46 protein-coding genes, 2 tRNA genes and 4 pseudogenes (1 of these 52 running past the window's edge) are annotated in these 57,671 nt (G+C 42.0%); 30 read left to right on the top strand and 22 right to left on the bottom strand.

Features of this window, described 5'->3' with window-relative positions:
- Nucleotides 1–784: the beginning of an FAD/NAD(P)-binding protein gene (locus AB0756_RS27760; protein ID WP_038075269.1), read on the bottom strand. It extends 1,367 nt beyond the left edge of the window; only the first 784 of its 2,151 coding nucleotides appear in the window; it begins with the start codon at nt 782–784; its stop codon lies off the left edge, out of view.
- Nucleotides 785–1,507: 723 nt separating this feature from the next.
- Between AB0756_RS27760 and AB0756_RS27755 the strand changes: the two genes are divergently transcribed.
- Nucleotides 1,508–2,167 (top strand): class I SAM-dependent methyltransferase, encoded by a 660-nt coding sequence (locus AB0756_RS27755; protein ID WP_038075188.1) that lies wholly within the window; start codon nt 1,508–1,510, stop codon nt 2,165–2,167.
- A 189-nt stretch (nt 2,168–2,356) separates the two neighbouring features.
- Here the strand turns inward: AB0756_RS27755 and trhO are convergent, their stop codons facing one another.
- On the bottom strand, nt 2,357–3,253 hold the full coding sequence (gene trhO, locus AB0756_RS27750) for an oxygen-dependent tRNA uridine(34) hydroxylase TrhO (protein WP_038075191.1): 897 nt from the start codon (nt 3,251–3,253) through the stop codon (nt 2,357–2,359).
- A gap of 85 nt (nt 3,254–3,338) precedes the next feature.
- Between trhO and AB0756_RS27745 the strand changes: the two genes are divergently transcribed.
- Nucleotides 3,339–3,411, top strand: a tRNA-Ala gene (locus AB0756_RS27745).
- Nucleotides 3,412–3,451: 40 nt separating this feature from the next.
- Here the strand turns inward: AB0756_RS27745 and AB0756_RS27740 are convergent.
- The 3 genes from AB0756_RS27740 to AB0756_RS27730 form a co-directional block, all read right to left on the bottom strand.
- Complete coding sequence (locus tag AB0756_RS27740) at nt 3,452–3,847, bottom strand: 6-pyruvoyl trahydropterin synthase family protein (protein ID WP_038075194.1); 396 nt, start codon at nt 3,845–3,847, stop codon at nt 3,452–3,454.
- Nucleotides 3,848–4,088: 241 nt separating this feature from the next.
- Nucleotides 4,089–4,658, bottom strand: a complete 570-nt coding sequence (locus AB0756_RS27735) for an SH3 domain-containing protein (protein WP_038075197.1) — start codon at nt 4,656–4,658, stop codon at nt 4,089–4,091.
- A 141-nt stretch (nt 4,659–4,799) separates the two neighbouring features.
- Nucleotides 4,800–4,872: transfer RNA gene (locus AB0756_RS27730), tRNA-Val, on the bottom strand.
- 89 nt (nt 4,873–4,961) lie between these two features.
- Here AB0756_RS27730 and AB0756_RS27725 point away from each other — a divergent pair.
- Both AB0756_RS27725 and mazG read left to right on the top strand, forming a co-directional pair.
- Nucleotides 4,962–5,624 carry a metal-binding protein gene (locus AB0756_RS27725; RefSeq protein ID WP_050045682.1) on the top strand — a complete coding sequence of 221 codons (663 nt, stop codon included), beginning with the start codon at nt 4,962–4,964 and terminating at the stop codon, nt 5,622–5,624.
- 74 nt (nt 5,625–5,698) lie between these two features.
- Nucleotides 5,699–6,517, top strand: a complete 819-nt coding sequence (gene mazG, locus AB0756_RS27720; protein ID WP_038075200.1) for a nucleoside triphosphate pyrophosphohydrolase — start codon at nt 5,699–5,701, stop codon at nt 6,515–6,517.
- A 147-nt stretch (nt 6,518–6,664) separates the two neighbouring features.
- On the opposite strand, the gene AB0756_RS27715 is transcribed toward mazG, so the two are convergent.
- On the bottom strand, nt 6,665–8,137 hold the full coding sequence (locus AB0756_RS27715) for an aldehyde dehydrogenase family protein (RefSeq protein WP_038075203.1): 1,473 nt from the start codon (nt 8,135–8,137) through the stop codon (nt 6,665–6,667).
- A gap of 118 nt (nt 8,138–8,255) precedes the next feature.
- Between AB0756_RS27715 and AB0756_RS27710 the strand changes: the two genes are divergently transcribed.
- Together AB0756_RS27710 and AB0756_RS27705 are read left to right on the top strand one after the other, a co-directional pair.
- Nucleotides 8,256–9,545 (top strand): glutamate-5-semialdehyde dehydrogenase, encoded by a 1,290-nt coding sequence (locus tag AB0756_RS27710; RefSeq protein ID WP_038075274.1) that lies wholly within the window; start codon nt 8,256–8,258, stop codon nt 9,543–9,545.
- A gap of 272 nt (nt 9,546–9,817) precedes the next feature.
- On the top strand, nt 9,818–12,343 hold the full coding sequence (locus AB0756_RS27705; RefSeq protein ID WP_038075206.1) for a PAS domain S-box protein: 2,526 nt from the start codon (nt 9,818–9,820) through the stop codon (nt 12,341–12,343).
- 102 nt (nt 12,344–12,445) lie between these two features.
- On the opposite strand, the gene AB0756_RS27700 is transcribed toward AB0756_RS27705, so the two are convergent.
- Nucleotides 12,446–13,870 (bottom strand): isochorismate synthase, encoded by a 1,425-nt coding sequence (locus AB0756_RS27700; RefSeq protein WP_038075209.1) that lies wholly within the window; start codon nt 13,868–13,870, stop codon nt 12,446–12,448.
- A 278-nt stretch (nt 13,871–14,148) separates the two neighbouring features.
- Here AB0756_RS27700 and menA point away from each other — a divergent pair, with 278 nt between their 5' ends.
- The 3 genes from menA to AB0756_RS27685 all read left to right on the top strand — a co-directional run bounded on the left by menA (nt 14,149) and on the right by AB0756_RS27685 (nt 17,799).
- A complete protein-coding gene (gene menA, locus AB0756_RS27695) occupies nt 14,149–15,048 on the top strand; it encodes a 2-carboxy-1,4-naphthoquinone phytyltransferase (protein WP_038075214.1) in 900 nt (299 codons plus the stop codon).
- Nucleotides 15,049–15,325: 277 nt separating this feature from the next.
- Complete coding sequence (locus AB0756_RS27690; RefSeq protein WP_167844659.1) at nt 15,326–16,327, top strand: o-succinylbenzoate synthase; 1,002 nt, start codon at nt 15,326–15,328, stop codon at nt 16,325–16,327.
- Complete coding sequence (locus AB0756_RS27685; RefSeq protein WP_167844660.1) at nt 16,321–17,799, top strand: 2-succinylbenzoate--CoA ligase; 1,479 nt, start codon at nt 16,321–16,323, stop codon at nt 17,797–17,799. Before AB0756_RS27690 ends, AB0756_RS27685 begins: the two co-directional genes overlap by 7 nt.
- 51 nt (nt 17,800–17,850) lie before the next feature.
- Here AB0756_RS27685 and AB0756_RS27680 read toward each other — a convergent pair whose 3' ends face one another.
- The 3 genes from AB0756_RS27680 to AB0756_RS27670 all read right to left on the bottom strand — a co-directional run bounded on the left by AB0756_RS27680 (nt 17,851) and on the right by AB0756_RS27670 (nt 20,767).
- Nucleotides 17,851–18,297 carry an acyl-CoA thioesterase gene (locus AB0756_RS27680; protein WP_038075217.1) on the bottom strand — a complete coding sequence of 149 codons (447 nt, stop codon included), beginning with the start codon at nt 18,295–18,297 and terminating at the stop codon, nt 17,851–17,853.
- A gap of 67 nt (nt 18,298–18,364) precedes the next feature.
- Nucleotides 18,365–19,465, bottom strand: a complete 1,101-nt coding sequence (locus tag AB0756_RS27675; protein WP_038075220.1) for a T3SS effector HopA1 family protein — start codon at nt 19,463–19,465, stop codon at nt 18,365–18,367.
- Nucleotides 19,466–19,528: 63 nt separating this feature from the next.
- Nucleotides 19,529–20,767, bottom strand: coding sequence for a phosphotransferase (locus AB0756_RS27670; RefSeq protein ID WP_038075223.1), 1,239 nt, complete (start codon nt 20,765–20,767; stop codon nt 19,529–19,531).
- Nucleotides 20,768–21,565: 798 nt separating this feature from the next.
- On the opposite strand from AB0756_RS27670, the gene AB0756_RS27665 reads away from it, so the two are divergent.
- Nucleotides 21,566–22,045: an aldo/keto reductase gene (locus AB0756_RS27665; RefSeq protein ID WP_202048710.1), complete on the top strand. Its 480-nt coding sequence runs from the start codon at nt 21,566–21,568 to the stop codon at nt 22,043–22,045.
- A 706-nt stretch (nt 22,046–22,751) separates the two neighbouring features.
- Nucleotides 22,752–23,261, top strand: coding sequence for a pentapeptide repeat-containing protein (locus tag AB0756_RS27660; RefSeq protein ID WP_038075226.1), 510 nt, complete (start codon nt 22,752–22,754; stop codon nt 23,259–23,261).
- Between the two features lie 80 nt (nt 23,262–23,341).
- On the opposite strand, the gene AB0756_RS27655 is transcribed toward AB0756_RS27660, so the two are convergent.
- A complete protein-coding gene (locus AB0756_RS27655) occupies nt 23,342–24,055 on the bottom strand; it encodes an SDR family NAD(P)-dependent oxidoreductase (RefSeq protein WP_038075229.1) in 714 nt (237 codons plus the stop codon).
- Nucleotides 24,056–24,398: 343 nt separating this feature from the next.
- Here AB0756_RS27655 and AB0756_RS27650 point away from each other — a divergent pair, with 343 nt between their 5' ends.
- The 6 genes from AB0756_RS27650 to AB0756_RS27625 all read left to right on the top strand — a co-directional run bounded on the left by AB0756_RS27650 (nt 24,399) and on the right by AB0756_RS27625 (nt 31,282).
- Nucleotides 24,399–24,560: a hypothetical protein gene (locus AB0756_RS27650; RefSeq protein ID WP_153021456.1), complete on the top strand. Its 162-nt coding sequence runs from the start codon at nt 24,399–24,401 to the stop codon at nt 24,558–24,560.
- A gap of 270 nt (nt 24,561–24,830) precedes the next feature.
- Complete coding sequence (locus tag AB0756_RS27645; RefSeq protein WP_038075232.1) at nt 24,831–25,430, top strand: GUN4 domain-containing protein; 600 nt, start codon at nt 24,831–24,833, stop codon at nt 25,428–25,430.
- Nucleotides 25,431–25,618: 188 nt separating this feature from the next.
- Complete coding sequence (locus AB0756_RS27640) at nt 25,619–26,848, top strand: efflux RND transporter periplasmic adaptor subunit (protein WP_038075236.1); 1,230 nt, start codon at nt 25,619–25,621, stop codon at nt 26,846–26,848.
- 78 nt (nt 26,849–26,926) lie between these two features.
- The gene (locus AB0756_RS27635) at nt 26,927–30,190 is read left to right on the top strand and encodes an efflux RND transporter permease subunit (RefSeq protein WP_050045684.1); all 3,264 of its coding nucleotides are present in this window, start codon (nt 26,927–26,929) and stop codon (nt 30,188–30,190) included.
- A 666-nt stretch (nt 30,191–30,856) separates the two neighbouring features.
- Nucleotides 30,857–31,090 (top strand): hypothetical protein, encoded by a 234-nt coding sequence (locus AB0756_RS27630; RefSeq protein ID WP_038075241.1) that lies wholly within the window; start codon nt 30,857–30,859, stop codon nt 31,088–31,090.
- A gap of 27 nt (nt 31,091–31,117) precedes the next feature.
- On the top strand, nt 31,118–31,282 hold the full coding sequence (locus AB0756_RS27625) for a hypothetical protein (protein WP_167844662.1): 165 nt from the start codon (nt 31,118–31,120) through the stop codon (nt 31,280–31,282).
- On the opposite strand, the gene AB0756_RS27620 is transcribed toward AB0756_RS27625, so the two are convergent.
- On the bottom strand, nt 31,260–32,210 hold the full coding sequence (locus tag AB0756_RS27620) for a glutathione S-transferase family protein (protein ID WP_038075243.1): 951 nt from the start codon (nt 32,208–32,210) through the stop codon (nt 31,260–31,262). The genes AB0756_RS27625 and AB0756_RS27620 overlap by 23 nt on opposite strands.
- Before the next feature lie 51 nt (nt 32,211–32,261).
- Complete coding sequence (locus AB0756_RS27615; RefSeq protein WP_050045685.1) at nt 32,262–33,167, bottom strand: EamA family transporter; 906 nt, start codon at nt 33,165–33,167, stop codon at nt 32,262–32,264.
- Nucleotides 33,168–33,293: 126 nt separating this feature from the next.
- Here AB0756_RS27615 and AB0756_RS27610 point away from each other — a divergent pair, with 126 nt between their 5' ends.
- Nucleotides 33,294–33,752 carry a MarR family winged helix-turn-helix transcriptional regulator gene (locus tag AB0756_RS27610; RefSeq protein ID WP_050045686.1) on the top strand — a complete coding sequence of 153 codons (459 nt, stop codon included), beginning with the start codon at nt 33,294–33,296 and terminating at the stop codon, nt 33,750–33,752.
- Between the two features lie 300 nt (nt 33,753–34,052).
- On the opposite strand, the gene AB0756_RS27605 is transcribed toward AB0756_RS27610, so the two are convergent.
- Nucleotides 34,053–34,778, bottom strand: coding sequence for an alpha/beta fold hydrolase (locus tag AB0756_RS27605; RefSeq protein WP_408104027.1), 726 nt, complete (start codon nt 34,776–34,778; stop codon nt 34,053–34,055).
- Between AB0756_RS27605 and AB0756_RS27600 the strand changes: the two genes are divergently transcribed.
- The 4 genes from AB0756_RS27600 (at nt 34,670) to cobN (ending at nt 40,445) form a co-directional block, all read left to right on the top strand.
- Nucleotides 34,670–35,029, top strand: coding sequence for a hypothetical protein (locus AB0756_RS27600; RefSeq protein WP_408104028.1), 360 nt, complete (start codon nt 34,670–34,672; stop codon nt 35,027–35,029). The two genes, AB0756_RS27605 and AB0756_RS27600, sit on opposite strands and share 109 nt — an antisense overlap.
- 189 nt (nt 35,030–35,218) lie before the next feature.
- Entirely contained in the window at nt 35,219–35,767 is a 549-nt protein-coding gene (locus AB0756_RS27595; protein WP_162002223.1) for a hypothetical protein, read from the top strand.
- A gap of 49 nt (nt 35,768–35,816) precedes the next feature.
- Entirely contained in the window at nt 35,817–36,416 is a 600-nt protein-coding gene (locus tag AB0756_RS27590) for a nucleotidyltransferase family protein (RefSeq protein ID WP_038075256.1), read from the top strand.
- Nucleotides 36,417–36,533: 117 nt separating this feature from the next.
- Nucleotides 36,534–40,445 (top strand): cobaltochelatase subunit CobN, encoded by a 3,912-nt coding sequence (gene cobN, locus AB0756_RS27585; protein ID WP_038075260.1) that lies wholly within the window; start codon nt 36,534–36,536, stop codon nt 40,443–40,445.
- On the opposite strand, the gene AB0756_RS27580 is transcribed toward cobN, so the two are convergent.
- Complete coding sequence (locus AB0756_RS27580) at nt 40,442–40,966, bottom strand: hypothetical protein (RefSeq protein ID WP_038075265.1); 525 nt, start codon at nt 40,964–40,966, stop codon at nt 40,442–40,444. The two genes, cobN and AB0756_RS27580, sit on opposite strands and share 4 nt — an antisense overlap.
- A gap of 306 nt (nt 40,967–41,272) precedes the next feature.
- Between AB0756_RS27580 and AB0756_RS27575 the strand changes: the two genes are divergently transcribed.
- The 3 genes from AB0756_RS27575 to AB0756_RS27565 all read left to right on the top strand — a co-directional run bounded on the left by AB0756_RS27575 (nt 41,273) and on the right by AB0756_RS27565 (nt 45,316).
- Entirely contained in the window at nt 41,273–42,259 is a 987-nt protein-coding gene (locus AB0756_RS27575) for an aldo/keto reductase (protein ID WP_050045689.1), read from the top strand.
- 224 nt (nt 42,260–42,483) lie between these two features.
- A complete protein-coding gene (locus tag AB0756_RS27570) occupies nt 42,484–43,653 on the top strand; it encodes an XdhC family protein (protein WP_038092127.1) in 1,170 nt (389 codons plus the stop codon).
- A 220-nt stretch (nt 43,654–43,873) separates the two neighbouring features.
- Nucleotides 43,874–45,316, top strand: coding sequence for an AraC family transcriptional regulator (locus AB0756_RS27565; protein WP_050045690.1), 1,443 nt, complete (start codon nt 43,874–43,876; stop codon nt 45,314–45,316).
- Between the two features lie 154 nt (nt 45,317–45,470).
- Here AB0756_RS27565 and AB0756_RS27560 read toward each other — a convergent pair whose 3' ends face one another.
- A complete protein-coding gene (locus AB0756_RS27560; RefSeq protein WP_038092129.1) occupies nt 45,471–45,953 on the bottom strand; it encodes a pentapeptide repeat-containing protein in 483 nt (160 codons plus the stop codon).
- 47 nt (nt 45,954–46,000) lie between these two features.
- On the opposite strand from AB0756_RS27560, the pseudogene AB0756_RS27555 reads away from it, so the two are divergent.
- The 4 genes and pseudogenes from AB0756_RS27555 to AB0756_RS27540 all read left to right on the top strand — a co-directional run.
- A pseudogene (locus AB0756_RS27555) lies at nt 46,001–46,213 on the top strand (DUF2887 domain-containing protein); the annotation flags it as partial.
- A 78-nt stretch (nt 46,214–46,291) separates the two neighbouring features.
- Complete coding sequence (locus AB0756_RS27550) at nt 46,292–46,522, top strand: hypothetical protein (protein WP_050045691.1); 231 nt, start codon at nt 46,292–46,294, stop codon at nt 46,520–46,522.
- Nucleotides 46,523–46,743: 221 nt separating this feature from the next.
- Nucleotides 46,744–47,928 (top strand): annotated as a pseudogene (locus AB0756_RS27545) (reverse transcriptase domain-containing protein); the annotation flags it as partial.
- 203 nt (nt 47,929–48,131) lie between these two features.
- Nucleotides 48,132–48,696, top strand: a pseudogene (locus tag AB0756_RS27540) (DUF2887 domain-containing protein); the annotation flags it as partial.
- 330 nt (nt 48,697–49,026) lie between these two features.
- On the opposite strand, the gene AB0756_RS27535 reads toward AB0756_RS27540, so the two are convergent.
- Nucleotides 49,027–49,305 (bottom strand): hypothetical protein, encoded by a 279-nt coding sequence (locus AB0756_RS27535; RefSeq protein WP_038092133.1) that lies wholly within the window; start codon nt 49,303–49,305, stop codon nt 49,027–49,029.
- A gap of 162 nt (nt 49,306–49,467) precedes the next feature.
- On the opposite strand from AB0756_RS27535, the gene AB0756_RS27530 reads away from it, so the two are divergent.
- The gene (locus tag AB0756_RS27530) at nt 49,468–53,880 is read left to right on the top strand and encodes an nSTAND1 domain-containing NTPase (protein WP_050045692.1); all 4,413 of its coding nucleotides are present in this window, start codon (nt 49,468–49,470) and stop codon (nt 53,878–53,880) included.
- Nucleotides 53,881–54,093: 213 nt separating this feature from the next.
- On the opposite strand, the gene AB0756_RS27525 is transcribed toward AB0756_RS27530, so the two are convergent.
- The 5 genes and pseudogenes from AB0756_RS27525 to AB0756_RS27505 form a co-directional block, all read right to left on the bottom strand.
- Nucleotides 54,094–55,089, bottom strand: coding sequence for an aldo/keto reductase (locus AB0756_RS27525; protein WP_038092135.1), 996 nt, complete (start codon nt 55,087–55,089; stop codon nt 54,094–54,096).
- 142 nt (nt 55,090–55,231) lie between these two features.
- Nucleotides 55,232–55,834 carry a TetR family transcriptional regulator gene (locus AB0756_RS27520; protein ID WP_050045693.1) on the bottom strand — a complete coding sequence of 201 codons (603 nt, stop codon included), beginning with the start codon at nt 55,832–55,834 and terminating at the stop codon, nt 55,232–55,234.
- Between the two features lie 370 nt (nt 55,835–56,204).
- Complete coding sequence (locus tag AB0756_RS27515) at nt 56,205–56,429, bottom strand: hypothetical protein (protein ID WP_137986265.1); 225 nt, start codon at nt 56,427–56,429, stop codon at nt 56,205–56,207.
- Between the two features lie 144 nt (nt 56,430–56,573).
- The gene (locus tag AB0756_RS27510) at nt 56,574–57,035 is read right to left on the bottom strand and encodes a lipocalin-like domain-containing protein (protein WP_050045694.1); all 462 of its coding nucleotides are present in this window, start codon (nt 57,033–57,035) and stop codon (nt 56,574–56,576) included.
- A gap of 517 nt (nt 57,036–57,552) precedes the next feature.
- Nucleotides 57,553–57,671 (bottom strand): annotated as a pseudogene (locus AB0756_RS27505) (photosystem II q(b) protein); the annotation flags it as partial.

Here is a 57,671-nt window from a genome sequence, read left to right as displayed (position 1 = left end):
ACAGCCCTCTTGCAGTTTTTGGAGCAGTTTCCAAATTGAGAAATGCTGCGTAAGGAGTTGTTGGTTTGTGATGACAGGGCATTAAGCCATGGCGGGAGACTGCGTGAATCTGTCCTTTAAATCCTTGTTGGTGCAGCGCAACAACTGCATCTGCCATAGTCAGCCCAGTTCCCACTAGCAAAATTGAATCTTCTGGGCTGAGATTTGCGATCGCATCTTCAGCCCAAGCATCTTTAACATAGGGATTGGGGTTACCCAAAGCAGCAATTGGTTCGGGTAAAGAAGCAGGAAAATTACCCAAAGCAAGCACAGCCTTTTGTACCTGCAAACGCCTGCCATTATTCAAGTACACTCGAACGCTATAAGTTGTTGTATCAATATAGATAGCTTCACCAACAATCCTTTCAAACTCGACCCCAGCTTGAGCCTTTGCCTGTGCTTCTTGCAAAATTGCTTGGATATAACTTCCATAAACAGTACGCGGTACAAATGTCGATGCAGTGACTTGTTCGTACCCATTTGCGTGTAGCCATTTCAAGAAATGATCTGATTCATCTGGAAATGCACTCATCTTACCTGCAGGAACGTTCAGCAAATGACAATCAACTCGCGTACCATATGCGACCCCTTTACCTATTTCACAATTGCGTTCAATTAATTTTATAGAAATCGGTATTGTTGCATTACGCAAAAGATTAGCAGCCACAAGAGAACCACTTAAACCGCCTCCAATAATAGCTATTGTTTGTGGAGAAACACTTTGATTTAAAATAGACTTATACATAGGAAAAACTAAATTTATTTGGTGTATATCTACAAAATTTAGTCCATCCCTTCCGTAAATGTCCATGCTTTTCTCCTGGGTATAAGTACAAATCAAATTTAAACCCCACTTAAACAACCGAAAAACTCGGAATTTCCATTGAGTCTTTAATATGTTGAAATCGCATCATCTCAAACCCAGATAAAATAAGTATTTAAGAATTTAATGTGCCTTCTTGTCCAACTAATCCGATACGAATAGTGTTGTTTTAAAATTACCTATTATGAGTCATTTTTTTACGGAAATTTTTCTTAACTCATTGTTATGATTTCCTGACAAAACTAGAAAATCTGCTGCTCTCTAGGGACTCGCAGTCGTTAAAAAAATTACTTTTGAAGCGCAGAGGTACAGAGAACACAGAGGAAAAATGATTTACTCGCCAACCATGATTAGATAGCAACTCTTCTTCTCTTCATTTCTTCGTTTCTTCTAAGGAGTGAGAAAATTTTATAATTCCAATAACGATTCTATTTAATTTGCAGGAAATCTCCCAATGAATGCACATTGCTCTCATTCATAGAATTCTGAGACTATACAAACAAAGTTCCTCCCGTGGGAAACTCCCTTACAAGGCTCGATTCACTACCTGCGCGGATTCATTACAACACAAGATCTGAAACCCACTTAGGTGAGTTTTGCGTGTATAGCCTCAATTACGTACCTTCTCAAATATTCTCTAACAATATGACAAATCAAACACTTGGACTCGAAAAAAATCTGTATGAGTACTTATTATCAGTCTCCGTACAAGAACCAGAAATTTTAACACAACTGAGACAAGAAACAGCCCAGCACCCAATGAGCCAAATGCAAATTGCTCCAGAACAGGGACAGTTTCTCGCTTTACTGGTTCAGTTGATGAATGCAAAAAAAACATTAGATATAGGGGTATTTACTGGGTATAGTTCCCTAGTTGTTGCTCTAGCATTACCACCAGAAGGTAAAGTCGTGGCTTGTGATGTGAGTGAAGAGTATACAGCGATCGCACGTCGTTATTGGCAGCAAGCGGGTGTGGCAAATAAAATCGAGCTACATATAGCCCCAGCCATAGAGACATTAGATCGCTTGCGGGCGCAGGGAGAAACTTTTGATTTTGCCTTCATTGACGCAGACAAAAGTAACTATGACAATTACTACGAGCAAGCTTTACAGTTAGTGCGTCCCGGTGGGTTAATTGCCATTGATAATGTCTTGTGGTCGGGAAGAGTTGCAGATCCTCAAGTACAAGATAACAGAACAAATTATATGCGTACTTTTAATGAGAAATTGTATCGAGATTCAAGAGTCACAATTAGTTTAGTACCGATTGCTGATGGTTTAACTTTAGCACTGAAAAAAGGCTAATGGCTAATAGCTAATGGCTGATGGTTGATGGTTGACGGCTAATGATTAATATGCAGATGACATACGTGAAATACAATTTACAAAGCTGCATTAAAACCCTGCTGTTCGGTGAGTTTCCCGATGCGAAAAATACACAGGTGGGGAATAAAAACAATTAGCTATTAGCTATTAGCTATTAGCCATTAGCAATTAGCCATTAACACTCCTTCTATTTGCCAATTCTATTTGTCGCTGCTTTTCCATCTGACGTTCTTTTTTCCCCTCAGAAAGGGTTTCAAAACAGTGAGGACAGGAAATACCTTTTTCGTATTGAGGAGAAGTTTTGTCTGCTTCAGAGATGGGATGTCCGCAACTCGCACACAAATCGTAAGTTCCTGGTTCTAAAGCGTGACGAACAGCGATACGTTCGTCAAAAACAAAACATTCGCCTTCCCACAAACTTTCAGATTCTGGGACTTCCTCTAAGTATTTCAGAATTCCGCCTTTTAAGTGATAAACTTCTTTAAATCCCTGAGAAATCATAAAGGAAGAGGCTTTTTCGCAACGAATTCCACCCGTACAAAACAAAGCCACTTTTTTGTGTTGCTTGGGATCTAGCTGATGAAAAACATATTCTGGAAATTCGCGGAATGACTTTGTGTTGGGATTTTGTGCTTTTTGGAAAGTACCAATGCTGACCTCGTAGTCATTGCGCGTGTCTATCACTGTGACTTCTGGATCGTTGAGGAGAGTATTCCAATCTTTAGGATCGACATAAGTACCAACTTGTTCGTTTGGATTGACTTCTGATAACCCGATGGTGACAATTTCTTTCTTCAGTCGCACTTTCATGCGTTGAAACGGGGGGGACTCTGCGTGTGATTCTTTATGTTCCAAATCTTCCAAGCGAGGATCGCTACGCAAAAAGGATAACACTGAATCGATCGCTTGACGAGAACCTGCGATCGTACCGTTAATGCCTTCTGGTGCTAGCAGAATCGTCCCCTTAATATCATGTGCTTGACAAAAAGATAACAAAGGCTGTTGTTTCTCAGCAAAATCTGGCAAACTCACAAATTTATAAAGTGCAGCAACGACTAAAGACATTTTTTGATTAATCCCCTTTCCGCAAACCAGGAATTTAAGCTATGATACTTTTGTTGGTGTAAATTACTTACACTTCCTATCTTAAGGGGGTATAGCTCAGTTGGTAGAGCGCCTGCTTTGCAAGCAGGATGTCAGGAGTTCGAGTCTCCTTACCTCCATAGTTAGCGATCGCTAAACAATTATTGTCAAGCATATAATCTAGTCATCGTCGTCTTCGTATTCTGCCCATGAGTTTGGAGTCTCAGAGACTGCTACTTTGAGATGTACGCCGGGAGGGACTCTTTTTTTGGTTTCATCGTAAATATACTTGGCAATCATCTCAGCAGTTGTTTCATATTCTGGGGGTATGACTTCGTTAAGTACGCAGTGGTCAAGCCCTCCTTTTTTCACATCCTGTTTAGCCCAGCGTAAGGTTCTAAAATCAGCCACCATAACTTCATGGGGACAGTATTGCGAGGAGTGCAGTTTTGATGAAGTTGCTTCAATTTTTACTTTGTAAGTATGACCGTGCAATCGACCGCACGGTCCATCGTAGTCTCGTATGTAATGGGCGCTATCAAATGTAAATTCAGTGACCAATTTCCACTTTGGCATTCTTGTATCCTTTAATCATTGCCACTGGGTAATCGGGATTTACTGGATTCGGTATCAACTGTTGATTTTTACAATCTGCAAGTAAATCCAATTTTTCAAAAAATTACTTGACCAATTAATAGTTTAGTTCCCATAAAAAAAGCTTTATCAACTGTTATCTTTACCTCACATTTAATAATTATTGGTCTAGTTGCTACAATAGCTTTTTGATTTCCATCATTCGTATTGTGCAACTCTATTATTACACATCACAAAAAAGGTAATCTGAATTCACCCAACCTTCCAAACCACTCACCTTAGTGTTGGGACCATTAACCACACGGACGTAAACCCAAGGTTCCGCTCCCCACCTCAGCCATTTAACAACGTTGCCATTATTTAAACCAGCTTTTGATTTACCATTGGGTGTAGATCGTAAAGCTAACTGTCCCTGTGTAATATTTATGACTTTACAGGATTCTGGTGAAGATGCTGTTTTCTCATCACAAATCAAGTAATTGGAATTAACCCAACCTTCTAAACCGTTCACTTTAATATTGGGACCCCGAAGTACCCGAACGTAAACCCAAGGCTCGCTTCCTTGCCTTAATAATTGTACGCTATTGTTATTATTTAGACCTGCTCTTGACTTGCCATTAGGTTGAGAGCGTAAGGCTAGTTGACCTGTTTGAATATTAGTTACCGTGCAACTGGTTTGTTGAGCAAGAATTTTTTGATTTCCCATACCAGCAAAGGCAGTAGGAACAAAGTTAAAACTAGATAAAGATAAGGATATTAGAAATATCTTTAACAGAGAGGTTTGGTTTTTCATCGGTCATCAATCTCCACATCTCGGACAAGCACCGATCGTTAAGTCAAGCGCCATGCCTCCGAGAAAATTAACACCTCTTTAAACTAACTTCACTATGATTCCCTTGTACTCTGAGAATCTACGGAAATATAATAATGTAGATGGGCAGTACAGGACTCGAACCTGTGACATCCTGCTTGTAAGGCAGGCGCTCTACCAACTGAGCTAACCGCCCGTCGTGTTTTGACTCACAAGAACTAATGTTAGCACAGAAATTTTGAAAACGCGATAGTATTTTTGAGAAAATTTTTTCCACATATTCCTATGCCCTCTGGTCGGACTCACGATCGCATTACTCTATGGGCTTTGCCACTTGTGACAGGGGTGACTTTCTGGCAAACCAAAAGCGGTAACCTAACACTACTAGTAGCAGGAGGGTTTCTGTTTGGCGGACTGATGTTCGGTCCCGATTTAGATATTTACTCGCGCCACTACCAGCGCTGGGGATTTTTGCGTTTTATTTGGTTACCTTATCAAAAAAGTTTGCGTCATAGGTCATTCTTATCCCACGGTCCCATTATTGGTACAACACTGCGAGTTATCTATCTCAGCACCTTGGTAGCTATCTTAGGAATTTTGGTTATAGTAGTTGGCGAAAAGCTGTGGAATCTGCAGCTAGATTGGCAAATATTGCATAAGAATACAGCAAACACGCTATTCAATTACTCCAGAGAACTTCTAGCCCTATTCTTTGGGCTAGAAATAGGTGCTATGAGTCATTCTTTAAGCGATTGGAGTGGTTCGGCATACAAGCGAGTGAAAAAGCAAGGAGTCAGTGGATTGCTACCTCGTGGGAAAATGAAGAAAAGTAAAGTGAAAAGGGGTACGAGGAGACAAGGGGGAGCAGGGGATAAGGGGACACGGGGGACTAGGAAGAAAGGGAGCAGGGAAGCAGGGGAGCAGGGGAGCAGAGAAGCAAAGAAGTAGAGGAGCCTACCTTATCCTCGGTATCCTTCAATCCAAAATCTAAAATCCAAAATTTGTATAATCATTAACCAATTATGAAAAATTCTGACATATTAGCGGCTTTGCAAGAATTAATTGACGTGGTGGCAAAATTGCGATCGCCTGAAGGAGGTTGTCCTTGGGATTTGGAACAAACTCCCCAGACACTGACACCCTATGTAATAGAAGAAGCGTATGAAGTTGTAGATGCTATTAATAGTGGAGATAAAAACGCGATCGCTGAAGAATTGGGTGACTTACTTTTACAAGTGGTTTTGCAAGCTCAAATTGCCAGCGAATACCAACAATTTTCTCTAAAGGAAATTGCTGAAGGTATTTCACAAAAACTTATCCGCCGTCACCCTCATGTTTTTGGTGATATTTCGGTGCAAAACGTGGATGAGGTGCGGCAAAACTGGGAAAAAATCAAAGCTGAAGAAAAAGGAAAACCTGCTCCTGAAAGCCAAAAACTCAGTTACAAACTTCAAGGATATACACGCAAGCTACCCCCGTTAATGGCTACTATGAAGATTTCTCGCAAAGCAGCTGCTGTGGGGTTTGAGTGGGAAAACCTTGATGGAGTGTGGGATAAATTTAATGAGGAATTAGCAGAATTCAAAGAAGCTTTAGCCCACGAAACACCAGAAAGACAGCAAGAGGAATTAGGCGATTTGCTGTTTTCTATCGTCCAACTTGCTCGCTGGAATAATCTCGATCCTAGCGAAGCTTTGCAAGGGACAAACAGAAAATTTATTCAGCGCTTAGAACAAATGGAGGGATTTGCCAATCGTCCTCTCTCGGATTACACCCTAGAGGAATTAGAAGCTTTTTGGCAACAGGCTAAAGCAGTCGAGCGGATGGAGACTGGGGGTTAGGGACTGGGGACAGGGGAGACAAGGAAGAAAATTCTCCCTTGTCCCCAATTATATCAAATCCGTTTATAGCGGAATTATTTCTCTTTCCTCTCTCTCTGCGCTCTCTGCGTCTCTGCGGTTTTTTAATCGATGCTACCGGATTTGATATTACAACTTAATTGTCACCGTCTTAACCTCAGTGTATTGCTGCAAACCGTATTCACCGAGTTCGCGACCAATACCGGACTGCTTAAATCCACCAAAAGGTGCAGCAGCATCAAAAACGTCGTAGCAGTTTACCCAAACAGTACCCGCACGAACGTTGTTAGCTATGGCGTGTGCTTTGGTAATGTCCTTGGTCCATACAGCAGCTGCTAACCCATACATGGTGTTATTAGCTCGTTGAATAACTTCATCAATATCTTTGAATTTGATGATGCTCATGACCGGACCAAAGATTTCATCTCGAGCAATTTCCATGCGGTCTTGCACATCAGCAAAGATTGTTGGGGCGATAAAGTAACCTTTGTCACCCACTTGGTTCCCACCACATAGCATTCGAGCACCTTCTCGCATTCCCGCTTCTATGTAATGCATCACTTTGTTGAACTGTTCTTTATCTACCTGCGGACCTTGTTTGGTATTGAGGTCGAAGGGATTACCGACAGTGCGCTGTTTTGCGCGTTCGACACTCTTGGCTACGAACTCGTCATAACATTTTTCTTCAACAAAGAGTCGCGACCCTGCAACACAGCACTGTCCTTGGTTAAAGAATAGAGCATTATGAGCGCCTTCTATAGCCTCATCCATGTCAGCATCGGCAAAAACTATATTGGGGCTTTTACCGCCGAGTTCCAGAGTCACTCGTTTGAGGTTACTCTTTGCGGCTGCTTCCATCACCAAATGCCCTACTTCAGTCGAGCCAGTAAAGGCAACTTTGTCAATATCCATATGGTGGGAAATTGCAGCACCTGCAGTTGGACCGTATCCCGAAAGAATATTCACAACACCAGGGGGGAAACCAGCTTCAATCATGAGTTCGCCCAGTCGCAATGCTGACAGTGGTGTTTGTTCGGCTGTTTTCATAACCACTGTATTGCCGGTTGCCAAAGCGGGTCCTAATTTCCAAGCCTGCATGAGGAGTGGAAAGTTCCAAGGAATAATCTGACCTACCACACCGACTGGCTCGTGACGAGTGTAGCAAAAGTAAGGACCGTTGATGGGGATGGTTTTACCCTGGACTTTATCAGCCCAACCTGCAAAGTAACGATAGCAGGCGATGACTAATGGCAGGTCAGCATTCATCGACTCTGAAATAGGCTTACCATTGTCTAATGTCTCCAACTGCGCCAGCTCTTCTTTGTTCTGCTCGATTAAGTCAGCCAGTTTGTAAAGTAACTCGCCGCGACGAGTTGCGGACATTGTACGCCATTCTCCCTTGTTGAAAGCAGCACGAGCCGCATGCACTGCTTTATCTACATCTGCTGCATCTGCCTCTGCTACACTGCAAATCACGTCACCCGTAGCAGGGTTAATTGTTTCAAAACGCTTACCGCTAATACTTTCTACCCATTCGTTATTAATCAGCAGATTGGTTGGACCGATTTTGACCTGGTTGTCTAGTTTGAGTGCTGTAACCATCGGGTCCTCCTATAAGCTAAGCTTTTATTAGAGATGTGTTTAAATCTACCTTATATGTTGCTTGGTACGTGGCGTACCAGGTGGCTTTCTTTATGTAATTTTATGGTTTGCTTTACATATGGAAAACATAATTGCAGTTGCTCAAAAAACAAGACGGGCTGCACTCAAACTAGCAGTGCTTTCAACAGAGGCAAAAAATCAAGCAATAGAGGCGATCGCACAAGCTTTAGAATCGGCAAAAGATGAGATTTTGCAAGCAAATCTTGCTGATTGTGAAACATCTATTGCTGAGGGAATTGCTGAGCCTCTCTACAAACGTCTCAAGTTAGACGAACACAAATTAAGAGATGCGATCGCGGGTGTTAGAGATGTCGGTAAATTAGCCGATCCGGTGGGTACCGTACAAATTCACCGCGAAATCGATACGGGTTTAATCCTCAAGCGATTAACTTGTCCTTTGGGAGTCCTAGGGATCATTTTTGAAGCACGTCCGGAAGCTGCTATTCAAATTGTTTCCCTAGCTATCAAATCAGGGAATGGCGTTATTCTTAAAGGTGGAAAAGAAGCCGTTCGTTCTTGTGAAACAATAGTTAAAGCAATTAAACAAGGATTATCTCAAACTGCAGTCAATCCAGATGCAGTCCAGTTGTTAACAACAAGAGAAGAAATTTTGCAACTTTTGAAATTAGATAAATATGTCGATTTAATTATTCCTAGAGGTTCTAACTCGTTTGTCCGTTTTGTTCAAGATAACACGCGCATTCCCGTTCTCGGTCATGCTGATGGGGTTTGTCATCTTTATATAGATAAAGCAGCGGACCTAGAAAAAGCTGTTGCTATTACAGTAGATGCAAAAACGAACTATCCAGCTGCTTGTAATGCAATTGAAACTTTACTCGTTCATGCCAATATTGCCCCAAAGGTATTACCACAAATAAGTGAAGCTTTGCAACACCTTAAGGTAGAACTAAGAGGGGATGAACGCACGCGCCAAATTCTACCTAATATCTTAGAAGCAACCGAGCAGGACTGGGAAACAGAATATAATGCTCTGATTTTATCAATTAAGATTGTAGATTCCTTAGAAGAAGCAATTGCTCATATAAACGAGTATGGTTCCAAACACACTGATGGAATTGTTTCTGAAGACGAAGAAGCCGCTCAAACATTCTTAGCATTGGTAAATGCTGCAGGAGTTTACCACAACTGTTCGACCCGCTTTGCAGATGGCTTCCGTTACGGTTTTGGTGCAGAGGTTGGAATTAGCACTCAACAAATGCCACCTCGAGGTCCTGTTGGGTTAGAAGGTTTGGTGACTTATAAGTATCAAATGAGCGGTAACGGTCAGATTGCAGCTACTTATACGGGAGCAAACGCTAAAGCCTTTACCCATAGGGATTTGCTATAGAAGATTTTTGTGGTTACAATAATACCAAGTACTTGTTGTTATTTTGTTACACAGTGTAAGAAGACAACCAGGGAAATAGGGTCTGAGAACTCCTATTGAGTTTTTGAAATCTACGTATGGTGGATAATGCCCACCATATGTTGCTTTTGTGCGGCACGATCTTACCTACGGTACAGAAATATTTTTCGCCGAACAATTTCAGGATTATAATACCATTTTTAATTTTTTTTAACATTAAGTTTTAATAAGCCTTGGTGTGAGTCGTCAATGCAATGAGAGATGAAGATAAGACAAAAGAGCAGTTAATTCAAGAAATTGCTGAACTGCGACAACGTGTTTCAAGCTTAGAAACATTAGCAACTCAACAGCAGAAAGCAGAAACGGTATTGTACGATCGCGCTCAAAGGCAAGTTCAAAGAGAGCAAGCACTCAATCGAGTCATTCAAAGTATCCGCAACTCCTTAGATATAAAAACAATTTTTTCCACAGCAGCCCGTGAAATTGCTCACCTCATTCACGCCGATCGAGCAGAAATTGTACAATATTTACCAGAACGGCAACTGTGGTTAAACGTTACAGATTACCGCAAAAACCTAGATTTGCCAAGTGCTTTGGGATTGGAGATTCCCGATAGCTATAATGAAATTGCGTCTCGACTCAAGCGATTGGAAGTTGTTGTTATTGAAGATGCAAGCAGTAATTATATAGACGAAATCAACCGCAATTTTGCGGAGATTTACTCTGGAGCTTGGTTGCTAGTACCATTGCACGTTAACTCTTCAGTTTGGGGTAGTCTCAGCATAATACGCTCTTGCCAATCTTCCCCGTGGCAACAGGAAGACATAGAATTAACTTGCGCTGTAGCCGATCAGGTGGCGATCGCCATACAGCAATCAACCCTCTATGAACAAGTACAAAGCGAACTGCGAGAACGCAAACGAGCAGAAGCAGCAATTTACTTTCAAGCGCATTTATTATCAGCCGTAGAACAAGGAGTCATTGCCACCGACCTTGATGGCAAAATTATTTATTGGAATCGTTTTGCAGAAACTTTATATGGCTGGTCGGCACAAGAAGCGATCGGTCAAAATATTATGGATGTTGTTGTGACCGATACTTTACGAGAGCAAGGACTTAAAATTATGTCCGAGTTACAGCAAGGTAAAAGTTGGTCAGGCGAATTTCCCGTGCAGCGTCGAGATGGAACTCATTTCTGCGTACTAGTAACTGACGCCCCAATTTACGATGACCAAGGAGTCTTAATAGGAGTTGTTGGTGTTTCTACTGACATTAGCGAACGCAAACAAATAGAAGAGAAGATCCGCGAACAAGCTGCGTTGCTGGACATTGCCACAGATGCTATTTTAGTTCGAGACTTAAACCACAAAATTTTATTTTGGAACAAAAGTGCCGAGCGTCTTTATGGTTGGAAAGCACAAGAAGCTTTGGGACAAAATGCTCAAGTTTTTTTATATAGAGAAATACCGCTACAACTCCAAGAAGCAATCAATCAAGTTCACACAACAGGTGAGTGGTACGGTGAATTGAATAAAGTCCGAAAAGATGGTAAAGACATCATTGTAGAAAGCCGATGGACACTCGTGCGGGATGAAAGCGGTAATCCAAAATCTATCCTTACTGTTGACACCGACATTACAGAAAAGAAACAACTGCAAACTCAGTTTCTTCGCGCTCAGCGATTGGAAAGCCTTGGTACGCTTGCTAGCGGTATTGCCCATGACCTCAACAATATATTGTCTCCCATTCTCCTCTCCGCTCAAATTCTAAAAATGAAACTGGGCAATGAACAGCACAATCAGCTACTGGAAACTTTAGAACTGAATGCTCAACGTGGTGCAGATTTAGTCAAGCAAGTACTTTCCTTTGCGCGTGGCGTTGAAGGTCAGCGTACAGTATTACAGATGAAGCACTTGATCATAGAAATTCAGCAATTTGCCAAACAGACATTTCCTAAATCTATTCAATTTATTTGTAAAACAGCGTCAAACTTGTGGACTGTATATGGAGATGCAACACAGCTCTATCAGATGTTGATGAACTTAGTTATCAATTCTCGGGATGCAATGCCCAAAGGTGGTATTTTAGATATCTCGGCTGACAATTTTTTCATTGACGAAAACTATGCCAAGATGAATCTTGAGGCAACAGTTGGACCTCACATTGTTATCTCTATTAGAGATACAGGTACGGGTATGTCACCTGAAATCTTGGATAGAATTTTTGAACCTTTTTTCACCACCAAAGCCGTGGGACAGGGAACGGGGCTGGGTCTTTCAACTGTGCTCGGTATTGTGAAAAGTCATGGTGGTTTTATCAATGTTTCTAGTTCTGTTGGCAAAGGAACGGAATTTCAGGTTTTTTTAAAAGCCGTGATGGCAAATGAAATACAGTCAATAGAAAATTTGCCCCTACCCACGGGTAATGGAGAATTAATTTTGGTTGTAGATGACGAAGCCAAAATCCGAGACATTACCAAAACAGCATTAGAAAATTACAATTATAAAGTTCTTATTGCTAGTGATGGTATTGCAGCTATTTCAATGTATGCCCAAAATGTATCTGATATTCGCGTCGTCTTGTTAGATATGATGATGCCAACTCTGGATGGCATGACAACGATCCAAACTCTGAAAAAAATTAATCCGTCGGTCAAAATTATTGCTTCTAGCGGTCTTCAAGAAAATCAGCTAATTGCTGAATCTCTTGGTATTCACAAGTTTTTGCAAAAGCCATACACGATGAAGCAGTTGTTGCAAATAATACAAAATTTGCTTTGAAGGAGTTAGGGCGTGTTTTCAAGCGACTTGTTTAGCCTCCTGTTTTCCAGCTCCCCCTAAATCCATACAACGTTCTACAAGGCGGGAAACCCGCCCTAGCCCCTATACCAATGCTCTTAACAAAGCTTGTAACTTAAGCTGCACCTCTGCAAGTTCCTTGTCAGGATTGGAACCAGCAACAATACCAGCACCTGCATAAAGTCTAGCGCGATCGCCATCTATAAGTGCCGAGCGAATTCCTACAATAAACTCGCAGTTTCCTTCAGAGTCCACCCAACCTAATGGTGCTGCATACAATCCTCTTTCAAAGTTTTCATAACGGCGAATTTCACGACAAGCAATCTCTCTAGAAGCACCTGCAACGGCTGGTGTTGGATGCAATTGCGCGACTATGCTTAAGGGATGAACGTTATTAGGAACAATCGCATTTATGGGAGTCCATAAATGTTGAATGTTAGACAGTTGTCTCAAACGAGGTCTTAATACTTGGGGTAGTAAACCCAGTTGCGACAGCCGTTGTGTAATAAAATCAATCACTAGAGAGTGTTCGTGCCTTTCCTTTTCACTACTGAGCAAGCGACTGGCATTTACTGCATCTTCAGCTGGTGTTTTACCCCGTGGAGCAGAACCAGCAAGCGCATCAGTAATTAATTGCTGCTTGTCAATGCCTATCAAACGCTCTGGACTAGCTCCTATAAAGTTCTGTCCTTTTCCATTACTTATAGAAAAGATACAACAATTGGAATGCAGCTGTCGTAGATTATTTAAAGACTGTAGTAAGTTAAATCGAATACTGGCTCTAACATCTAGTGCATCTGCTAATACCACCTTTCTCAGACGCTTTGATTGAATACTTTCTAAAGCTCCCGATACCGAACGCTTAAACTGCTCTGGATTAGCGACATATTGTTGACTCAATTTTGGCTGTACTATTTTCAAAGGTAAAAAGCTATATTCTAGAGAATTAAGAGAACTGATGGTTTCCAGCTTACTCCACAAAACCTGTAATATTTTTTGAATATCCACGTTAGCATCCATCGGTATATTAGCAACAAATGTGTATCGATTGTTTTTAACAGCGACTTGCCAACAGGGAAGAAAAATAGTAGCAGATGGAAATGGATAATCAGCTTGACTGGGTTCTTCAAAGAAACTAAAACTACATAAGAACAGGGGTTTAGAAAAAGCTCGAGCAATTTCCGAAAAACAAACGGTTTTTTCCAGACAATCTTTGATAAAATCTTCTGACGCCTTGAAGCGGTTTTTGCCTGTTATTTCTAATTTAGCAGCAGCATCAAAAGACGCGATCGCTTCTTTTTTACTTTTATTCTCCCAATAAAAATTAATTTGCTGGGGTTGACCCAGTTTACTAAATACAACCAGAGGATCGACTGGGTCAATCTCTATCGAAACACTAGCAATTTGGGTGCAATTCTTCCTTAGGCAATTTTGCTGAATCGCCCAAAGAAAGTGGTATAGCTCCTTATTGTATACAAAAAAGTCAGCGCGACATTGTGAAACTGTCATGATCTAAAAATAGTAAATTTTTTTGAAGTTATCTTCCAAAAGAGTCATAAATCATGGTCGTATTTCTACAGGTAACACAAACAGACCCTTTTAACCAGAGTGAGTTTTGCAAAGTTGTAGTTTTGCAAAAACTTGCCTGCAATGTCCAGTTTCTGCTGTAATTTGAGACTGGGACAAAAAGTGGCAACTTCTAAGTTGTTACCTGTATAGAGTATATTTCCAAACCCTAATTTTTTTTGGGATTGGGAATTGCTGGCCATTTTAGTAAATCGCGACAAATGACTACAAAGCTGATTTCTTATCCCAAGAATAAGTTATGGATGGCGGCACTCAAACCGCCGATGTACAGCGTTGCTATTATGCCCATTTGGGTGGGTACAGCTGTTGCTTTTGCTGAAACGAAGACTTTTCATGGAGCAGTTTTTTCTACCTTTGTAGCTGCTGCAATTTGTATCCTAGCTTGGGAAAATCTCAGTAATGATGTCTTTGATTCAGAAACAGGGATTGATAAAAATAAACACCATTCTTTAGTCAACTTGACTGGGAATAAAACCCTCATATTCTGGGTGGGAAACTTATTTTTATTGCTGGGTTTGCTAGGAATATTAGCAATAGCTTGGTGGCAACAAGATTTAACCGTCATAGGTATAATCTTGTTATGCTGTGCTTTAGGCTATACATATCAAGGACCCCCTTTCCGTCTAGGATATCAGGGTTTGGGAGAAATCATTTGCTTTTTTGCCTTTGGTCCGTTAGCCGTATCAGCAGCTTACTACAGTCAAACGGCAAATTGGTCATGGCGGGCGTTGGTAGCTTCGGTAGTTGTTGGGATTGCCACGAGTTTAATTTTGTTCTGTTCTCACTTCCATCAAGTGAAAGACGACATAGCCGCAGGTAAGCGTTCTCCGATTGTCCGATTGGGTACGCAAAGAGGAGCGGAAGTCTTACAGTGGTTTACAGGTAGCATTTATGCGATCGCCTTCATTGGAGTGATTTGGGGACTGTTTCCAAGTTGGACTTTACTAAGTTGGGCAAGTTTACCCTTTGCAAGAAAATTATGTCACCATGTCCAAACAAATCACAACCAACCAGACAAGGTAAACAATTGTAAATTTATTGCAGTCTCAGTGCATTTTTGGTGCTGCTTGCTATTTGGCTTGGGGTTCGTATTAGGTTAGTCGTTAGTAGCTATTAGCCCTCCCTTGTATCTCAGGAGCACAGACGCTATGTGCCTTGCACACGCTCCGCGATACCGTAGGCTATGCCCGTAAGGGCTATACGCGTTGCGAAGCTATGCCCGCAACGGCTTACGCCAGTCCCAGTGGTCGCGGGAAACCTCCCTGAAGCACTGGACTCACCGCCTACTTTCTCTGGACTCACCATTAGCTATTAGCCATTAGCCATTAGCCATTAGCTATTAGCCATTAGCCATTAGCCATTAGCCATTAGCAAAAAATGCATTACCAATTCCAGTTCCGTCCCTATCAACGGAGATTTGTGCGATCGCTAACCACAAGTCACGGAGTTTGGGAGACTCGCGAAGGTATAATCCTCAAACTCACAAATGATTTGGGCGGAGTGGGTTGGGGCGAAATTGCACCCATCAGCTGGTTTGGTTCTGAAAACCAAGAGGAAGCTCTTTCGTTCTGTCGCCAGTTACCAGAAGCGATCGCAGACGAAACAATTTTTTCCATCCCTGATGAGTTACCTGCGTGTCAATTTGGTTTTGAGTCGGCTTTTTGGGGACTGAGGGCGGAGAACTGGGGATTGGGGGACAAGGGAGTTTCTCCTACTTTATCACTCAATCCAAAATCCCTAACATATAGCGCCCTATTACCTGCGGGAGAAGATGCATTGGAGGTATGGCGAACACTTTGGCAGGGGGGGTATCGTACTTTTAAATGGAAAATTGGTGTTTATCCTGTTACTGAAGAACTAAGAATTTTCAAAAGGCTCGCTCAAACCTTACCATCTTTGACAAAACTTCGGCTTGATGCAAACGGTGGATTGAGTTATGAAGAGGCTAACTTGTGGTTGTGGACTTGCGACAATCTTAAGACTGACAGTACTTTAAATTTAGAAATTGAATTTGTCGAACAGCCACTGTCTGTAGATAAGTTTGATTCCATGTTGGAATTGAGCCATTGCTATCACACTCCAATAGCTTTAGATGAATCTGTCGCAACACTCCACCAACTCGTAGCTTGTTACCAAAAAGGCTGGCGAGAGATTTTTGTTATTAAGCCGGGAATAGTGGGTTCGCCATTCCGTTTGCGTCAATTTTGCTTGGAGTGTGAAGTTGATGCTGTGTTTTCTTCTGTTTTTGAAACTTCTATTGGTAGAAAACCAGCACTCCAACTGGCTGTTGAATTATCGCGATACAACAGAGCGGTGGGTTTTGGAGTCAATCATTTTTTTGCAGAAGAAGAAGAAATTTGGTTGGAAAATTTATGGTAGCAACGTTAGAGTATATCGTAGAACAGTCCTTGCGCGTACCTTCAGATTGGCTAATTTGCGATTCCGATAATTTATTTCCCCTCATTATCAAACAACGATATCTAGAGTTAATGCAGTTTTCCCATTGGAAAACACCTCCAAAGATTCTCTTAGCCGAACCCGAACCAGTCAAGTTTCTTGCAAGTTTTCTTGCAGCTTGTCAAGCAAATTGTCCGGTTTTCCTTTGTAATCCCGGTTGGGGACAACAAGAATGGGAACAGGTTTTTGATTTAGTTAAACCAGATATTATTTGGGGCGTGAACCATAAGGTATCGGAGCTCTGCAAAGAGCAACATTCTTTCCCCCCATCCCCCTGTCCCTCCCTATCCCCGTCTCCACTCATCATGATCCCTACAGGCGGTTCATCGGGGAAGATTAAGTTTGCCATGCATACTTGGGAAACTTTAATGGCGTCAGTACGGGGATTTAAAGAATATTTTCAAGTAGATAACATTAACTCCTTTTGCGTATTGCCTATTTATCATGTTGGCGGATTAATGCAGTTTATGCGTTCTTTTACAACAGGAGGTCAGCTGGCAATTCTCCCATTTAAAGAGTTAGAATCCGGACAAAACTATAATATTCAACCACAAGAATTTTTTATTTCTCTAGTTCCTACACAGTTACAACGTCTCCTGCAAAATGCAGAACTCACTCAATGGCTCGCCCAATTTCAGACAGTTTTGTTAGGAGGTGCGCCTGCTTGGAGCGAACTTTTAGAAGCAGCAAGATGCCATAAAATTCGATTGGGTCTGACTTATGGTATGACAGAAACAGCATCTCAAATAGCGACCCTGTTACCAGATGATTTTCTTAAGGGTAAAGATAGTTGTACCCGTCTGCTACCTCATGCCAAAGTCAATATTTATAACGAGAAAGGCGAAATTTTGAAGCCAAATCAAACAGGCAATATTAAGATTTCTTCTCAATCCTTAGCCCTTGGTTATTATCCTAATATTCAAACTAATTGGGAGTTTTTACAAACAGATGATTTGGGCTTTTTAGATGAACAGGGGTATTTACATATTTCCGGACGTAGCAGTGACAAAATTATTACAGGTGGTGAAAATGTTTATGCTATAGAAGTGGAATCAGCTATTAGAGGAACTCAAATGGTAACAGATGTTTGCGCGATTGGTGTACCCGATCCGGTTTGGGGACAAGCAATAACCGCAATTTATATACCTAAAAATTCAAATATTTCTTATTTACAAATTAAGGAATTATTGAAAAATAAAATGAGTCGATTTAAAATTCCAAAAAATTGGATTAAAGTAGACAGCTTACCTCGAAATTCTCAAGGCAAAATTAATCGGCTACAGGTACAGGAATTAGCTAGCAATTTTCTGCAAAAAAATCTCAGACAAAATCAAGTACTTACTCCACCTAAGCATACAAATCAGCATAGCGGTTGCGATCGCGCCACCGGTTAGAAATCGCACTCTTTAGAAATTTAGTATAAAATCATACTAATTTCTTCCCCTTCAGATAGTTTCTCGCGATTTTCTTCTCTCTATACTTTCTGCACCTTTACGATTTGTCTCCAACCATTGCTTCATGTTTTCGGGTAACTCTGTTTTGGTTCTGCTGGATGTATCAATACAGACGTGTCTGGTAATTGCTTTTGCAGCGACTACCTCACCAACAATAACTTCATAACCGACTTCAAATCTATCCCCACTCAGTTGTTGGGGTATGAGTCTAATAACTAAATTATCCCCGGAGTACAATGGGCGAAAAAAATCGACATTTGCATGAACAATGGGGAATGCAATAGATGGATTCGTGAAAAAATCTTTGAGATTCATGCCAAAGGTGGCTAGAGATTCTTCATAGGCTTCATGGCATATGGCCAAGACATTAGCAAAGTAAACTACTCCGGCTGCATCTGTATCTCGAAAGCGAACGGTGTGGTTGTATGTAAAAGCCATATTAAAAAATTATGGTTGTCTATTATATAGCAGGCTGTTTGCCTGCTACTGTAACCAAGTTTACCAATTATCTGTTGGTTCGATCTAAAGGTGAATAAATATCCTCAGAATCTGGATTTAAGTATGGACGCTGTAGATCGATACCCAACCGAGCAAAATGCTGGTAAATTGCTGACATCCTCTTCTCGGTAGAATTATCGCCGTTCTCCCAAGATTCTAATAAAGCATTAGCCACAATTTGACAACGGTTCATACCGAAACTTTCTTGAGACGCAAACTTTTGGCTTGGTTCTTCTGCAAGACCGAGTCCTGGGGCTAAAAATTTAGTGAATAGAGGAATGTCTTTGTGAAAATGAGCTTGATGCTTCACATAGACAGCTTTCAGAATTTTTCGCACTGCTAAATAGTCTTCGCGTTCAAAGTACAGAATTCCTGAGTCATAGCGTCCGTAACTAGAGCGATTGTGTAGAACTTGAAAACTAAATGGAATTTCCGCAGAATTGAGTAGCCTTGTAAGACTATTCATAAGAGCGATCGCACCTGTTGGGGTTATATTAAAGTAAATTCGCCCCACTCCAAAATCACCGTTTAAATTGACTTGTAAATCCTGACCGACATTGCTAACTGCTATATAGAAGCCATTTTCTATACGATTTTTTGGCATCCAAATGGCAGTGACTTCACCTACTTTAGTAGACTGGACCATTGTTTCTAAGTTGGCTGGACGCTCAACGTATAGTGTTAAACCACCTTTGGCTACTGCCATACTACCATCAGGTTCTTGTCGCAAGACTTCCCAACCAGAATCAAAATAACCAACACCGTGGTTGCTACTGTGTAGTTGTTCGTAAAACGGTAAGTCTATTTTAAATTGAGAATCGCTCTCTAAGCTTTTGTGTGGAAGGTTACTAGGACAAATACCATTTTTTTCTATAAGTATCTTTTTTAGAGAACCGTTGTAATAGATACCGTGAAGAAAATTCCGCAGTAATAGAGAGAGATATTTTTGTTGTAAACTGGGCGAAGTTTGCTGAAATCTACCTGCTACTTGTTGTGGTAAGGCAAAAGGTTGGTATTTAGGATGGCTAATGCAAAAGCTCGATTCAATTTGGATATTGCTAGCTATATCTAAGAGAGATTTTAAGAGTGGTTTTGAAGATTTTAACATGATCCGGCAAAAAGGGAGTGGCTGAGTGAATGAGGGAGAGAGGAAAAGAGGAGATGAAAATGATTAACAGCCGCGCAAACGTGCTTTATTGTTGTGGAGACGCAGCAAATTGACTTCTTTTTGTGCTTGCGAAAATTTTGTAAGTTTTACAAAAGGTTTGATGAGATCTGTTTCTGAAACTCCAAAAACAGTCATCACAGATTCTTGCGGTTTGGTCAGTAAACTTCTGGCAATTTGAAACGTACATATGCCTGAGTTATCAAAGTAGCGATGCTGCTTAATTTTTTCATCTATTTTATGAAGCAGCGCTAAACCCGCAAATTGAACGGTACGGAGAAGAAAATCATTCCTCTGTTCAAGAATTGTTGGAAAAGTGTCGAGATAAGCCTGAATCAGAGCCAATATTGAAGGCTGAAGAATGTCGAATGGAACTGCTGATAGATGCAGAGATTCATCTAAATCTAAAGAAGGGTCTACTACCAAACTTTCTAACCCAATTGCCAAATAATCGGCTACTAAAGTTCCCAAGTCAAAGCTGGGATCGCCCCAAGCGCATGCTTCCCAATCAATCAATCGCACCAGACAGTTGTCGAGTTGCTCCCACTTGGAATGAAGCAAAATGTTGTCCAATCTCAACTCATTATGAGTTAAACAGCAAGGCTTCCATTCATAAGATAATTCTGCGATCGCCCCTTCTATGGTTTCATAGCGTTGGTAGAGAGTGTAGAATTTTAAGGCGTTCGTGGGAACGCGACTAATAATTTCCGGTCCAATGGAGCCAAGTCCTTGTGCTGGATTATATAAATGATAGCGATACTCACCTTCTGGCGCAGTTGCCATAAAATCGCGATACTCGTGATGCTTGAAGGTCGCACGATGCAATAATCCCAGACTGGTACCGATCGCAGTAGCAATCGAGTTGGGAAAGCGCAAGTTTTGTCGATAAAAACTAGCAGTGTCTTGATAGTCTTTAAGGTAATTGCGGACTAAGATAGACTTTTTCCTATCAAAGTACACCACCAATGATGCGATCGCAGAAATACTCCCCAAAGCAGGAAAGCGTTCGAGCAATTGGTGAAACAGCCATTCATTGAAAAATTCCTGTGGTTTTCCATCATTATCAATATGGCGTTCCTGTTTAACCAACAGCTGGCGATTTCCTTTCAGAGTAACGAGCAAATTAAAATTTTTCTTGCTACTCTGTGGCAATTCAGAGTCGGTAGAAACGCCTTCTTCTGAGCTACACAGACCTGCTTCTTGCAAGTCCTGGATAACATTATGAGAAGACAGTGAGGTTAACATGCACTATTTCCACTCATCGAAAGATTGCTTAGACAATTTGTTGTAATGGAGGTTGTTTTTCCTTCAGTAATAAGTAGATAGCAGCAAGCCTGATATCGATACCTGTTTGTATAAACTATTAATATCTTATTTTAAAAAATGACACTTGCCAAAATGGCAATACTCACTTTAATCTGTCTTTAAATTTTAACTAAAAAGATGTTAATCCTTTAACATTTTAAACAGATTTACGTATAAACAGAAATTTTGATGTTTGGCATTTGTTCGATTGTAACCTTTCCTAATTTTTAAATGACACGGGAATATACTTATCCACTTTTTACAGTGACACCCCACAGTACAGGACATTCCAGTTAATTTCCGGATATTTCAAATGATTTTCTTATACAGCAAGTTGCTGTCGTCACAAGTCTTTGGCTCGAAACGAGCGTTTAGAAAAAAATTTGGAATTTCAATCTTTCTTAAGGATGATATTGGTCGATGTTGATTTGGTTTCAATACGCTGATTTTTTTCCCCAAAAGAGTCAGAATTTTCTGTAATTTAAGCAACCAATTATCGGTAACACGAGCAGATTTAGAAATTAAAAGAAAACTTTACTGATTGTTAAGCTTAAGAGACATTTTGTAATAAATCCAAAATTCAGCATCCAACTTCATTGCAAGACCAACAGCAAGAAACACACATGAATCGCAATAATTGGCAAGAAAGTTTTTGTTAAATTTTTTACCATGAAGCCAAAACCAGGACGGATCTCGTAGCACGGTAAAGGTAACAGCAAGCCTTTGTCGTTACTCTGAATCGCTGCATTACAAACAGAATACTCTCTTTGGAGCCGCGACCCTGAAGACGAAATTTTAGACACAGTCAGAGAGTTGGGTATTGGGTTTGTTGCTTACAGTCCTCTAGGACGGGGATTTTTATCGGGAGCTATTACAAGCCCTGATGATTTTGCAGAAGACGACTATCGCCTTATGTCTCCTCGATTTCAAGGTGAGAACTTTTACAAGAATCTAGAACTGGTGAATCAGGTTAAGGCGATCGCAGCTGAAAAAGGTGCAACCCCCAGTCAACTGGCATTAGCATGGTTGTTAGCTCAGGGTAATGACATTGTTCCCATCCCAGGGACAAAACGACGCCGATATCTAGAAGAGAATGTAGGAGCAACAGAAATTACGCTCACACCAAACGATCTGCGTCGGATTGAAGAAGTTGCACCCAAGGGATTTGCTGCAGGCGATCGCTATCCAGTTCAACATATGAGTACACTCAATCTTTAACAGTCGCCTATCCCAAGCGCAATATTCTCACAAAGAATAGCAAGAAATTGTTGTAATTCACAAGAATTGGCAAGACAACTCATACAAAGTCTTTTACTGTTGAATACAGTAAGTACGGTTAACACCGCTTACCTTTCATAACAGGATAATGCAGGGAACAGATTACAATCATGGGGCTGGTGCTCTATGATTGTTTTTATAATTATGAAGTCCAAGCAGCTAGACATATCTAGTGAAAAATAATCTCAAGACATTGCAAACTGCTCGTCTTAACAAGGGTTGTACGCAATGCATAATTTTTTTGTAAAATATTATCATTATCATTTCGATTGAGAAAGCATTGGCTTGCATTTGTGTCAAATGACCTTGCTCTTTTTCACAAGCGATCGATTGCCAACTTCTACCAAACGCAACTATCGAACGTATAGAGCCCCTTTCTCTGTAAGTAGGTCAGTATTAAAAATTATCGTCATGACAAGGCAGATGGCAGAGGGCAGATGGCAGAAGGGAAGAGGTTTTTAGGCAACTTTACTTTTCGTTACATAGTTCGGTTTTTTTGCGCCTTTCTACTTAAAAGATACTTTTAATCACTTTTAGTTATAAATTTAAATAAAAATAATGTTTGATTTTATAGAACCGCTTTTCTAAAGTAGTGAGTAAGAAGTTTAGTAGTGGCTCGTATAAAACTAAAGCCTTGGAAGGAAAAATGAATAAATCCAATTCTCAAAAATTAACAAACTGGCTTGTAACAGCAGTCTTTCTAGTACTCGCAGTCACTTTTTCATTGTTCGATCAGCCAAGTGCTAGCGCTCAAACACAAACACCAATTACAACCACACAATCTACACCAGCACCCATCACATCTGTAGCAGCAAACATTAGACATTTACTAGAAACCAACGAGTGTGTGGGATGCAATCTCATTGGAGCAACATTAAAAGACGCAAACCTACAAGCTGCTAACTTAGAAAATGCAAACCTGCAAAATGCTGACTTAGAAAGAGCAAATTTACAAGGAACAAACTTGCAAGGCGCGAACCTGCAAGGTGCAGATTTAGGTAAGGCAAACATAATAGGCGCAAACCTAGCAAGTGCTAACCTATTTGATGCGGACTTAGAGAAGGCAAATTTAACAAACGCAAATATATTGGGAGCAAATCTTCAAGGGGCTGATTTAGAGGATGTGGTAAGACCCCAAGGATTTGCCATTCAGTAACTGCTCTCTCTAGAGAAATATAAAGGCTCATTGTTATGTCAATTCCGCCTAATTACTGAAAGTAATTGGGCGGAATAACTTTAACAATAAGAAATTTCTTGACGATCGCGGAAATACTTACCGCTGTCGCTTAATGAAGCTTCTGTCGCCAGCCAAAGAGCAGTATCAGCCCCTTCTTCAGGTGACCGTGGAGCAGACGCACCACCCATATCAGTCCTCACCCAACCGGGACACATAGCGTAAACTGCAATTCTTTTTGGTCTTAAAGCTTCAGCGAGCATAATCGTCGCACCGTTAAGTGCTAGTTTAGATAAGCAATAACTGGGGACTTGTGCTGAAAGACCGCCGATCTCTCCATATCCACTCGATACATTAATAATTCTGGCACTGGATGCTTTTTCTAATAAAGGCAAGAAGGCTTGAACGATACTAATAGGACCTAGGGTGTTGGTGTTTAAAGCGACATCCAACAATTCGCGAGAAATGTTGAGAATATTCACGCCTTCATCGGGATAAATTGCTGCGTTGTTGACAAGTACATCTAAATGGTTGATTTGTTGGGATAACTCTCGAACGGCGTCGTGAATGGAGCTATCATCAGTGACTTCAAGAACAACTGGTCTGACGTTGGATGGTGAAGATAGTTTTTCTGCAGCATCCCGTGCTTTTGAGAGCGATCGCGCTGCTAGAATCACCTCAAATCCAGCATTCAGCAATCCCTTACAGATGGCAAACCCAATCCCTTTATTACCTCCGGTCACCAGTGCGTATTTTTTCGCAGGTTTTGCGTTCATCTAAAACCTCATGGAAACGTGCAAACCATTTGTCTGTGGCTCTTCTTCCTATTGCCTCGCTGTTCTTAAGAGATTGTTACATAACAACGCGCCTCACAAATAAGAATTTTTTGACAATAGACTATTTCACGCAGATTTTCTTGTACATTATTGCGATACAAAGTAGATTCTTGCAGTAAACATTCCCCAAACATAAATTTTTTTGAGATGTAGGGGAGACAGAAGTGCCATGTGGATAGAAGTTAATCTTCTATACCTCTTTAGTATTGGCACAATTATTATGTCATGAATTGATGACATAAAGAACTCCAGTCAATAACAAAAAAGCAGAAGATCGGCTCTGATGCTTGAAATACGGGTCTTGTATTCAGTTATGGAAACTTCAGAAGCAGTCGCTTCGAGTTTCACCAGAGTAGACGCTTTTGAGCAAATTCGTGTCAATATATCTTCAATGGCACAAAAGTCAAAATCTTGGGAGGTAACCGTATCAAAACTCCATTCATAAGGAAATATGCAGTTTACACTCGGTCTACTCGGTAATAACCAGATATTGAGCATATTTGGCTAAACCGGGAAAAGTAATTTACAGCAAGCAACCCTCGCTCTTACTATAGATTGAGTTAGTCATTACAATAATGCAGGTCTCTTAGCATTAATTAATGTTACGGCTGCAATTATCCTCAGCACTTTAAGGAGTGCAAACTCGTTTCCTCGAAAACAATTACACAGTATTTACAATTTCAGTGGAAAATCTCCTTATTCTCAGAGGAATTCAATGTCTAATGAAGTGCATGAATCAGAAGTGACGGCTCGCTTAACTGCGATAGAACTGCAGCTAAAGCAATTCAATCAGCTGTTATCAAATCTCAGCGATCGCATTGCTAAGTCAGAAGATAATTTTCTCCTCATTGCCGATATCCATAAATACAAAAAACTGCAAGAACTTTTAATAGTAGGAGACTTAAGAGAAGCCGATTGGGAAACTATTCGGGTTATTCAAGCAATAACAAAAGAGCCAGAATTGGGAGATATTACTCCAGATGATATGAGGCAATTTCCCTGTGATGAACTGCGAGTGATAGACAATTTGTGGACAAAATACAGTGAAGGTCGCTTTGGTTTTAGCGTACAAATAAAAATTTACCAAAGCGTGGGTGGTTCCCTCGAAAGCACCATTAATCAAGATAGTAAAGCCATCGAGCGCTTCGGCGAGCGTGTGGGATGGCGTGAGGACAATCGATGGAAAAAGTGCGATGATTTGGACTATACATTAGCTGCACCAATTGGCTGTCATCCCTCGCGATGGTGGAATTCTCCTTTTGGTTCAAAAATGACCAACTATTTCTTCAATCGCCTGCTAGTTTGTAGTATTTAACGAACGGTAACTGATGACCGATGACCGGTGACCAAAAGTAGAGGATTTGAATAATGAATGAATTTTGGGTTTTCCATTAATAAATTGAGAGGCTTGTTTTGGATATGTAACCGGTCATTTGGAATTCTAAAGACTCGCTTTAACTTATCACTCCCTTTACCTCAGTTGAATTCTTTTGAGGTCAGAATATGTCTAAAAAATCCGACACTCTATTGGCTTGTAAAGTATTATTTCCAGTTCTTCTGGTCTCCGCCTTAACAAGCGCTTGCAGTCAGGACAAACCCAAAGCCACAGCCAGCGAACCCCAACCAATACCAGTGAAATTGCAGTCATTGCAGTCAACAACACTACAAGATGTCTCGGAATTCGTAGGGAGGTTGGAAGCGCAACAAAGAGTCTCGTTGCGACCCGAAATCGAAGGTCGGATAGAATCGATTCCCGTCGCGTCAGGCGATCGAGTCGAGCAAGGAACGCCAATTGTGATACTGCGACCAGATCGCACTCAACCAGAATTACTGAGTGCTGTGGCTAGAGTTAACTCAGCTAAATCCGCCTACCTGACAGCGCGATCGCAACTCAAAGCAGCAGAAGCGCAGCAAGTTAGAGATGCAGCCGATGTAGAGCTTCAAAAAGTTGAGTTTCAAAGGACGCAGAAGTTAGTGACTGAAGGAGCACAGGCTCAACAGCAGTTAGACATAGCCCGAAAAAACTTGAACACAGCACTAGCGACTCTCCGCGCTACTGCGGAGCAAGTAGGAGCTGCTAAAGCCAGCGTCAAGCAAGCAGAAGCTAATGTCCGACAATATGAGGCTGATACGGCTTCTGCTCGCGTGTCTCTCCAATTCAAACAAGTATTAGCACCAATTACCGGGGAAGTAGGAGACTTCCCCGTTAAGGTAGGAGATGTTGTTAGTGTCGGTCAGAGCCTAACCACGATTACTCAAAATGACAATCTTTTCTTGCGAATTTCAATTCCCAGCAACCGCTCCTCAGAAATAAGACGGGGGTTACCAGTAGAGCTCGTAGATGCCAAAACAAGAAAACCCTTGAGCACTGGAACTATCAACTTTATCTCGCCAGAAGTAGACACGGGTGCTCAAGCTATCTTAACCAAAGCCCGCTTTTCCAACTCAGGTAACAATTTACGAGAAGGACAATTTGTCCGCGCAAGAGTTATTTGGAACAAACGGTCGGGTGTTTTGATTCCTACCGTAGCTGTATCCAACCTTGGAGCACAAAGCTTTGTCTTTGTAGCCCAGACAACAGGTTCAAAACAAACCGTGCGCCGTCAACCAGTTCAACTTGGAGCCATTCAAGGTCAAAGCTACCAAGTCATTAATGGTGTGAAACCGGGTGACCAAATTGCAGTTACCCAAATTCTTACTTTAAGGGATGGCACTCCAATCAAAGCTAACTGAACTATGAGTTATGAATTATGAAATTTTCAATTCATAATTCATCATTCATAATTCATCATTCATAATTCATCATTCATTATGAGTATTGCGGATATTTTCATTAGGCGACCTGTTTTTACCACAGTTTGTACTGTAATTATTCTCTTAGTTGGGGGAATCTGTATTCCCCTGCTCCCTTTGGATAAGCTCCCAGAAATGGCTCTCAAGCAGGTAACTGTGACTGCTAACTATTTGGGGACTGATGCCAAAACAGCAGAAGAAAACGTTACCACCGTACTAGAACGGGAAATTAACGGTACGGAACGGGTCGTTTACATGTCCTCCCAGACGACGAATGATGGCAATGCTACTATTAACGTCTCTTTTCCTACAGAGATGGATAGAAACACAGCCCAAGTCCTCGTCCAAAATAATGTAGCGATCGCAGAACCAAATTTACCCGAAGAAGTCAATCGCATTGGTGTAACAACGCAGAAGCAGTCACCAACGATTACCCTCGCTTATGCTTTCTATTCAGAAAAAGACCAGAATGGAAAATTTATCTACGATAATATCTTTTTAAGCAATTACGTTGACCGACAAATCTTTGACGAAATTAAACGAATCCAGGGTGTCGGTTCGATCAGAATTGTGGGGGAACGGAAATACGCCATGCGTATCTGGCTCGACCCCGAAGCCCTTGCTGCTAGAAATTTGACATCACAAGATGTCATTGGCGCTATTACCGAACAAAATATTCAGGTGGGAGCGGGGAGAATTGGCCAACAGCCAACTTCAACAGAGCAGCAGTATGAAATTGCTTTGCGAGCTAACGGTCGATTTACCACTCCTGCGGAAGCCGAAGATATTGTGGTCAAAGTCGGTCAGGATGGTACGCTCATTCGGTTAAAAGATGTCGGTCGAGCCGAAGTAGGGGCGGAAAATTACAACGCGACAACTCTGTTTGACGGTTCGCCGGCTGTCATTTTGTTAGCTTACCAACTACCCGGTACGAATGCTTGGAACACAGCTAACGCCATTAAAGCAAAAATGGCAGAGCTGCAAACTAATTTTCCACCAGGATTAAAGGCGACAATTGGTTTAGATAATACTTTGTTTGTGGCATCTTCTCTAGATGAAGCCTTTAAAACCCTGGTTGAAGCCATCGCCCTGGTGTTCCTTGTCATCTTTATCTTTCTACAGGATTGGCGCACTACCATTATTCCCGCTCTCGCCATTCCCGTATCGCTGATTGGGGCAATGGCAATTGCCTATGTGCTTGGGTTTACCTTAAATCAGTTAACGATATTTGGTATTATCTTGGCAACAGGTTTGGTGGTGGATGATGGGATCGTTGTGGTGGAAGCGATCGCAGCTAAACTCGAACAGGGGATGAAACCCCTTCAAGCAGCTCTAGATGCCATGAAAGAACTGACTGGGGCAATTATCGCAACATCAGTAGTACTGATGGCTGTCTTTATCCCCGTAACTTTCTTTCCAGGGACAACGGGTATCGTTTACAAGCAATTTGCACTAGTAATCGCTTTCTCCATTGCCATTTCCACCTTCAACGCCTTGAGCTTCTCTCCCAGTATGTCTGCTATCATCATGCGGAGACAGCAGGAAGTTCACGGTCCTTTAGGCGTGTTTTTCCGGTGGTTTAACCGCGTGTTTGATTGGTTTAAGGGGGGATACGTCAAAATCGTAGAATTCCTGATCCGGGTTCGATGGCTCGTGATTCCAGTATTTCTTGCGGGTTTATTTGCAACGGGTTGGATTTATCAGACGACTCCCCAGGGATTTATACCTGAAGAAGATCAGGGTTATTTCTTTACAATTGTGGAAGCTCCCCCAGGGGTCTCTCTCAACTACAGTGTCGATTTAGTTAAGAAAATTACTGAGGAAGTCGTGCTACCACTTCCGGAAGTTGAGCACGTTGTTGGTAACGCTGGTTTTGGTTTTGAAGGGAACGCCAGTAACAAGACACTGTTTTTCGTCAAGTTGAAAGATTGGCAAGAACGTCATGGTGCAGAGCATTCCATTTTTGGTGTTCTGCGAAAAATCAATAAAGGGTTGCGAGAAAAAATCCCTGGAGCGATCGCGATCGCTGTTAACGCCCCACCAGTGGATGGTTTGGGAAGTACAGGCGGGTTGGAGATGTACATCCAAAACAAACAAGCACTTCCCATGGAAGCGCTCATCGACAATACCCAAAAGGTAATAGCAGCAGCCCAGAAGAGACCGGAATTAGGAGGTGTCTTTACCCAGTTCACCTTCAACAGCCCGATGATGCAAATTTCCATCGATCGCAATCAAGCCAAAGCTCAGAATGTCCGAGTGAGTGATATTTTCAGCACCATGCAAACCTATTTGGGTGCAAGCTATGTCAACCAATACGTGCTTGGTGGGCGGTTGTATCGCGTTTATGCTCAGGCGGAGGGGACAATTCGGTCTAATCCTGATGATGTTAGTCGTCTGTACGTGCGCTCTCAGGATGGTAACCTCATTCAACTGAGTACTTTGGTACAAATGGAAAGATTAACCTACCCGCCTGTTGTCACTCACTTTAACGTTTACCCATCCATTAAAATTCAAGCTTCTCCAGCACCAGGATACAGTACGGGACAAGCAATCCAAGCTATGGAAGAAGTTGCGAACCAAGTTTTACAACCAGGATTTGGTTTTGCTTGGACTGGAACCGCCTTTCAGGAGAGATCTTCTAGTGGTGCAGCACCAATTATTTTTGGCTTAGCCTTTGTCATGGTTTTCTTAGTGTTAGCGGCGCAGTACGAAAGCTACGTCGATCCAACTATCATTATGATTACCGTACCTCTGGCAATCTTGGGCGCACTCGGTGCGATCGTGTTCCGCGCCAACATTTTCCAGCAAGGTGGTGTTTGGCCTACGCTAAACAATAATATGTATGTTCAAGTAGCGTTGGTTATGCTGATTGGTCTGGCTAGTAAAAATGCAATTTTGATTGTCGAATTTGCCAACCAGTCAGCAGAGCTAGGAATGAACTACACCAGGGCTGCAATCCGCGCTTGTGAAGAACGCTTGCGACCAATTCTGATGACTGCTTTTGCTGGTTTAGTTGGGTTTTGGCCATTGGTGATAGCTTCTGGTGCTGGAGCCATGAGTCGATGGGCTTTAGGAACAGCGCTGTTTGGTGGTTATTTGATTTCAACTGTTTTAAGTTTGTTTTTAGTTCCAGTCTTGTACGTTGTTATCAAAAACCTAGAAGACCGCTTCTTAAAACCTGGTAAACCCGGTAAACCCACAAGTCCGTCACAGCCTTCAGATACACCCCAACCACAAGAACAAGTACTCCCTGCATTCCGTGGATACTCCACCGAAGAGTGATTGGTGTTCGGTAAATCCCCATACTTGAAAGTAGGGGATTTAAACGCTCGCTCTCTTTTTTCAAAACATCAATTGCAAAGCAAAATGAAATGCCCTCAGAATAGAATTCTGGACGGCAGGCGCTATCTCCTTACGGAGACGCTTCGCGAACAACGGGGGGAACCCCCGCAACGCGCTGCCTCGGCTATACAAACGCTCGTCCGCCTAAGCGCAAAGCGCACGCTACGCGATGCCGCAGGCTATGCCCGTAAGGGCTATACGCGGACTTAATAAAAAGTTCACGTAGGCGGGTTTCCCACGCCCTGGGGACTGGCAAACCCGAAGAGACTTTGTTTATATAGACGCGATTTCCAATGGCTCTAGTAATATTATCGATCGTAAAGTTGAGAATTTCAAAGAAAGAAATAGTGTACAATTATTTTGAGAAAAGTAACCTTTATGTGTAAAGGTAACAAAAATGTTTAAAAAATGGAATGCAGATGATTGGATAAATCACATCTTGTTTACAATTACTGTTGTATATCTATTTTACAATTTCTTCTTGCATCACTAGCTCTTCAGTCAATGAATTTTAACAGGCTGTAAGAACCCCGAATTAAGAGTTCTTCGAGGTCCTGCAAACCCTCATTTTTACCTACCTATGAATCATCTCAACATGAGGAAATCATGAATATTAAACTGATTATTTTCTCAGGTTTGATAACTGCTGGAATTGGCTCCGTAATAGGCTTGGCTGCTGCTCAAATTGGTCAGAGTAATTTTAATGAATTGAAATTTGAAGGCCAGTATTACAAAGATTTGCATAACAGATATGCCTTAATTGGTGCTAGCGTAGGGCTAGTTGTAGGTATGGCACAAGAGTGCGTGCGAGAGATGAAATCTCAAAGAGAGGAAGAGTAGAAATTAGGGATTCTTCACGGAAGACAAATGAAGATTAAACACAGCTTAATTTGCTTGTTAATTATTGGGACAACTGTTTTGACTGCGGCAAATTGGCATTTGGGTATGATGGGTATGACAACATTTTTATTAGCTTACTTCTCTAAAGGTTTGAGACGCCGCAGCCATATTAATGGCAGACTTGCAAAGTAGGAATATCCCAATTTAAGATAGGTCCGATGGGAATAATCCGTCGATTAATTAATCCTTCGTAGGTATCGTAATAATGACGTTTGATATGGTCAAATTTTACGGTGTCTGACACGTTTGGTAAGTGATAAATGTGGCGCGTGTAATTCCACAAATTGGGATAATCTGTCAGACGGCGGAGATTGCAATTCAAGGCTCCGTAGTAGGCGACATCAAACCGAACGAGTGTGACAAAAAGTCGAATATCTGCTTCTGTGAGAGAATGACCCACCAAGTATTGCTGACCGCTTAACCGAGTTTCCAAAATATCTAAAGCATCAAACAACTGCGCGATCGCAGTGTTGTAATCTAATTGAGAACTGGCAAAACCAACTTTATAAACACCGATGTTGATCCGATCTGATACAAATGCATTTATATCATCAATCTCTGCTCGCAGTTCTTGGGGATAGAGATTGAGACTCGCATTCCCAAACGCATCAAATTCCGTCACCAACATACGCAAAATATCTGCAGATTCGTTGTTGACGATTGTTCCTGTTTGCTTATCCCACAAAACCGGAACCGTGACTCTACCTGTAAAGTTTGATTTTGCTTTAACGTAAACTTGATACAGGTAGTCACAACCATTAACGGTATCTGCTGTTGTATGGCTCCAGTCCCCAAATGTCCATCCGCTTGGATCTCCCCAATCCGGGCTGAGGACGGACATTGAAATTACGCTGTTTAATTGCTTTAATTGACGAGCTAGAATGGTGCGATGAGCAAAGGGACAGGCGAAAGAAACATATAAGTGATAGCGATCGCGTTCGGCTTTAAACCCAGAAGAACCATCAGCAGAGATAAACTCTCGAAAAGAACCTGTTTGTATTCTTTCCCCTTCAAGCGGTTGAAAGTCAGAATGCCAAACACCGTTTACTAATAGTTTCATAAAACCTCCAAAGATAGGTTCACTAAAGTGTGAAGGATAAGATTTGATTTTTTATCCTTCATAATTCAATCGATTTTTTTTCAAAGTTGCTTGGTTGTTTATTTGCAATGAGGAAATTGCTACCACAATCAGAATTCCACCTGTGATTTGAAGCAGAGTAAGATATTGTCCAAACCAAATCCAGGCAATAATTCCAGCAATGAACGGTTCTATTGAAGCAACGATCGCAGCTCTTTCAGCTTGTACGTGACGAACTCCCCACAAAAACAACAGATAGGGTAAGAGCGTTCCCATGATACCCATATAGAGAATCTTGGGAGCATTTATGACTTCTAGTAAATGAGGCGTCAAGCCTTGAGTCAGCAAAAAGCCAAACCAAATAAGGCTCGCAATTGAAAACGTTTGCAGCAGAGCGTTAACAGGTGTTCCTTGAGCGCCAATCTTTTCACTCAATAGAGTGTACGCTGCAAAAAGAATCGCCGTTGTTAAACCAATTGCAATACCAAACCAATTCACTTGGCTTAAATCCCCGCCTACCACACCAGACACCAGGACAACGCCCAAAAAGGAAAGCGCCAGAGCAATCAAAACTTTTGCGGAAGGAACGCGCCGCGATAGGAGTGCGTTCCACAGCACGACAAAACCCGGAGCCATGAAGATCAGCACGATGGCAATAGCAACAGGAAGTTTTGCGATCGCGAGATAATCTGCTCCCACGAACATAACAAACAAAGCACTTAACGCAATTTGAGAAAGACTCGGTACTCTCAAAATAGGATGCTTCTGCAACAGGTTGAGCGCCATTAGCCCAATGGTAGCAAGTATGGCGCTGACTCCTGCTAGCTCAAAAGGACTTACGCCTCCCTCAAATAAACTGCTTGCGACATTAGCGGCGAGCGCCCAAAATGTCGAAGCTCCGACCACCGCAAAAAGACCGAAAGGATTCTGCTTCTGCATTTGTGTCTCCATGAGTCAAACGACTCATTTTATAGTTGAAGCTGCAATTATTGCATTTACAACTAAATTAAAGATAATATGCAATAATTGAAATTGCAACTACTTTTGGAGAAATTCTTTAGACTGATGGCAAAGCAGCGATTAGACGAAATGCGAAACTCCACTTGGCGGCTGTTTCTCACTGTTCAGATTCAAGCGATCGAGAAGATTCAAGAAAAACTATCGGCTGCGAAACTGCCACCATTGGAATGGTACGATGTGCTGTGGGAACTCAAAAAAGTACCAGAGGGACGTTTGCGATTGAGCGAACTCGCAGAACGAGTCCTGTTAAGCCGGAGTCATCTCACCCGCTTGCTTGATCGCCTGGAAAAAAGCGAGCTATTGGAGCGACAACCCTGTCCGAGCGATCGCAGGGGAACATTTGCAGTGTTAACTGAAGCGGGTGCAGCAATGCAAGAAAAAATGTGGGCTATCTACTCTGAAGGAATTGCAGAATATTTTGGCGATCGACTGAGTGATGAAGAAGTCAAAGTTATGCAACAAGCACTCAAAAAAGTTCTTGGAGAAAATTCTACTCAGAAGTAAGCATGAACTACCCAGAGATAATTCGTTGAGGTTTGGGTTTCTGCAAGAATGGCACTTAGAAAAGCTATAAGCATACACAACAAGTGATACAGCTTTTAATGCCAGAGAGTGCGGTAATAGAACGATCCAGGCGATCGCTTCCAAAAAGAAATTTTTGAAGCTAGAAAAAGCGTACTCGTCCTTAAAAAAGCAATGCAACAAGCTTTTAATACCAGGACAATCGAAAGCATCATACTTCTGAATGGTTGATTTAGGCAATGTCGCTAATCGTTGTGTTACCAACGAAATGCAGGAAGAAATCTATCTCAAGGCAGCGAGGGCTTCCAGAATTGCGTTGACGACCCTATCCGGTCGATCGAACCATGGTGCGTGCCCCGCATCCGGAATTCGCACTACCCTCAGTTGCGGGTTGCTGGCGGCTACAGCTTCCCCCACTTCGGGCTGACACCATACGTCTTTCTCACCCCAGATTAACGTTGTTGGAACCGAAAGCTGCTTCCAGCGATCGCCTAGCACCAACTTCTGCTTCATACCGCGAACATCTACCGTACTGTCGATCAGCGTGAACCAATTTGTCACATTGCGGGCTTGACTTGCCGTTGAGACATCGAGAAAGTCATCATCAAGACGCTCCGGATGGGCTACCATCAACTGCGCCCAGAAGGCGCGAGTACTCTCGCGTGTTGGTTTCTGCATCTGAGAACGCACAATAGTCTTCAGGATAGGCAGTGTGCCCAAGCGCATCAGGAGCGGCTGAGAGCGCTGAATTCCTGCCGGAGCGCCGACCAAAACCAAACGTGGGACTCGCTCTGGATGAGAGAGTGCAAAGGCAACCGACCACAGACTACCCATAGAACTTGCCACAATTGGCACGGCAGGAAGTCCCTCGGTATCGAGAATATCGCCAAGAAATCGACATGCATGAGCAAGTATATCTACTCCCCGATAGTCAAATGCATCCGCGAGTCCGTGACCTGGTCGATCCACTGCCAGCACGCGGTGACTCTTGGCGAGAGCCGAAAGGATACTTCCCCACTGAAAGGCTTCACCCATACCTCCGTGAACAAGAAGCAGGGGAGTCCCTTCGCCAAGTTCGATTACCTGCGTCGTCCCACCTGACCAATGCACCCGACGAGTGCGGTATCCAGGCGCACAGCGATCGAGATAAGCAGCTTGAGCCATCTCAACACTCTGAGTCTTCATGTCAGATTGCATCCTACCGTTTTCCCTCCCCTATGGACGTTTCCTCGATCGTTTGTTGGAACTTCTATAAATAAAGCGCCAATCCATTCTACTTTGTACTTAATGGTACTGCGAAGCATACTAAAAATAGTTCCATTAGGTAGGTGATAGTATGTTGAAATGTAAACCTTTTGTTATAGCGCTTGATTTGGAAGGAACATTAATATCAAATGTAATCCTTGGGTACTCTAAAAGGGTTGTCGAATGAATATGAGTTGAAAAAAGTGTTAAACAACGAATTAGAGACATTAGGATGGTTGGCAATTGCTCAATTAGCAATAATTATTATTTTTGGCTTGTTATTCTCCACTATCGCTAAATTCAAATATCAAAACTCTTCAGCATCCCATCGGGTTTTTAAACAAGGCGATTACACTTCATGTTTTATTGAAGATCCTCAAGTTATATTTCAAACAATACCAAAATGCTATTACTTTGTTGTTGTTAACTATCAACCGAATGATCAAGTTATCCAAGAAAGTTTTTATACAATACTTGGTGATGTAACATCTATAAATTACTCTGATGGTAAATGGGTTGCTACAAAGTCTAATCTTTATTCCAATATGCTCTTAGTTGCACTGCCCTTGATTGGTTTTATCTTGATATTGTCATCTAATTTGGTAACTCAATCTGTTTTAGATTCAGTCATTACAAGACAAAGTGATATAACCGAACAATTGACGAACTATGGAACAATATTGTTCGGCTCAGTTTTTCTTTCAGCTCCAATTAAAATGATTTTTGATTTTTTTAATCATTTTAAGATTTAAGAAGCCAGTAAAATTATGATTTCTATAAAAGGCAATAGGCGAAACTCAAATGTCTGATATTGGTTTGATTTTACTAGCGGCGGGTGCATCTACCCGTATGGGTACACCCAAGCAACTGCTACAGTATCAACAACACAGCTTGATTCGCCATATGGTTGAGGTAGCGCTTGCTTCCGTCTGCAACCCCGTTATCGTTGTCTTGGGAGCATATGCTGAGTGTATTCGACCTGAGGTGGAGTTATCTAATGTCCGAATTGTGGAAAACGATCGCTGGGCTGAAGGTATGAGCACTTCAATTCGGTGTGGGATGGAAGCCCTCAATGAAATTAAACCTGGTGTAGAAGCTGTTGTATTGATGCTGTGCGATCAGCCATTTGTTTCTACTCAGATCGTCAATCAACTGGTTAACATCTTCCAAGAGACAGATGGACAAATTATTGCTTCAGAGTATGGAGGAGTCCGGGGTGTACCAGCGTTATTCAAACGCAATTTGTTTGCAGAATTACTGACACTTAATGGTGTTGCTGGCGCAAGACAGGTTATCAAACAAAATGCTGAGAAAGTTGTTAGTTTTTCTTTCCCAGAAGGTATATTCGATCTTGATACACGCAACGACTACGAGCAATTTAAAAATGCAATTTCAATCTGAAGGGAGTGGAACGAGATAAAGAAATGACAGGGGCTTTGTTGCAAAAATTTTGGTAATGTTCTGCTCTTGTGCTAAACTGCTCTCACTCAAAGTCGGGAGAGCCTTTACTTAAAACTTATGCATCGTCTTGCAACTACACCAGGAGGTTGGAATCCATCAGCAGAAGGCGTGATGGCGATCGAGCAACAACCAGCACCTATTGTTTTAATTACGGCTGCGGATACCGACATTCAAACTTTATCTGTTGCTGTTACTCAATTACCCTCAGAATTTCTACAGTTACGGGTTGTCAATTTACTACAACTCCAGCAACAACTGACAATTGATATGTATGCTGAAGATGTGTTGAGTGCGGCGGAAGTGATTATTTTACGGTTGCTTGGCGGTAGAGCTTATTGGAGTTATGGATTGGAAGTTGTTGAACAGACGGTTAAACAGACAGGCGCAAAATTAATTGTCTTACCAGGAGACGAACGACCCGATCTCAATCTCATAAGTTGCTCTAATGTTTCTTTAGTAGACGCCAATCAGATATGGCAGTATTTCAATGAAGGCGGTACGGAAAATTATCTTAACAGTCTCAAATTTATCGCTACAACTTTTCTCGGTTGCACCTACACCTTTAATTTACCCCAACCAGTTCCTCGTGTGGGAACATATTCACCCAGCGATCGCATTATCTACACTCAAGTAGAGAATAATTTCATTCCTGTACGCAAACCAGATTCTCAAATCGGTGTTATTGGTATCATCTTTTATCGGTCTCATTATTTAGCTGGAAATACATCAGTCATTGATGCACTTTGTCAAGCTCTAGCACAAAGAAATCTTACAGCAATTCCTATTTTTGTTTCTTCTTTAAGAGAGCCAGATGTCCAAGCGGAGTTGTTAAAATATTGCAGTCAAAAGATAGACCTCTTATTAAATACAACTAGTTTTGCTCTAGCAAAATTAGAAGCAGAAACACCACAAGTAGAACTTTGGGAACAATTAGATATACCAGTGTTACAAGTCATTCTTAGCGGTAGCAGTCGCGAACACTGGGAATCTGGTTCTTCCGGACTCACACCAAGGGATATCGCAATGAATGTGGCTTTACCGGAAGTGGATGGCAGAATTATTACTAGAGCCGTCTCTTTTAAAGCAGTCAAAACTCCCAGCCCTTTACTGCAAACTGATGTTGTCAGCTACGAACCTGTTGCTTCTCGGATTGAATTTGTGGCAGATTTGGCTGCAAATTGGGTAAAATTACGGCATACTCCACCACAAAATCGCAAGATTGCCTTAATATTAGCTAATTATCCCAATCGTGATGGACGCTTGGCAAATGGTGTGGGATTGGACACACCCGCAAGTTGCATTGAAATTCTGAAGGCTTTACAGTTAGCAGGATATTATGTGGATAATATTCCCAATACGGGAGAGGAATTAATTCAATTATTAACAACTGGTGTCACTAACGATTTAGAGGGATACCCATTCCGAGAAGTACGGCAATCTTTGTCTTTGCAGAAATATCTAGAGCATCTTTATAGTTTACCTGAAGCAGTACAAGAAGGACTAAAAAACCGTTGGGGTTTCCCTGAAGAAACCGATTCATTGCCCATTTCGGGTATACAGTTAGGGAATATATTTGTGGGAATACAACCTTCACGGGGTTACGATCGCGATCCATCTTTGAATTATCACGCACCCGATTTGGAGCCTCCCCACAGCTATTTGGCTTTTTACCATTGGCTGGTTGAGTCTTTTGGTGCAAATGCGATTGTTCATGTTGGCAAACATGGTAACTTGGAATGGTTACCAGGCAAAAGTGTAGCACTGTCTGAGAATTGCTATCCAGAAGCCGTCTTGGGAGCAATTCCCCATCTCTACCCTTTCATTGTTAACGATCCGGGTGAAGGTTCGCAAGCCAAAAGACGTTCTCAAGCAACGATTATCGACCATTTAACTCCACCCATGACTCGTGCGGAATTATATGGTAATTTATACTCTTTGGAAGGATTGATCGATGAGTATTATGAAGCTCAAAGTTTAGAGCCATCACGATTACCTGCAATTAGCGATCGCATAACTCAATTAATCGAGCGGGAGCATCTTCATCAAGATTTGGGGATTGATATTTCTCGTTTCGATAAATCGACTCTTTCTTCATTTCTCAATGCAGCTGATGGTTATCTTTGTGAATTAAAAGAAGCTCAAATTCGGGATGGTTTGCATATTTTTGGTCAATGTCCATCAGGAAAACAATTACGAGATTTAATTGTTGCTATTGCCAGAAATCCCGGTGTTGGTAGATTGGGATTGACGAGGGCGATCGCGATAGATTGGCAATTAGATTTCGATCCTTTAACTGTAGATTTCAGTCAAGCATTTGAGATTAATTTTCCTACTTTGACCCTACCCGAAACCTCATTTTACCGGGAGGTGGGAACTGCAACTTCAGATTTGACTCCACCCCAATCCCCATCCGATGGAGAAGCGGGAGCTTCAGACGGTTCCTCCCTTTACAAGGAGGGATTAAGAGAACTCAGTGAAAGATATCAAAAGCTGAAAAACTGCCGAATCATAGGTGATGTTATTCAAATCCTTGAAGATTGTGCATCAGATCTCGTCACTTATATCATTGAAAATGAAGAAATCCCGCAAAGCGGTAAAACAACAACTCAAGAGTTAAGATGGATTCAGAATTTTCTCTTAAAAGCACTCAGACAAACAGAAAAAGAGATTATTAATTTATTACGAGGATTAGATGGCAAATATGTGGCGAGTGGCGCATCTGGTGCTCCAACGAGGGGAAGACCGGAGGTATTACCCACAGGACGGAATTTTTACTCTGTCGATATTCGTGCTATTCCTACAGAGACTGCTTGGGATGTAGGGAGTCAAGCTGCAGAAATATTAATAGAAAGATATACACAAGAACACGGAGAATACCCTCAAACATTAGGTTTATCTGTTTGGGGAACTTCAACTATGCGAACTGGAGGCGATGATATTGCAGAAGCTTTGGCGCTATTAGGAGTCAAACCCGTTTGGGATGGTATTTCTAGAAGAGTTGTAGATTTTGAAATTTTGCCCCCTTCAATTTTAGGTCGTCCGCGTGTAGATGTGACTTTAAGAGTTTCCGGTTTTTTCCGCGATGCTTTCCCAAATTTAATGGATTTATTTGATAGTGCTGTCACGGCTGTTGCTCATTTAGATGAGCCTGAAGATATAAATCCTTTAGCTGCAAAAGTGAAAACAGAAACAGAGTTTTGGCAAACTGAAGGATTGACAGCAGAACAAGCAAAAGCGCGATCGCTCTATCGAATTTTTGGTTCAAAACCCAGCGCTTATGGTGCTGGGTTACAAGGTTTAATTGAATCACAAAACTGGACAAATGAAGATGATTTAGCTCGTGCTTATATTAATTGGAGCGCCTATGCTTACACCCGTAAAGCTGAGGGTAAATTTGTACCAGAAGCTTTTACCCAAAGGTTACACAATATGCAAATTGTTTTGCAGAACCAAGATAATCGAGAGCACGATCTATTAGACTCCGATGATTACTATCAATTTCAAGGCGGTTTAACCGTTGCTGTTAGATCGGTGTCTGCAAAACTTCCCGTCACTTATTTTGGCGATAATTCTCGTCCCCAACAACCAAAAATCCGCAAGCTTACAGAAGAAATAACTCGCGTTTATCGCTCTAGGGTTGTGAATCCAAAATGGATTGCAGGAGCCATGCGTCACGGTTATAAAGGAGCCTTTGAAATGGCAGCAACTCTAGATTATTTATTTGCTTTTGATGCTACGACTAACTGTGTTGCTGATTTTATGTATCAAGGAATAGCTGAGGCTTATTTATTTGATGAAACAGTTCAACAATTTATTCAACAAAATAATCCTTGGGTGTTGCGGGATATGGCAGAAAGATTATTAGAAGCTCACCAACGGGGTTTGTGGGAAAATGTGTCAGGAGAAACTCTTGAAACATTACGTTCTTTGGTTCATGAAGCAGAAGGAATCATAGAAAGTCAGTTTTAAAAATTCTCTTTTAAGTAGTTACAAACTCCCACACTCATTTGTTGGAAATTAGGTGCAATCTGTTTCCCTAGTGAATTTTCAATGACACGGGCGATCGCCACTGTTAACTGCTGTGGTGTACCCTTTATCTGTTGTGGATCGATAATAAGTTCGCCCCTGCTTTGGATGAGCGTTCCTTTATCATCTTCAAAAAATTGATTTTTGCCAGTACAACGAACGGCTTCAGTAAAAACATGAGTATTGATGTGCCAAGTGGTTGTGTATTCAGAATTATTCCAAATAGAATCTTCTGTCCAATTGAGTAAATCTTCGCTGAGGAAAGCACGCGCTAATGCAGGAATATTAGCACCACCATACCAATCATGTACTAAATATAAAAGCTCGTCTTGCTCTTGGCTTGATTTGAACTTAATTTGTCTGATTTTTGACATATAAGGTACAAGTTCTGTTAGCTTGTCGCGATAAGTGGCATAAACCAAAGGACGAGGAAAGGGGATATGGGTATCAAGGCAGATCAACATGGAAAGTGGTGCGGTAACGAACGTTAGTTGCACAAAGTGTTATTTAGGTTGTAGTTAAGAAAATTTTTAGTTGCTTCTATCAAAATGGATAGTTAATGCATAAATTATGACAAACGCATGCAGAGCGCTTAACTTCGAGGTTTTATTGTGTCGAGCGTTTCTACTTGTAGCCTCAGATACTTAATATATTTATGACATCAAGTAATCAATTACCGTAAAGAGTGAGAGCAACTGGTTTGAGCAAAATGTGTTGCATTTGACTAACATAGCAACAAGAGTGGATCTATTACCTTAGGAGAAATCCTTATGAAAACACGAAGACTGGGAAAACAAGGATTGGAAGTCTCAGATATCGGACTCGGTTGTATGGGTATGAGTTGGGCATATGGTAGTAGAGATGAAGCTGAGTCAATTCAAACAATTCACCGCGCTCTTGAATTAGGTATCAACTTTTTGGACACTGCGGAGGTTTATGGACCATTTGCCAACGAGCAATTAGTGGGTCGGGCTATCAAAGACCGTAGAGATAAAGTCATTATTGCTACTAAGTTTGGTTTCAAGATGGATGAGAGTGGTAAGATAGCCGGTCTAGACAGCACGCCAGAAAATGTTCGGCGCGTCTGCGATGCTTCTTTACAAAGATTGGGAGTGGACTGCATCGACTTGTTTTACCAACACCGAGTGGATAAGACAGTGCCAATTGAAGAAACCGTTGGTGCAATGGCAGAATTGGTAAAGCAAGGTAAAGTTCGCTACTTAGGACTATCAGAAGCTAGCCCAGAAACTATCCGTCGCGCCCATGCAGTCCACCCCATCAGTGCTTTGCAATCCGAGTACTCTCTTTGGGAAAGGAATCCTGAAAAACAAGTTCTGCCAACTGTAAGAGACTTGGGAATTGGTTTTGTTCCCTACAGCCCGCTCGGACGCGGCTTTCTTACAGGACAGGTCAAACGGGCTGAAGAGTGTGCAGACGATGATTATCGTCGGCACGATCCCCGTTTCCAGGGTGAGAATTTTGAAATAAACATGAGAATTGTCGATCGCGTTAACCAAATCGCCCAATCTAAAAATGCAACACCCGGACAAATTGCGTTAGCTTGGTTGTTGCACCAAGGGGATGATATTGTACCCATCCCCGGTACCAAACGCAGGGCATATGTTGAGGAGAATGCAGCAGCAGCTGATATTAGCTTGAGTGTGGAGGAATTGGCACAAATAGATCGAGTTGCGCCTGTGGGAGGGACATCGGGCGATCGCTATGCTCCGCAGATGATGAGCCTTCTCGATCGTTAAACATTCGTATGAGAAACTGCGAAGGATATTATACCAAATCCATTTTTATAACTCCAATAAGCCCTAGTGATTAGAAATCACGGCTATACAAACGAAGTCCCTCCGGGTTCGCCAGTTCCCTACGGCGGGAAACCCGCCTGCAGGACTGGACTCACCGCCTGCGCGGACTAAATTATAAAGGGGGGTATAAGACGCGGATTTAGTATTAGTCAACGATTACAGCCATGAAAGAACTGCAAAACATTATCAAAGCCTTTAAGCAGTATAAACAAAGCGGTCAGCGTACTGCTCTTGCTACTGTTGTTAAAACAAGCGGTTCAGTTTATCGCAAACCGGGCGCACGGATGTTACTTGCAGATGACGGTTACACAATCGGTGCTATCAGCGGTGGGTGTTTGGAAAGCAATGTTTTTGAACGATCGCAACCGTTGATGTTTTACTCAGGCGAGCCGTTAGTTGTAAAATACGATACAACATCTAGCGAGGATATTGTTTGGGGCTTTGGTCTTGGCTGTAACGGAGTTGTCAGCGTATTGATCGAATCTCTGGCTGATGCATCTGCTAGCAATCAACTTGAGTTTATCTCTGAGTGTTTTCTTCAGAATCAATCGGGAGCGATCGCAACCGTCTTTGATGTTCGGGGAGACACCCAAGTAAAAGTTGCCTCTCGGTTGTTTTTAAAACAAGATGGTGCTGTAGCTACGGATATTCAAGACCGTGAGTTCGCTCAAAAGGTTTTGCAAGATGCTCAACAGGTTCTCAAAAACGGGCGATCGCTTGTAAAAGCGTATTCACTCGCCAACGGGTGTGTTGAAGTCCTTCTCGAAGTGATTCAACCACCCCTCCCCTTGCTCGTCTTTGGAACGGGTCACGATGCTATTCCCGTCGTTGATTGTGCCAAGCAGCTGGGTTGGCACGTGACAGTCATTGATAATCGACCCGGTTATACCACTCGCGATCGCTTTCCCAATGCGGATGATATCATCTTTTGCGATCCAGAAAACCTTGAAACTCACTTCAGTTTCAATTCACGTATGGTTGCTGTGGTGATGACCCATAAATACCTCCAAGATTTAGAATTGTTAAGAATTTTATTGTTATCTCCCCTACAGTATATTGGTCTGTTGGGACCGAAAACTCGACGAGAAAGATTGCTTCAAGACTTACAAGCCTCAGGATTCATTTCTACACCAGACCAATTGCAGCGCCTTTACGGTCCGGTTGGTCTCGACATTGGTGCTAATACTCCAGAAGAAATTGCTCTTTCAATAGTGGCAGAAATTCAAGCTGTTGTTGCCGATCGCGGTGGAAGTTCTCTCAGAGAACGCACCAGACCCATTCATTCCCAGCATGATGAACTTCCACCGAGTACTCTTATCAAGCACATTGATTGATGGAAGCAGACTGTACTTGCGAGCCTCACCATTTTGGCAAGATTAGACAAGCCAGGGACTAATTTTGCCGTTTATAATCCACTCACACGTGAAAAATTACTTAATTTATGCGAGTACAAGCATTCAGAGAATTATCAAGTTTATGCGCTTGCGAGCCTTCGGTAACTCAAGGTGTCTCTGGTTCTGATTGAAATAAGCCTAAGGTCAATCGGAGCAAGCCATGTTAGACGCACCAAAATTAACAGTTGATTTTACTCAAAAACAATCTGTTTCGACAATTCTTCCGCGCCAACCCCTGTTAAGGAGTGATGAACTCGGCTGGAGTGGAATTTACGTTCAACACCACCATCAACCAGCCTCCGAATCTCCCGAACACATACTCAATCATCATGTCATTGTTCACCATCCTGGGTGGGAGATGGCTCGCTCGAAAAGGTGTTTGGCAGGAAACCGACAACAAGAAGATTTAATTCATGGAAGTTGCGTTATTGTTCCTGCCAGTGTATTACACCAAGTTACCTGGGATCGGGAATTAGAATTTACCTTACTCATTCTTGAGCCTGCTTACCTCACTCAACTTGCTCGTGAAATGGTGGATGGCGATCGCGTTGAACTTATCCCACAATTTGCCAAACTCGATCCAGTTATCTCCAATATAGCTTTCGCTCTCAAAGCCGAGCTAGAAACTAATGGCATCAAAGGACGGCTCTATGTGGAGGCTGCTACAACATTCCTAGCATCTCATTTGTTGCGTCATTATTGCACCCACACTCACTCTTTTTCAGAATATAGTAGTGGATTGTCGAAATATCGCTTGAGAGAAGCTATTGCCTACATTCAGGAGCATCTGAGTGAAGAGATTTCCTTAGGGGCGATCGCTCAGCATTTATGTATGAGCCAGTATTATTTCTGCCATTTGTTTAAGCAGTCGATGGGTGTGTCTCCGTACCAATACGTTCTACAGCAGCGTATAGAAAAGGCAAAACAGCTCCTAAAACACAAAGAACTTAGCGTCACAGATGTGGCATTAAAATGTGGGTTTACCAACCAGACCCATTTCACCAAGCACTTCCGCCAACTCATTGGAATAACGCCAAGAGCTTACCAGGAACATCGTTTTACTCAATTTGATACCGCGATCCTAACTATTGGTGTTGCCCTCAAGTCAGAACTGGAAACAGGTAGCATTGAAAGAAAACGCTACGCGGAACTTGCCAACACCTTTTTAGCAGCTCACTTTTTGCGCGATTCCTGCACTCGCGATCGCTTTCTGAAAGCTTACACTGGTAAATTGCCAAATCATAAGTTGAAGCAGGCGATTGAGTACATTGAGCAGCATTTGGGTGAAAAGATTTCGCTGGAGACAATTGCCCAACATCTTGACATAAGTCAGTGTCACTTCTGCCATTTGTTTAAACAATCAATGGGGGTTTCTCCTTATCAGTATGTGCTGCAACAACGCATCGAAAAAGCAAAACATTTGTTGAAACAGCAAAAACTAACTATCACGAATGTTGCGTTAGAATGTGGATTCGCCAACCAGACGCACTTCACCAAACACTTTCGCAAATTGACTGGCACAACCCCAAAAGCTTACCGAAAACAACAAAGTCATTCCTGTCAGAATCTACCCAGTCTCATGGCTCAATTACAATGCTGCTGATAGGTATTAGGGGTTGTTCAGCGATCTGGCAAAGTATTAAGAACTTTTACTAAGTTGTTTGGGTGTATCTCTATAAAGCATTGAAGATTATTTAGGTCCTGTTCTCATCCCAATTGCGTCATCTTTCCCAGCCGATACAGAATCAGTAGCTCAATCACTCAGTATCAATGAACTCAGTTCTAACAGTACCATCTGGCATAATGGTGTTGCACAAAGTGAGATATCTGGCATCAGCAGTAGTAAGGCTAGCACCGAACAAGTCAGCATTAGTCAAGTCAGCTCCATACAATATGACAGCACCAAGATGGGCATTACGCAGATTGGCATTAATCAGCTTAACGCCTTCGAGATCGGTACAATCAAAGTCGGCATTTCTTAAATCAGCATTAGTGAGGTTAGCACCAGTCAAGGTAGCACGTCCCAAATAGGCATCCCTCAGATTAGCACCGCTCAAATTGACGCAGATCATCTTGGTTCTAGTCAGATTAGCACCACTCAAATTGATGCCACTAAGATTATTCTTAGTGGGGTCGTATTGATTAATTCCAGCAATGTTAAGGTTGACATTACTCAAGTCAATACCAGAGAAATTTCTTTCACCAGTGGCATAATGCCTGTACAACTCTTCAGCATTCATAACTTACTCTCAATATTAATTAACACATTTAAAAATAACTCACTAAAGTGAAACGAGACTCCATTTATTACCAAATATTCAAACGTTTTCCTGGGTTACTTTTTGAACTGGTTAATGACCCTCCTCAACAAGCGCAGAATTATAGATTTGAGTCGGTTGAAGTCAAAGAAACTGGCTTTCGCATTGATGGGGTCTTTTTACCTCCAGAAGGTACAACACCTAAAATTATCTTTTTTGCTGAAGTCCAATTTCAAAAAGAGTGCGGCTCGTTTTTAGCAGGAACCCCTAGAAATCAGGGATGTATGGCTAAGGTAGATTTTTGAAAGTAGATTTCAAAAATGTATAACTGTTCTTTTGATGTAGGTGAGCCAAGTAACCTAGAACGGCAAGCCCTACCCTTGAGGAGACAACTGACCCCCTACCTGCCCACAGTAAACATACTCGAAATTATGGAGACTGAAGCTGGGAACAGGACGCAATCAGTTGTAAAACAAGCAGGTAACAACACTGGCGTTAACGGGAAGGTGGCATTGGGTAAACAAGTCCTAGAAAAGTGTCTCAGGAAATGAGCTACAGCCTGAATAACAAATGTAGACTTCATCCTCTAAATTCTCACAGCATCTTTCTTTTAATAGCTGTAATTTCCGAGAAGAGGATAGGCAAAGTGGACTGCCCTAAACCATCAAAACAATCGAAAGAACGGAACGAGTAAAAACGGTGCAAAGGTCTGGGGAAAGGTCGAAAACCCTGGTAGGTAAGACGAGATACGGAATCCCTCTGCATCGGGTAGGACAGAGCTTGGCAATGCCTAGCAAAATTCGCCCTAGAACCAGCACACGAAGCCACCTTCCACGCAAATAGCTACGGATTTAGAACAGGGCGCTCCGCCCATGATGCCCAGAAGCAGGTGTTCGATCATCTCAAATCAAAGTCCAACGGCATCAACAAGAGAATCCTTGAGCTAGATGTAGAAAAGTGCTTCGACCGGATTAATCACTCATCCATCATGTCGAACCTTATCGCCCCCCTAGGGCTAAAATTAGGGATATTCCGATGCCTCAAAGCCGGAATCAACCCCGAATTCCCTGAACAAGGTACCTGTCAAGGTGGGGTGGTGAGTCCACTACTAGCTAACATCGCCCTGAATGGAATCGAAGAAATACATAAATACCACGTCAACAGAGGACGCAAAATAACAGCAACTACCCTCGAAAAGGACATTGTGAACGCCTGTGTTCGATATGCCGATGACGCGGTATTCTTCCTACGACCAGAAGACGATGAAAAACAAATACTTGACAGTATTAGCCAATTCCTAGCAAAAAGAGGACTAAAGGTAAGTGAGAAAAAGACAAAGCTAACCGCCTCGACTTCAGGATTTGACTTTTTAGGCTGGCACTTCAAAGTACAGCAAAACGGCAAGTTTAGAAGCTCTCCCTCAGAGGAAAACTTCAAAGCATTCCGTAAGAAAGTCAAGAAAATTGTCAATAACTCGAATTATGGTGCTAACGAAAAAGCTAAGAAATTAGCCCCGATAGTCCGAGGATGGAGACAATACCACAAGTTCTGTAAAATGGACGGCTCTAAATTTAGCCTTTACTACGTACAATACAGAACCTACAAGGTATTCAACAAAGAAACCAAACAAGATTGCCTATCTAGCAAGAAACTGCTGGATAAAGCTTTCCCATCGGTTCCTTACTCCGAAAACCGCCACATTAAAGTCAAAAGAAATAAATCACCTTTTGATGGAGACTTAGTTTACTGGAGTGAACGCAACAGTAAGCTATATGACGGTATGACCTCAAGATTATTAAGGAAGCAAAGCCATACGTGTGGATACTGCGGTCACAAACTGACCTCAGAAGAAAAGGTAAATCTACATCATTTTGACGGCAATCATGGAAACTGGAAGGACTCAAACCTGACAGCAGTACACGAAAGCTGTCACGATTATCTCCACATGAAGCAAAAGGGGAAGGAGACTACGTTAATCACGCAAGTAGGTCTGGAAGTCACCGAAGAATACCTAGAAAATAATCCTCGGTGAAGGACAACCCGGTCTTACGACGACAAAAACCTTAACCCTAAGAATATCGGAAGCTGGATGCGTAAAAATACGCACGTCCAGATTTAAAAGAGAGGGGCGAGAGGTAATACTCTCCCTCGACTCTACCTGAAGCCCTCTACTATCGATTTTTTACTGAATCAATAATGTATTTGAATCGGAATCGCTTTCAGTATGATGACTGGTTCTGTGTGGTCATTTTTCCATCACGTTCTTTGGAACCAAGCGATCGAAAAACTCATAGAATGTTTCTCAACAGCGACCAAGTGCAGCGAATTTATCGTTCTGGAGTTAGGCGATCCAAGCCAGCAGCCTGTAGGCATCAACTTGATGCAGTTGACGATTGCGCCAGATGAATTGATGGCAGAGCAAGCAAAGCAATTAATTGAGCGAGTAGAATTAGAAGAAACAGGTAAACTGGCAAAAAACGAAATTATAGAAGTCATCACGACTATTGCCGTTTATAAGTTTTCTTCGTTAAGTAGAGAGGAAGTTGAAGCCATGTTAGGACTTAGCATTGAAGAAACTCGAATTTACCAAGACTTGGAACGTCAAACCAAGTTAAAAGCGGCTGAGCGCCTTTTGGGTATGGGTTACAGCATCTCCGAAGTGGCGAAGGCTGTTGATTTATCGGTCGAGGAAGTCACAAAAATAGCTTCAAATCCATCCGAATAGGGCTATGTTAAGTTTACTTCTTACAATAGTGCAGAGTCCTAAGTGCCTGTTGCTAAGTCTTCAGGTCTCAGTTTCACTCTAACACGGTTGCTAGGGAGAATTTTCAGGTTAGCCCGGAGTGCATAAGAGGGCAAGGCGGAGAAAACTAAGTTAACGCTGTTGTTTCAATAACTATGGGCTGAGCTAATGGACGCTAAGGGGTGTTTGATGACATTCCTTTCACGTTTGCTGCTGCTTGATTTTGGCTATTTCTGTTATCCAATGGCGGCGATTATCGTGTTCTAGCCTCATTATTAATTAACACATTTAAAAATAACTCACTAACTGGATTTAAATCGAACACTTCTGCTTAATTGCAGCAAAAGCAATGTCTGCCCATTGTCGATAATCCTTTATGGTTTGATCGCAATAAAATGCAAAGGCAGTCTCATTAAAGTTACCAAACTGTTGCATCCATTCATTTTGATTTGCCCACTCAAATAAATATTCACCCCATGCCCGGAAGGAAAATGTCCATATACTTCCGTCATCAAGCGTGAGCAGACATTCGTTGGCAAATTCCGAACCCTGCAATACTAAACTTGTTGCATCTAGAAAGTTGAAGTGCATTTTGGAACATTGTGAATTTATTGTGTAGGCATAGTTATATATCCGGAGAAGAGGGCTATCTCCGTGTATCCTTACGTATAAGAAAAAGTAACTAATTTTTAAACTTTTATTGGTTCGGTCAGTTGTTATCTTTCAATCAAGTTATTTGCCGATTGTTTATTTATGGCTCAATCTAGATATGACTTTAAACGTAATTTAGCTGTTGTTATTGGTATTAATGAATACTCAAATGGTGTTCCGCCCTTAACAACCCCTGTTGCTGATGCCGAAAAACTGGCAAATGTTCTTCAACAAAGCTATCAATATCAAGTTAAGACTCTACTCAATTCACAAGCCACTCTTTCTGGATTAAACTCTCTGCTGACCGATTTCAGAAACAAGAAATTCCCAATAGGCGATACGACTGTGGAGGTTCAAGAGAGCGATCGCATACTCTTTTATTTTGCCGGACATGGAATCGTACCTGCAGATGGAATAGAAAACGATAGTCATTGCAGAGGTTACCTTATCCCAACTGACGCCAAAACTGAAAATCTGCTCCAAACACAAAACCATCTTATACCCATGCAAGACTTGCATGATGCTCTCATAGAATTGCCATGCCGTCATATGCTGGTGATTTTAGACTGTTGTTTTGCCGGAGCATTTCGTTCAAGTTCCTATCGCAACGCCATACCTGCATCCAAAGTTTACAAGCAACATTACGATCGCTTCATTGGGACTCGTGCATGGCAAGCTATTACCTCTGCTGCTTACGATCAAAAAGCCCTTGATTTCTTAGGTTTTTTTGGTAAGAGGGAAAGCGACCAGACACAAGACCATTCCCCTTTTGCAAGTGCATTATTTGAAGCATTAGAAGGTTACGCCGATACGACTCTCAAAAGAGGCGATGGTATTATCACGGCAACGGAAATTTATTCTTATGTGCGGGATAAAGTGGAGCAGATCGCTGACGACCACAAACTCAGCCAAACACCGAGCCTATTCCCCCTGCAAAAGCATGACAAAGGTGAATATATTTTCCTGCTACCTCACTTCAAGCGGGAGAACTTAGAAGATGCACCCGCACTTAAGCCCGAAAACAATCCATACCGAGGACTTAAAAGCTATGAAGAAAAACATTCTTCCCTGTTCTTTGGTAGAGATGAACTGGTCAAGCAATTATATACTCATATTAGCGATCGCCGTCACCAGCTTGCTGTGGTCTTGGGAGTTTCCGGTTCTGGTAAGTCAAGTTTGGTGAAAGCAGGTCTGATCCCTTACTTGCGAACTCATCACGAAGAAGAATTTTATATCTTACCGACTGTTCGACCGACAAAGTCGCCCTTTGGAGCAGTTGCAGAAGCTGTTTTGCGAAATGCTTATCCAGATGAAGCCGAGAAACGACAAAAAATTGCTTACCTCAAACCAAAGCTTAAAGAAGCACCGAGTCAATTTATTAACTTGATTCAACAGTACAACCCAGTTGGGGCTAATGCAAAGTTTTTATTGGTTGTTGACCAATTTGAGGAACTCTGGACAATGTGCAAGACAGAAGAAAAGCGAGAGAGTTTCTTAAATTTTCTGGCACAAGCTTTAGAGACAGATCCTCGCCTTCACATTGTGTTGACTTTGCGGTCTGACTTTGAATTCTATTTTACGGATTCTCCTTTAAAATCCTATTGGGATGCAGCACGCTTTGAAGTCAAAGCGATGAAGTCACATGAATTGCGTCAAGCCATTGAAAAACCTGCAATGGAAAAGATGTTGGATTTCGAGCCACCAACTCTTGTCGATCGCCTTATAGATGATGTTGGGCAAATGCCCGGAGCGCTATCGCTGTTATCGTTTACACTTAGCGAACTTTATATAAAATGCGTAGCACAAGAAAGACGAACCATAACTCAAGAAGATTATGAGGCGTTGGGAGGAGTTGTTGGTTCGTTAAGACATCGAGCAACAGAGGAGTACGACAAGCTTGACTCAGCCCATCAAGCAACATTGCGGCGAGTCATGTTAAGAATGGTAACGCTTGAGGATGGACAGCTAGCACGGCGGCGAGTCCCTGAATGGGAACTTCAATACGCATCTGAGGTAGAGAACAAACAAGTGGAGATAATTCTCAATCATCTTGCTGAAATTCGTCTGATTGTTAAGGGACAAGATATTGGAGGAGAACCTTATGTAGAACCCGCTCATGATGCTTTAGTCAGAGAGTGGGACAAGTTGGAAAAATGGCAGCGACAGGAACATGAAAATCTCATATTGCAGCAACGGTTGACATTTGCCGTTTGTGATTGGAACAAGCACGATCGCGCAATAGGGTATCTTTGGGTGTACGATCCCCGTCTCACGCGCTTAGAGGAATTGCTGAAATCTAAAGATGGTCACTGGCTCAATCAGCAAGAAATAGAATTTGTTCAAACTAGCATCAACAGAAGAAACCAAGAGCAAGAGAACAATAAAAAGCAGCAACAAAAGTTCCAGATGTATCAAGTGACAGCAGAACTTCAACAGCAAGCATATCTCGTCGAACAGCTACTCAGGCTCAAACAAGGAGCGAGCAGTCTGGCTCTTGCCATCGTAGCATTAGGACAGAATTTAGAAGCACTTACCGAAATTCTCAGTCCCATACAATCCAGTTTAAGAGCGGCTGTGGAAAATGCCAGAGAACGCGATATTTTGGGAGTTGGAGATATATCTGCTGTAGCTATTAGCCCTAACAAACAGTATATCGCTTATAGTGTCTCCGACTCATTAAGTTTATGGAATTTTCAAGGGAGTTTTATTAATAGTTTTCGAGTTCCCGAACGCGATCGCATCCAATCCATCGTTTTTAGCCCTGACAGTCAAGCAATTGTCACGGTTAGCAATAATTGTAAAATCCATTTGTGGAGTCTTGATGGTCGCATTCTCAGTGACTTTATCGTTCCTGAGGGTAATATTAACTTCCTAGCTTTTAGCCCTGATGGTCAAATAATTTTAACGGCTACTTCCGATATTGAGGGGAAAGTGCAATTATGGAATATGAATGGCGATCTCGTTCGAGTTTTTTCTATCGCTCAAGAGAAGATTGATTCAGTTGCTTTTAATGGAGAACATATTGTTACTGCTAGTACTGGAAGCCAGAACAAAGTTCGGTTATGGAATATCGAAGGCGAGTTAATCAAAGATTTTCCCATTTTTGAAGAAAAAATCAACTCTGTCGCTTTTAGCCCTAATGGACAATTTATTGTAACTGGTGATGCCGTGAGTCCGGGAAAAGTTCAGTTATGGAGTTCTCAAGGAGAATTTATCGAGAATTTTCTCGTAACTGAAGACGAAATTAATTTGAAAGAACATGGTGTGCAATCGGTTGTTTTTACATCAGATAGCCGGAAAATTATCTGTATCAGTCAATGTAAAACAAGTACTCCATCAGTTGTGCTGCGATTGTGGAACTTAGAGGGCTATCTTATTCAAAAGCAAGTATACTCGGGAAATTACATTTCTGTAAGTGCAGATGGAAAATGTGCTGTTACAGGAAGTTGTGGAAACTTTGGTAAAGTCACGTTATGGGATTTGCAGGGCGATGAAATTGATGTTTTATCAGGGCATAAATCACCTGTTAACTCAGTGGCAGTTGGTGGTGATGGCAAGATTATTGTAAGTGCGAGTGATGGTGGTGCTTGGTTGTGGAATCTCAGAGATGCAATTCGTCAACCGCTACCGCATGAAAGCACTGTCAAGTTAGCTGCTATAAGTACTGATGGGGAAGCCCCCGTAACAGGAACTCACAATGGAATTTTACGTTTGTGGAATTCACAGGGCAATCTCTTACGAGAGTTTCAAGCATACCAAGGTGTGGTAAATGCAATCGCTATTGACAAGGACAAGACAATTATCACTTGTGGAAGCGATGACATGAATGTCGATAAGATCCGGGTATGGGATGGGCACGGCAACTTGCTTGAAGAACGATTTTTTGAAGGTCAAAAAAGCTTTCACAGAAAAGTTGCCATTAGTGCTGATGGCAAGACAATTGTGAGTATCAGTGATGTTGTTAACATCCAAATTTGGAATATTTGGGGTCAACAGATTGCGGAAATTTCTGACGGACACTCAGCTTACGTCAATTCAGTCGCTATTAGTGCTGATGGTCAAACGATTGTCACGAGTAGTGATGATGAAACCATAGGATTGTGGAACAGGGAGGGTAAACCTATCCTCGATCGCCCTTTGTCAGATTCATTTCCCAATTCCGTTGCTGTTAGCGCAGACGGTCAGTATATCATCAGTGGATCTCGCGACAATTGCGTGCGGTTGTGGGATCGGCAAGGTCATCTTGTGGATAGCCTCCTCCCAGGACATGCAGATGTCGTGAGTGCTGTTGCCATTAGCCAAGATGGGTTAACAATTGTCAGTGGAAGTTGGGATGGAATGGTGCGACTGTGGTGGGGTGGAGATTGGAAACACTGGCTGCAAGTCGCTTGCGATCGCCTGCGGTATCACCCAATTTTAGAAGAGCTTTCAGACGAGATTGAGAAACAAGCCTGCGAAATTTGCAGAAAACTTGTTTGGGAAAAAAGCGATTTATGTCATTGTGTCAGCCCTTAAGTGATACGGAGTGGGTTGGTTTGAGGAACAAAACCTAACAATTCTTGTTGATGGGACAAGGGAGAGGGGGGAGAGGTAGCTTGGGGAGCCACTCACGTGCGGGGATGGCGTGGCGTTTGAGGAACAAAACCCAACAATTCTTGTTAATGGAAAAGGCGTGTAAGAAACAAGTTAAAGCCCAATTTGGATATTATGACAAATCGGTCGATCTGTTCATCGATTGACCGTGTCCATAACTGCTTCTGGGTAGCGCGTTCCACTCGTGGCTCCAATCGGTGCAGCATCTTCAATTCGCTGCATATCATTATCACTTAATTCAATTGAGATCGCTTGTAGATTCTCTTCAAGTCGATCGCGCCGTTTTGTTCCAGGAATCGGTATGATGTCTTCGCCTCGTGCTAGCAGCCATGCAAGAGCAAGTTGTGCGGGGGTACAGTTTTTTTCAGTTGCGATTTCTTTAATTTTTGCCACAAGTTGTAAATTGCGTTCAAAATTTTCACCTTGATACCGTGGTAGGTGACGGCGGAAATCATCGGGTGCAAAGTCTTCAGGTTTTTGAATCGTTCCAGTCAAAAACCCACGTCCGAGAGGTGAGTAAGCTACCAATCCAATTCCCAGTTCTCGACAAACAGGCAATACATCTGTTTCTGGTTCCCGCGTCCAAAGGCTATATTCGGTTTGCAACATCGCGATGGGATGAACCCGTACCGCACGGCGCAAGGTATCTGCACCCGCTTCTGATAGTCCGGCGTATCGAATTTTGCCCTCCTGTATCAGTTCTGCGATCGCGCCAATGGTTTCTTCAATTGGCAAATTCGGATCGACTCTGGCTGGATAGTACAAATCGATATAATCTACTCCCAGACGTTGCAAACTATAAGCCAGAAAATTACGCACAGCGACAGGGCGGTTATCATAACCAATGAAATTTCCATCCCAGTTTCGCAAAGCACCAAATTTCACGGCAATAAAAACGCGATCGCGTGGAACTTCTTTGATTGCTTGGCGAATTAGCTCTTCGTTATGTCCAACTCCGTAAAAATCTCCTGTATCGAGAAAGTTTACGCCGAGTTCAATTGCATGACGAATCGTCGCGATGCTTTCGGTATCGTTCGCTTGCTTTCCACCATAAAAATCCGACATACCCATACAGCCCAAACCCAAAGCCGAGACTTGAGCATCAGATTTTCCAAGTTTGCGGTATTTCATAAGTTTTGATTTCTTTGTGTCTCATTACATTACAAATTACAAATTTTGTAACTTGTAATAACCTTTACGAGTTTATCGTATCACGCAAGCTAGTAATGTGACAACTAACAGATATTGAAAAATGTCACAATGCTTGTTGTGACTATATTTTTCCTGCTGTTAGAGATACGGTGAGTAATTTGACAACTGCGATCGCCTGTTCTTCGAGTGGCTCATGAGCACATTCTCGAATCATCAGGGGGTGGTGAAATTTAAGGGTAGCAGCGTTTATTGCGATAGTTGCCAGAGAGAGATCGGCAATTTGGAATTCTCCACTTTCGACTCCACGGGTCAAAATTCCTTGAAGGATGGAAGATAACACCTGCAAGTGATGCTTGGGTGCCGTGCGGTCAACTTCCAGAATGGCAAGATACGCGTCAAAAAGTTCTGGCTCAGCGGCTAGTTTGTCGCGTTTGAGCCGATATAGCCCTAAGACGTAGGCTTCGAGGCACTCCGCAGCAGAATTCGGTTTTTGAGTCATTTCTTGTAAAGCTTGTTCAACACCGCTAAACCAACGTTGCACAACGGCATCCATAACATCCGCTTTAGTTTTGAAGAAGCGATAAACGTTGGCATGCGACATTTTACAAGCACGCGCAATTTCACTAACCGTAGTTCGGGCGTAGCCATACCGTCGGAGATGGGCTTCAGCTGTTGCCAAAATGAGTTCTTGTGTTTCTCGAGCAGTCCGTTCTGTTTGCGCCATTCCAGTTATCAATTGCTACTTTCTCACTAACACATTTTGCCACTGGATTATTAATTCTGTTAGCAAATCCTGATGATGTAATACCAATTCTATATGAGGTTGCGCTGAGAATTCCCTCACATTAGAAATGTGGACGGCAGGCGCTACAAGGGCGGTTTTGGAGTTCCCACAAAGTGGGGTTGGGGGAAACCCGCCTGCAGTGCTGGACTCAGCGCCTGCGCGGGCTAATTAGATGTATCTTTATACAGAAATGGTATAAGAATTTCGACTTGTTTATTAAAACGTTTATATTTTTGTCTGTATTCTTCAAGTGGCAGAAAAATTGTTTTATTAGACGTCTTTGTTAAGCATGAATGCTAATTTTATTGGTTTATTGGTTCTCCCACTTTAATTGACGGCTACTGCCACTTTCCCGACCGGTAGGAATGCCCCGATTTGGTGGTATACGAGCTTCTAGGTGCTCATTTTTTAGAATTTTGACGATTCTAGCAGGATTATTGACAAGATGTAAGAAATTATATCCTTGTCCGTAGTTGGCAAATATAGATATTATTCCTACCGTTATCAATGGAGCTATAAGATATTGCGGCTTCATTGTATGTACCTCAGAAAGAACACTTGTCATACAACTTCACTATTGCCCGTGTATTTTTCTGAGAGAAAATAAAAATCTAGTGTTCTACATCAGTAAAGATTTGGTAAATCTCAGGGGCTTCCGTCCTGTAGCTCCTTTTTTTAATTACGCTTCTAGACGTTCCCAGACTAGCTCAAGGGACGTGAGTGTACCGTTACTGATAATAGGTTGTGTTTTGAGTGTAACTTGGTTCCCGTTCACGGTAAAAGTGCGAACTAAATCTTTGCCTACTCGATTGGGAATTGATGCTACTTCAATATCATGAGTTACTGTGTTCCCATTTAGCGTATATGTACCTGCATATGCATTAAACGTAGAAAATGCTTGTGCGCGTTCTTCTACTGATACTAAGTCTAAATCTACAGCCAGTGGTGTCAGTATATCTCTACTGAATGGCTTGCGATCGCTTGTCGAGAAAAGAACCATCATCCTTCCCCCATCAGTATAGGTAATGTAACCTCTGGGGTTTTCTCCATAGGCTTCGGAATTGGAAGTACCATCCGGATATGTAGCAGTGATTGAGATTAACTTCCAAGTTCCCAGTAAAGGGTTACTTTCAGCAGACATCAATAACTCCAAGTCAAGCAGCACAACATTGGTACAGAAAAATTGTACTTGAATATATAAAGATTATTTTCAAAAAACTGCCTTCATTCTTATCAGTGTTAACCTAGCGATCGATAGCTAATACAGCAATCCTAAATGAAATCTAAAAATAAGAGTGAAGACTGCTAATAGCTAATGGCTAATGGCTAATGGCTAATGGCTAATGGCTAATTGCTTTTTGACCATTAGCTATTAGCTTGGGTATTGTCGTCTTTTCAGGCTGGCTTTTCCTTTGTTGAGCAAGGAAAAGAAAGCGATAGATTGTATGGGAGATGATAGATATGGGAATAGTTATATTTTTAGCTTTTTGCTTTCTTTGGTTGATTGGCTTAACACTTCTAGCAGAAATGTGGTTTTTTGAAGAAGAACAGATGTTTTAATTGTATAAACAAAACAAAAAGCGCTCCTTTTTGGGGAGCGCTACGATGAGTTAGACTTTGTTCAGCATTACTAACAAATTAACCGTGTTACCTAAACCTTAACCGTTGATAGCAGGAGCGCTGATTGCAACAGGAGCAACTTCAGTTGCAGCTAAGTCGAGGGGGAAGTTGTGAGCGTTGCGCTCGTGCATGACTTCCATACCGAGGTTAGCGCGGT

It is taken from the genome of Tolypothrix campylonemoides VB511288_2 (assembly GCF_045999855.1).
GTDB classification, from domain to species: Bacteria; Cyanobacteriota; Cyanobacteriia; order Cyanobacteriales; family Nostocaceae; genus Scytonema; species Scytonema bouteillei_A.
Note: the sequence above shows the minus strand (reverse complement) of the source record. Positions and strands in the feature narration are given on the sequence as shown.

Coding starts and splice junctions, on each gene's coding strand:
- AB0756_RS27755 (WP_038075188.1), top strand. CDS start 1,508: ATGACAAATCAAACACTTGGACTCGAAAAAAATCTGTATGAGTACTTA.
- trhO (WP_038075191.1), bottom strand. CDS start 3,253: ATGTCTTTAGTCGTTGCTGCACTTTATAAATTTGTGAGTTTGCCAGAT.
- AB0756_RS27740 (WP_038075194.1), bottom strand. CDS start 3,847: ATGCCAAAGTGGAAATTGGTCACTGAATTTACATTTGATAGCGCCCAT.
- AB0756_RS27735 (WP_038075197.1), bottom strand. CDS start 4,658: ATGAAAAACCAAACCTCTCTGTTAAAGATATTTCTAATATCCTTATCT.
- AB0756_RS27725 (WP_050045682.1), top strand. CDS start 4,962: ATGCCCTCTGGTCGGACTCACGATCGCATTACTCTATGGGCTTTGCCA.
- mazG (WP_038075200.1), top strand. CDS start 5,699: ATGAAAAATTCTGACATATTAGCGGCTTTGCAAGAATTAATTGACGTG.
- AB0756_RS27715 (WP_038075203.1), bottom strand. CDS start 8,137: ATGGTTACAGCACTCAAACTAGACAACCAGGTCAAAATCGGTCCAACC.
- AB0756_RS27710 (WP_038075274.1), top strand. CDS start 8,256: ATGGAAAACATAATTGCAGTTGCTCAAAAAACAAGACGGGCTGCACTC.
- AB0756_RS27705 (WP_038075206.1), top strand. CDS start 9,818: ATGAGAGATGAAGATAAGACAAAAGAGCAGTTAATTCAAGAAATTGCT.
- AB0756_RS27700 (WP_038075209.1), bottom strand. CDS start 13,870: ATGACAGTTTCACAATGTCGCGCTGACTTTTTTGTATACAATAAGGAG.
- menA (WP_038075214.1), top strand. CDS start 14,149: ATGACTACAAAGCTGATTTCTTATCCCAAGAATAAGTTATGGATGGCG.
- AB0756_RS27690 (WP_167844659.1), top strand. CDS start 15,326: ATGCATTACCAATTCCAGTTCCGTCCCTATCAACGGAGATTTGTGCGA.
- AB0756_RS27685 (WP_167844660.1), top strand. CDS start 16,321: ATGGTAGCAACGTTAGAGTATATCGTAGAACAGTCCTTGCGCGTACCT.
- AB0756_RS27680 (WP_038075217.1), bottom strand. CDS start 18,297: ATGGCTTTTACATACAACCACACCGTTCGCTTTCGAGATACAGATGCA.
- AB0756_RS27675 (WP_038075220.1), bottom strand. CDS start 19,465: ATGTTAAAATCTTCAAAACCACTCTTAAAATCTCTCTTAGATATAGCT.
- AB0756_RS27670 (WP_038075223.1), bottom strand. CDS start 20,767: ATGTTAACCTCACTGTCTTCTCATAATGTTATCCAGGACTTGCAAGAA.
- AB0756_RS27660 (WP_038075226.1), top strand. CDS start 22,752: ATGAATAAATCCAATTCTCAAAAATTAACAAACTGGCTTGTAACAGCA.
- AB0756_RS27655 (WP_038075229.1), bottom strand. CDS start 24,055: ATGAACGCAAAACCTGCGAAAAAATACGCACTGGTGACCGGAGGTAAT.
- AB0756_RS27650 (WP_153021456.1), top strand. CDS start 24,399: ATGCTTGAAATACGGGTCTTGTATTCAGTTATGGAAACTTCAGAAGCA.
- AB0756_RS27645 (WP_038075232.1), top strand. CDS start 24,831: ATGTCTAATGAAGTGCATGAATCAGAAGTGACGGCTCGCTTAACTGCG.
- AB0756_RS27640 (WP_038075236.1), top strand. CDS start 25,619: ATGTCTAAAAAATCCGACACTCTATTGGCTTGTAAAGTATTATTTCCA.
- AB0756_RS27635 (WP_050045684.1), top strand. CDS start 26,927: ATGAGTATTGCGGATATTTTCATTAGGCGACCTGTTTTTACCACAGTT.
- AB0756_RS27630 (WP_038075241.1), top strand. CDS start 30,857: ATGAATATTAAACTGATTATTTTCTCAGGTTTGATAACTGCTGGAATT.
- AB0756_RS27625 (WP_167844662.1), top strand. CDS start 31,118: ATGAAGATTAAACACAGCTTAATTTGCTTGTTAATTATTGGGACAACT.
- AB0756_RS27620 (WP_038075243.1), bottom strand. CDS start 32,210: ATGAAACTATTAGTAAACGGTGTTTGGCATTCTGACTTTCAACCGCTT.
- AB0756_RS27615 (WP_050045685.1), bottom strand. CDS start 33,167: ATGCAGAAGCAGAATCCTTTCGGTCTTTTTGCGGTGGTCGGAGCTTCG.
- AB0756_RS27610 (WP_050045686.1), top strand. CDS start 33,294: ATGGCAAAGCAGCGATTAGACGAAATGCGAAACTCCACTTGGCGGCTG.
- AB0756_RS27600 (WP_408104028.1), top strand. CDS start 34,670: ATGCATGAGCAAGTATATCTACTCCCCGATAGTCAAATGCATCCGCGA.
- AB0756_RS27590 (WP_038075256.1), top strand. CDS start 35,817: ATGTCTGATATTGGTTTGATTTTACTAGCGGCGGGTGCATCTACCCGT.
- cobN (WP_038075260.1), top strand. CDS start 36,534: ATGCATCGTCTTGCAACTACACCAGGAGGTTGGAATCCATCAGCAGAA.
- AB0756_RS27580 (WP_038075265.1), bottom strand. CDS start 40,966: ATGTTGATCTGCCTTGATACCCATATCCCCTTTCCTCGTCCTTTGGTT.
- AB0756_RS27575 (WP_050045689.1), top strand. CDS start 41,273: ATGAAAACACGAAGACTGGGAAAACAAGGATTGGAAGTCTCAGATATC.
- AB0756_RS27570 (WP_038092127.1), top strand. CDS start 42,484: ATGAAAGAACTGCAAAACATTATCAAAGCCTTTAAGCAGTATAAACAA.
- AB0756_RS27565 (WP_050045690.1), top strand. CDS start 43,874: ATGTTAGACGCACCAAAATTAACAGTTGATTTTACTCAAAAACAATCT.
- AB0756_RS27560 (WP_038092129.1), bottom strand. CDS start 45,953: ATGAATGCTGAAGAGTTGTACAGGCATTATGCCACTGGTGAAAGAAAT.
- AB0756_RS27550 (WP_050045691.1), top strand. CDS start 46,292: ATGTATAACTGTTCTTTTGATGTAGGTGAGCCAAGTAACCTAGAACGG.
- AB0756_RS27535 (WP_038092133.1), bottom strand. CDS start 49,305: ATGCACTTCAACTTTCTAGATGCAACAAGTTTAGTATTGCAGGGTTCG.
- AB0756_RS27530 (WP_050045692.1), top strand. CDS start 49,468: ATGGCTCAATCTAGATATGACTTTAAACGTAATTTAGCTGTTGTTATT.
- AB0756_RS27525 (WP_038092135.1), bottom strand. CDS start 55,089: ATGAAATACCGCAAACTTGGAAAATCTGATGCTCAAGTCTCGGCTTTG.
- AB0756_RS27520 (WP_050045693.1), bottom strand. CDS start 55,834: ATGGCGCAAACAGAACGGACTGCTCGAGAAACACAAGAACTCATTTTG.
- AB0756_RS27515 (WP_137986265.1), bottom strand. CDS start 56,429: ATGAAGCCGCAATATCTTATAGCTCCATTGATAACGGTAGGAATAATA.
- AB0756_RS27510 (WP_050045694.1), bottom strand. CDS start 57,035: ATGTCTGCTGAAAGTAACCCTTTACTGGGAACTTGGAAGTTAATCTCA.